Here is a 56,696-nt window from a genome sequence, read left to right as displayed (position 1 = left end):
CCTGGCCGGCGAACCCGGCACGGATCCGGTCGCCGAGGTCCGGCGCTGGTCCGACACGCTGCAGACCGTCGACGCTGCGCTGGTGCCGGGCTGGCGCGACGTGCGGGACGCGCTATTGGCTTGCGCACCAACGGCTATGGGGCCCAGTGTCGTGCACGGCGACTTTCGGCTGGGCAACCTGATGGCCGTCGGGTCCCGGATCGCCGCCGTGATCGATTGGGAAATTTGGTCGATCGGCGATCCGCGCATCGATGCGGGCTGGTTCCTGATCAACTGCGACCCCGAGACGTACCGACGGGTTCCGAATTCCGCAGGGGTGGCACCCCCGACCGGTGAGCTCGCCGAGCTCTACCAACGCGAGTTGGGTTGCGAGGTGAGCGATTTGGAGTGGTTCAGCGCGCTGGCGTGCTTCAAGTCGGCGGCGACCTGGTCGCTGATCGTCAAGCACAACCGCCGCAGAAGCTCACCGCGGACCGAATGGGAGGCCATGGCCCCCACGTTGCCGCGGCTGCTCGAGCGAGCGCGCTCAATGCTGGGTTAGCGGCACTTGACGTACAGGTTTTGGCAATACATGCCGGTACCGCCCCAGGCCATCGATGGGCCGCCCTCGTCGGACGGGTCCACCAACAGTCCCGGACTCTCCGTCGTGATCAGATCGACCACCCCGGGCGAGGGCGGTGAGAAGGGATCCGGGTCGGCGTTCGCCACGGCCGAACTGGCCGCGAGGGCCATGGCGCTCATCGCGACGGCCACCAAAACGCGCTTCATTTCCGCCCTCTCTGTTGCCCGCCCAGTCTAGCGGCCCGGCAAACAAACCGATACAGCAACGGCGCAGCGTTCCGGGGCCATATCGCGGATCAGTTACGAACGCACAACGACTTCGGCCGGCTGTCCAGCAAATTCCCCGACCCGTTTCGCGCCGCGCCTACGGTATCGCGGGTGAGGCCGATAACCGTGGTCGTTCGCCGCGCTGCGGTTGTCGCGGTTTGTCTGGTCATGGCCCTGGCCACGGCACCGTCGACCAGCGCCGATCCGGACGTCGACCCCGCCGCCGCGACGGTGCCCGCCCCGGACGGCGGCGTGGCATCGAACGCCCCGGCAATCCTCAAGACTCCGGACGGCTGGACCCTGGGCCTCGGTGCCAAGGACGAGTCGCAGATCCCGGTGGCGCCGCTGACCACCGCCGCTTCGTCCCGCGAATACCTGGCCAGCGGGACGTTCGTCGGCTCGCTGATCGGACCGGAGCAGCCCCGGGGCACCCTCGAGGTGGGCTACGAGATCGGCTGCGGCATCGACATGAGCACGTCCAACGGCGTCACGATGGGAGGCAGCGCCGGCGTCACCCCGGGGCTCGGCCTGGCGGGCGCGTTCACCGGTGTGGTGACTCCCATACCGCTGATCACCGTCCCGGTGAACGGCGTCATCACCGTGGGTCTCAAGCCGGGGCTGGTGATCGTGGTGCCGGTGGTCAAAAAGCCGTTCAAGAGTGCGAGCCCCTGGGTGATGATCAGCAACTTCCACGTCAAGATCGACGGATGCGTGGGCCAGTCGTTCATCCGTTCCTACGCCACGCTGACGCGGGAGACCGATCAATCCGACGTGGTGCTGTCCTACGTCGGCGTCACCAAAGCCGTGTAACCACGGGGCTACCCGCGCGGGATGCCCGCCAGCCGGTCGGCGAACTTGGCCTCGGCGGCCGCGCGCAACCGCAGCAGGTGCTCGGAGGGGAACAGGTCCGGCGCGGGCGGGCGGTCTTTGAGCAACAGGCGTGCCAGCGTCACCTTGTGCACTTCGGTGGGACCGTCGGCGAGGCCGAGCACGAACGACTCCACCAGGTACTGCACGAAGGGCATCTCATGGGTGGTGCCCAAGGAGCCATGCAGTTGAAGCGCCCGCGACGACACGTCATGCAACACCTTCTGCATCATCGCCTTCACCGCCGAGATGTCGGCGCGCACCGCCTTGTAGTCATTGAATTGGTCGATCTTCCAAGCCGTTTGCAGGGTCAGCAGCCGAAAGGCCTCGATCTCCATCCACGAGTCGGCGATCATCTCCTGGACCAGTTGCTTGTTGGCCAGCACCTCGCCCTGGGTGTAACGCGACACCGCCCGCTCACAGATCATGTCGAAGATGCGCCGGACCAACCCGACCGTACGCATGGCGTGGTGAATTCGTCCGCCGCCTAAGCGCGTTTGGGCCACGACGAAGGCCCCGCCGCGCGGGCCCAGCATGTGGTCGGCGGGCACCCGGACGTTCTCGTAACGGACGTACCCTTCGCGCCCACCGCCCATCGGCTGGTACCCCAGCCCGACGTCGCGCAGCACGTTGATGCCGGGAGTGTCGCCCGGCACCACGAACATCGAGTAGCGCTGATACGGCGGCGCTTCGGGGTCGGTCATCGCCATCACGATGATGAACGACGCCATCGAGGCGAACGAGGAAAACCACTTCTCCCCGTTGATGATCCAATGATCACCGTCGGGCACCGCGGTGGTGCGGAAGACCTTGGGGTCCGCGCCGCCCTGCGGCTCGGTCATCGAGAAGCAGGAGACGATGCGGTTGTCCAGCAGCGGTTCGAGATAGCGCGCCTTGAGTTCGGGTGTGCCGTAGTGCGCGAGGATTTCGCTGTTGCCCGAATCGGGTGCCTGCGAACCGAAGACGATCGGCGCGCACTCCGAGCGGCCCAGGATCTCGTTGAGCAGAGCAAGCTTCACCTGCCCATAGCCCGGGCCGCCGAGGTGTGGCCCAAGGTGGGTGGCCCAGAGGCCGCGCTCCTTGACGATCTCCTGCAGGGGCGGGATCAGGGCCTGCCGCACCGGGTCACCCAGGTCGTGAGATTCCTTGACGATCAGGTCGATCGGTTCGCACTCGCTGCGCACGAACTCCTCGACCCATTCCAGTTGTTCGGCCCATTGCGGGTCGGTGGAGAAGTCCCACGACATTTATCGTCCCCTCTTGCTCTGTGCCACCACGCCGGAGTCGACGAGTTCGGCGATGGTCTTGGCGTCCAGCCCCACCTCGCGCAGCAGCGCGCGGGTGTGGTCGCCCGGCAGCGCTGGACCCGACGGCGCCGCGGGCCGGGTGCGCGAGAAGCGTGGCGCGGGCGCGGGTTGCGTGACGCCGTCGACCTCGATGAAGGCCTGCCGCGCGGCGGCGTGGGGGTGCCGCGGCGCCTCGTTTAGCGAAAGCACCGGCGTCGCACAGCATCCCGGCGAATCGAGGATCCGCTCCCACTCGTTGCGGGTCCGCTCCGCGAAGCGCGCTGCCAGCTCGGCGCGGTGGGCCGCCCACGTCGCCGGCCGGTCGTCCTCCTGTGGCACGTCGACGCCCAGGCGATCGCACAGTTCGGCGTAGAACTTTCGTTCCATCGCGCCGACGGCGATGTGGCCGCCGTCGGCCGTGGTGTAGGTGCCGTAGAAGTGGGCCGCGCCGTCGAGCAGATTGTCCTGCCGGTGGTCGCGCCAGGTGCCCGCCGCGACCATCCCGAAGTACGGCGACATCAGCGTCGCGGCGCCGTCGACCATCGCCACGTCGAGGACCTGACCCGTCCCGGACTGGCGGGCTTCGAGAATCGCGCTGAGCAACCCGACCGCCAGCAGCATCCCGCCGCCGCCGTAGTCCCCGACCAGATTGAGCGGTGGCACCGGCGATTCGGCGGTGCCGATGCCGTGCAGGGCTCCGGCCAGGGCGATGTAGTTGATGTCGTGGCCGGCGTGCCCGGCCAGGGGTCCGTCCTGCCCGTAGCCCGTCATGCGGGCGTACACCAGGCGAGGATTGCGCTCCCGCAAGGCATCCGGCCCGATGCCCAGCCGTTCGGCGACGCCGGGCCGGAATACGTCGACGAAGGCATCCGCGTCGGCGGCCAGCCGGTGCACCAGCTCCGTGCCCCGGGGATCCTTGACGTCGGCGGCCAGTGACCGCTGGCTGCGCCGAACCGTGTAGTCGATGGGCAGTGCGGCGTCCACCCCCGAGAGGGCATCGACGCGAACCACGTCGGCGCCCAAGTCTCCCAACAACATTCCGCAAAAGGGGGCCGGGCCCAGGCCGCCCATCATCACGATGCGCACGCCGTTCAGCGGACCGGTCACCGCGACCACTTCTCGCGGCGTTCGGCCGCTTCCTCGGTCGCATGCGCGATCACCTGGTTGCGGTTCTCCAGCTCCAGCGCCGCGGGCAGGCTGGCCGCGTCGGTGTTGACCTGGAGCGCGCGCTTGGTGAGTTGCACACCGAGTGGGGCGAGGCCGGCGATCAGCGACGCCAACTCGACGGCGCGGTCGACCAATCGATCGGGTTCGACGACCTCGCTGACCAGCCCTCGCCGATCGGCTTCGCCGGCCGATACCGTGCGCCCGGTCAGCATCCAGTCGGCCGCGACGCTGGTGCCGACGATGCGGGGGAGGTGGTAGCTCATGCCCATCTCGGCGCCCGACAGCCCGAGCAGGATGGCACCGTTGCCGAACGAGGCTTGTGCCGAACAGAGTCGGATGTCGGCGGCCAGGCACAGCGCGAACCCCGCACCGACGCACGGGCCGTTGACCGCGGCGATGACCGGCTGTGGCACTTCCCGGATGCGTGCGGCCAGCGCGGCCATGCCCTCCTGGAAGCGCATCCGATCCAGCGCCGGGGCGGTCGCCTGCGGGACGGTGGGCCCGAAGTCGCGCACGTCGATCCCGGCGCAAAAGCCGCGGCCGGCGCCGGTGAGCACGACGGCACGCACCGAGGAATCGCCCGCCAAATCACCGAGGGCCCCGGCCAATTCGGTCTGCATGGCCGCGTTGATGGCGTTGAGCCGCTCCGGGCGGCTCAGCCGCACGACGACGACGCCGTCGCGCGGGCGGTCGAGTTCCAGCGTGTGTGGCACCCACCGATCGTAAAGGGTCTCTCGGTTCAGGAGAATAACCTTCTCCAAAATGGCGAAGGTGTTCTCACGTCCGAGAGTGGAGTCACATGGGCCACACTGGCCCCAGCGCGGAAGGGTATCGGCTTTTGTCCGCCTCGCAGCGACAATGCGACGGAGCGCAGGAAACGCGTGGGCCGCAGCGTCATTGCGACCGTCGTGCATAGGCCACCGCGTACCGGGTAGCCCGCAGCCATGACAAAGTTCGGATACTTCCTGTCCTGCGAGCAGTTCGGCCCGAAGGAACTCGTAGACCAGGCCAAGCGCGCGGAGGCCGCCGGTTTCGACGCGCTGTGGATATCGGACCACTTTCATCCGTGGAACGACGAGCAGGGCCAGAGCCCGTTCGTGTGGGGCGTGATCGGTGCGCTGTCGGAGGCGACCGCACTGCCGGTCAGCACGGCCGTCACCTGCCCGACCGTGCGGACGCACCCGGCGATCATCGCGCACGCATCGGCCACCGCCGCCGTGCAGCTCGACGGCCGCTTCGTGCTCGGGGTGGGCAGCGGCGAGGCGCTCAACGAGCACATCCTCGGCGATAGCTGGCCGTCGGTCGCGGTGCGCCAGGAAATGCTTCAGGAGGCGGTCGACGTCATCAGGTTGCTGCACCGGGGCGACGAGGTGAGCCACCGCGGCAACCACTACGAGGTCCAAGAAGCGCGCATCTACACCCGACCGGAACAGCCGGTGCCGATCTACGTGTCCGGGTTCGGTCCGCAGGGTGCGGAGCTGGCCGGGCGCATCGGCGACGGCTACGTCCTGGCCATGCCGGACGGCGAGCTGGTCAAGACCTTCCGGGACTCGGGTGGGGGTGACAAGCCGGTGCAAGCGGGCACCAAGGTGAGCTGGGACGAGGACCCCGAGGCCGCGCTGAAGGTGGCGCACCGATTGTGGGCCAACGAGGGGCTGCCGGGCCAGACCGCGCAGATATTGCCGCGGCCCAAGGACTTTGCCGCCCTCATGTCGCTGGTGCCACCGGAGAAGGTCGCCGAAAGCGTTGCGTGCGGACCGGACCCGGACAAGCATGTCGCGCAGGTGCGCAAGTACATCGACGCCGGCATCGACGAGGTCTACGTGCAGCAGATCGGTCCCGACATGGACGGGTTCTTTGCGGCGTGGGAACGCGACGTGCTACCGGCGGTGCGCGGCTGAGGCTCAGTCGAAATTGGTGCCGCTGGTCAGCCCTTCCCATTTCGCGATCTCGTCCGCGCGCGCGCCCGCGACATAACGGTAGATGGCCAGGGCGTCGGGGCCCAGCAGCAGGAACCCGGGCGGCTCACTCGACTCGACGGCAGCGATGATCGCAGCGGCCGCCTTGGCGGGGTCGCCGGCCTGGTTGCCGTGCATGGTGTCGTTTTCTTTGCGCCGCTGCCCGGCGGTGTCGGCGTAGTCGTCGATGACCGCGGCCGCCTGGGCGAGCGAGCGGCCGGCGAAGTCGGTGCGAAACGCGCCGGGTTCGACGACCGTCACCGAGATGCCCAGCGGGGCGAGCTCACCGCGCAGGGCCCCGCTGATGCCCTCGATGGCGGCCTTGGCCGCCGCGTAGTAGCCGGATCCCACCGGGGTCACCGTCGCACCGATCGAGGAGATGTTGACGATCGCGCCGCTGCGGCGCGCCCGCATGCCGGGCAGCACCGCCTTGATCATCGCGACGGTGCCGAAGAAGTGCGTCTCGAACAACTCGCGGACCTCGGCATCGTCGCCCTCCTCGACCGCGGCGCGGTAGCCGTAGCCGGCGTTGTTGACCAGGACGTCGAGGCCGCCGAAGCGCTCGTGGCCCCGCCGCACCGCGGACGTGACCTGTGCGGGCTTGGTGACGTCGAGGGCGACGGCGAGCACCCGCTCCGGTGTGGTCTCGGCCAGGTCGGCGACCTTCGCGACGTCGCGCGCGGTGACGACGGCGTTGTGGCCGGCGGCGATGACGGCCTCGGCGAGCGCGCGGCCGAGACCCGTCGAGCAGCCGGTGATGAGCCAGGTGGACATGGAAATCGATCCTTTCCAATCGACGCGCACCCGACGATAGCCAGGTCGTTGTGCCACGAACACAACAGGATTAGATTCTGCCGACATGGAGCCCCGGTGGCCACCCCTCGAGGAGCCGACCGCCCGCGCGGCATGGAACGAAGTGCTGAAGCCGGTCGCCACTCAAATGCAAACGTGCGCACCGCAATTGGCTGCTCGCTTGGTGGAGCGCCTGCAGGCGGACTTGCCGAAGATAGTGCCTGACCTCACGGCTGTCGCGGAACAGCTGGCCAGCTGCGAAGCCATTATCCAGTCCTCGAAAGCTTCGGGCGTGCGTGAGGACCCGGAAGCCTCATAGAGGGTGTCGCCGGCGCGCGCGGGTGCGAGGTCGAATTGGCTGGCCCAACGTCGAGTTGTTGGGCGATGTGGCACATGTTCAGCCCAACAACTCGACGTTCGGCGTCGGCTCTTTCGGTCAGCGCGCGGCCCACGATCCGCGGATCGGGCTCTCCCACCAACTCGTGGTCCTTGTCTTCGTAGTCGGACCCGGCGAGAACGTAGCGCATGGCGTTGATCCGGGCCCGCTTCTTGTCATTGCTTCGGACCACGATCCACGGCGCGACGTCGGTATCGGTCGCCGCGAACATCGCCTCCTTCGCCGCGGTGTAGTCGTCCCACCTGTTTATCGACTCCATGTCCATCGGCGAAAACTTCCACTGCCGCACCGGGTCGACCAACCGAATCGCGAAGCGGGTGCGCTGCTCGGCCGGTGACACCGAGAACCAGAACTTGGTCAGGTCGATTCCGTTATTGACCAGCATCTCTTCGAAACACGGTGCCTGCTCGATGAATTCGGCGTATTGGTCTGGGGTACAAAATCCCATCACCTTCTCCACGCCGGCGCGGTTGTACCACGACCGGTCGAACAACACGATCTCACCACCCGCCGGCAGCTGGGTGATGTAGCGCTGGAAATACCACTGCGTTTGTTCGCGTTCGCTCGGCTTGTCCAGCGCCACCACCCGCGCACTGCGTGGATTGAGGTGCTCCATGAAGCGTTGGATAGTGCCCCCCTTGCCGGCGGCGTCACGCCCCTCGAACAGGACCACGTGCCGGGTCCCGGTGCGCTTGCTGTGGTTTTGCAGCTTCAGCAGCTCAATCTGTAAGCGCCGCTTCAGCCGCTCGTATTCGTCGCGCGGCATCCGCTCCTCGTACGGGTATCGCTCGCGCCAGGTGTCGACATGATTGCCCGCCCGATCGAGCAACACCGGGTCGTCGTCGTCCTGGTCGTCGATGGTGTAGCCGTGTTCGGGGGTCGAAAGGGCGTCCAGATCGATCTCTGCCATAGTCCGAGCTATAGCCGGTGCGGCGGTCGCTCACACCCTGGCTGCACACCTTTCCAGCCGGAAGGTGCGCTCGAAGCCGGCCGGGTGCGTCGTCAGCGTCACTTCGACGGCGCCGCTGGGTGCGACCACATAGCGCTCCTCGACATCCGGCCCGTCGCTCCAGCGGCCGACGGGTTGCCGCCCGAGGTCATCCCGGTCGTAGAGGGCCGGGTCGAAGGGGAACAGGACCGGATCGTAGGGCGTCACGTCGCCGTCGGGCCGCCCGTTGACCAGGCGGCTGCACTCGACGAAGCGGAAGTGCCCGATGTTGTGCGCCGCCCGGTAGGCCCGCCGCACGACCAGCGGGGTGTGGCCGTCCACCGGCAGGGAGGCGTCCTTCGGGACGATCGGGTCGAACACCACGTCGGAGCCGGCGTGCGCCTCGCGGAAGACCCCGAAGTGCCGCGAAAAGCGTTCGGACAACGCGAAACCGGCCTCCTTGTCCAGGAAGACCGCCAGGCCGATGGCCGTCGCGGCGAACGGGTGCGGCGAGCGCTTCACCCGCTTCTCGCCGAATGCCGTGCGCAGCATCCGGGAAACCAGCGGGAAGCCCCCGGCCCCGCCCCCCACGTAGATGCCCGCCACCTCCGACCACGCCACGCCCTGGCCTGGAGCGGGAGCGCGCAGGACGCGGTGCAGCAGTTCGGTCGTCTCGTCGACGAGCGGCGCGCAGACGGAGTACACGTCGTCGATGCCGCAGGAGAACGGGGGCCGGTCGACCGCGTCGACGCCGGTGAGGTCCACCAGGAAGCGCCGCGTCTGGGGCCCGACCGCCTCCTTGCGCGCGGCGCACTCCTCCCTGAGCAGCTCGCGGGTGGCGGGATCCACCTTCTGCAGGTTCAGCCGGGCGAGGACGAGGTCCACGATCGCCTCGTCGAAGTCGTCGCCGCCGAGGCGTTGAATGCCTTCGCTGACGACGACCTCGTTCTCGTTCCCGGTCATCTTCAGCAGCGACGCGTCGAACGTGCCGCCGCCGAGGTCGTAGACGAGGACGTACTCGCGTTTGGCGGTGATGGTGGAGCGGTACCGGTGCGCGTACTCCAAACTGGCCGCGGACGGCTCGTTCAGCAGCGCGACGACGTGAAAACCCGCCGCGACGAACGCGTCCAGCGTCAGCAACCGCTGGGCGCTGGAGGCGTTGGCGGGCACGCTGATCGCCGCCTCGATGGTCTCGCCGGGCGCCAGGCTGGCGTTCGAGCGACGCTGCAGGTCGCGTTTGAGCTGGGCCAGAAAGCCGGTGAGGAGGTCGGCCAGCCGATGGTTGCGGCCGGCCAGCTCCACCTCGGTCTGCGGTCCGGCCTCGTTGAGGAGGCGTTTGAACGACCGCAACACCGACCAGCCCGGCTGGTGGCGGACGGCGGCCGCGTCCACCCCGAAACGCAGATCCCCCTCGGCGTTGGCGGCGATGACCGAGGGCCAGGCGTCCAGCCCGTCGAACGAGATGACCGGATAATTACCCCGGTCGACGGCCGCAACGACGGTGTGGGTGGTGCCAAAGTCGATGCCGACCCTCATTCCGCACAATTCTAGGAGGCTGCAGGGGATTTCGGCACGAACTTTTTGCCGGGCGCGCCGCGGCGCGCCGTCCGGGCGTGGGCGGTCAATCCTCGAAATGACGGATGTAGTCGCTGCGCTCGAGCCACCACTGCAGGCTGTAGATCCCCTTCGCGATCACCACCATCAGCATCGCGGACGCAAGTGCGAGGACAACGTTCATAATCTTTCCATTTCGCGTGCCATGAGGGCGTTCTCGAGGAATCCGTAACGCTTCGGGTAATGCCTGCGCTGCTGGAGCGATGCATCTGTCGGGGTGGTGAGGATTCGCCGCGCGATGGCGACCAGCCGGCCGCCGATGCTCGTGCGGCGCCCCACCCCCACGGCGATCGCGGTGCCGAACACCACCTGCTGGGTGCTGATCAGCACCTCGGCGGATGTCACCTCCACCGACGGCGCAGCCGCGGGCGGTTGCTTGATGGGCTCGTCGAGGCCCGTTGGTGATACCAACATCGTGTACCTCTTTTCCGATGTGGCGCCTTGACCGGGCTATACGGTCTTCGGCGCTACTACCGTACGGTCGGCGATCGCCCCCTGGCATGCGTAGTTGACTACCTCAACCGCGCGCGCCGCGCGCGGCCACCGGTCGCGATGACCGATGACTTTGGCCCCTAGGCCGCCGCGCCCGGCGCGAAGACGATGGGGTCGTGATCGAGCTGCTCACGGATTTCCCCGACGACGTCGCGGCGTTCAGTTTCCACGGGAACGTAACCAAGGCGGATTACGACGCGGTGCTGATACCCGGCTTCGAAGACAAGCTGAGCCGGCACGACAGGGTGGGGATCTACCTCGAGATCGCCCCCGACTTCGCCAGTTTCGGCCCGGGCGCAATCTGGGCCGATTCCAAGTTCGGTATCGGCCACTACTTCGACTGGGATCGCTGCGCGATCGTCAGCGACGTGGAATGGGTGAAGCAGATGGCCAGATTCGGCGAGCTCTTCGGTTTTCTCTGGCCCGGGCGCTACCGCACGTTTGACGAGGCGAAAGCCGATGATGCGCGCCAATGGATCGTGCAGCCGCACGGCAAGCGGGATTAACGGCCAGCAGTCGGGACCGCGTCCCATTGTCTTTGCAACTCCCGCTCGGCCGGCGTGCGAATCAGACCGGACGGCGCGAACCGCTTGGACGGCACCGGCGCTTCCTCGGTCAGCGGCCGGCCACCGCCGCGCATTGCCTTGAAGGCAACGACAACTCCTGCCGCGAACACGATGACGACGACCAGAGCGAACAGGACCGACAGGGTGCCCTGGATGAAGGTGTTGCGGATGACCTCGTCGAGTTGGTGGGCGTTCTTCGCCGCACCGTACGCCGTCTTGCCCGCGCTTCGTGCCGCCAGGTAGCGCGCGTGCTGAGTCCAGTAGCCGACCGCGGGATCTCCGGAGAAGATCTTCTGCCACGACGCGGTCAGCGTGACGGCCAGATCCCACAGCAGCGGCACTCCCGGGATCCACGCCCACTTCAGCAGGCCCTTCTTGACGACGACCACGGTGACGACGGTCAGCGCGATGGCCGCCAGCAGCTGGTTGGCGATACCGAACAGCGGGAACAGCGTGTTGATGCCACCCAGCGGGTCGGTCACACCCATCAGCAGGGTGCCGCCCCACGCGGCGACCACGGCCAGGCTGCAGACCCATACGCCCGGGCGCCAGCTCGGGTTTCGCAGCTTGGCCAGCGGGCCACCGAAGTTACCCAGCGCGTCGGAGAGCATGAAGCGGTTGACCCGGGTCCCCGCGTCGACGGTGGTCAGGATGAACAGCGCCTCGAACATGATCGCGAAGTGGTACCAGAAGGATTTGAGCGCGGCGCCGCCGAACACGCGCTGCAGTACGTCGGACATGCCAAGCGCCAGTGTCGGCGCGCCGCCGGTGCGCGACACGATCGACTTCTCGCCGACGTCGGCCGCGGCCCGGCTGATCTGGTCGGCGGTGGCCGGGGCGCCGGACAGGCCGAGCCTGTTGACGTAGTCCGCGGCGCTGGCCGCGGTGCCACCGGTCTGCGCGGCCGGCGCGTTGAGGGTGAAGTACAGGTGCTGGTTGATGATCGACGCAGTGATCAGCGCCATGACGGCGACGAACGACTCGGTGATCATGCCGCCGTAGCCGATCAGCGGCATCTGGCTTTCCTTCTCCAGCATTTTCGGCGTCGTTCCCGACGAGATCAGCGAGTGAAATCCCGATAGCGCGCCGCACGCGATGGTGATGAACAGGAACGGGAACAACGAGCCGGCGAACACCGGACCGTTGCCCCTGGTGGCGAAGTGCGAGATCGCGGGTGCCTGCATTTCCGGCCGCGCGATGACGATGCCGAGCGCGATCAGCCCGATAGCGCCGACCTTCATGAACGTCGACAGGTAGTCACGCGGCGCGAGCAGCAACCACACCGGCAGCACTGACGCGGCGAGGCCATAGACGATCACGCACCAGCACAGGGTGACCGGGGACAGCGTGAACCAGGATGCGCCCCAAGATGTTTCGGCGACCCAGTTGCCGGACATCACGGCGAGCAGCAGCAGCGCAAAGCCGATGACGGACACTTCCGATACCCGCCCGGGCCGCAGGAACCGCAGGTAACAGCCCATGAACAGGGCGATGGGGATGGTCATGGCGATCGAGAACACCCCCCACGGGCTCTTGGCCAGCGCCTGCACCACGATCATTGCCAGCACCGCGATCAGGATCACCATGATGACGAGCACCCCGAGCAGGGCGGCGGCCCCGCCCGCGGGGCCCAGCTCGTCGCGGGCCATCTGGCCCAGGGAACGGCCCCGGCGCCGGGTGGAGATCCACAAGACCAGGTAGTCCTGGACGCAGCCGCCGAACACCGCGCCGATGACGATCCAGATCGCGCCCGGCAGGTAACCCATCTGGGTGGCCAGCACGGGACCCACCAGCGGCCCGGCCCCGGCGATGGCGGCGAAATGATGGCCGAACAGCACGCGCCGGTCGGTCGGCACGTAGTCGGTGGCGTCGTCGAGAACCTCGGCGGGCGTGGCGTGCTCGTCGCGCGGCCGGACGATCTTCATCTCGACCAATCGGGCGTAGAACCGGTAGCCGATGATGTACGTGCAGATCGCCGCGACCACGAACCAGACGGCGTTGACCGTCTCGCCGCGCACGAACGCGATGATCGCCCAGGCGACGGCGCCGACGACCGCGATCACCCCGAAGACGAGCTTGTGCCGCAGGGTGATGGGGGACCGGTCGATGATCGCGACGGGCGGCAGGTCTTGATCGGTGCGGATGAAGCTGACGTCTTTGTCGTGGTCTTCGACTGTCACGGCGAAAACCCTACGCGCGCAAAACCGACAACGCGTGTTTTAGTACAGCGCGCGCACGGCGTCGATGGTGTCGGCCTCGGCCGGGCCCTTGTCGTCGCGATAGCGCACCACCCGGGCGAACCGCAGCGCCGCTCCACCGGGATACCGCGACGACTTCTGCACGCCGTCCAGGGCGATCTCGACCACCTGCTCGGGGCGCACGTTCACCACGTAGTCTTCCGTACCGCCCACCGCGAGCTCGCTGAACCGGGCCGTCTGCCAGTCCAGCATGGCGTCGGTCATTCCCTTGAAAGTCTTTCCCACCATGACGAATTCGCCGGTGGCAGGATCCCGCGCACCCAGGTGGATGTTGGACAGCTTGCCGCGACGGCGCCCCGAACCCCACTCCACGGCGAGCACCACCAGGTCCAGCGTGTGCACCGGCTTGACCTTGAGCCAGCCCGCCCCGCGCCGGCCCGCGAGGTAGGGCGCGCCCGGCGCCTTGGCCATCACCCCCTCGTGGCCGGCGGCCAGCGTGGCGTCCAGGAACCCGGCGGCCTCCGCGGGATCCGACGTCATCATCCGGTCGACCCGCTGCGCGGGCGGCACCAGCGCGTCCAGGGCGGCCAGCCGGTCGGTGGTCGGCGCGTCCAGCAGGTCGGAGCCGTCGCGGTGCAGGATGTCGAAGAAGAACACCGAAAGCCGCTGCGCAGCAACCGCGGCCGCCACGTCGACGGACCGGCCGAATCGCGAGGCCGTGACCTGGAAACGGTGCGGTGCGTTGTCGGGCCGCAGGGCGATCGCCTCGGCGTCGGCGATCAGCTCGGTGACCGGCAGCGCCAGCGTCGCCTCGACGACCTCCGGGAGCCGGGCGGTGACGTCGTCGAGGCTGCGGGTGTACACCGTGACCTCATCGCCGGCCCGGTGAATCTGCACGCGCGCGCCGTCCAGCTTCGCCTCGAAAATCGTTGTGCCGTCGTGGCGTTCGATCGCATCGGCCACACCTGTGGCGGTCTGGGCCAGCATCGGACTGACCGGCCGGCCCACCCGCAGGGTGAACGCGTCCAGGGCCCCGGCTTCCCCGGACAGGGCGGCCGCCGCCACCGCCGGCAAATCCCCGCCCAGCATCGCGGCGCGCTGCACCGACGCGACCGGGATTCCGGCGGCCTTGGCGACGGCGTCGGCCACGATCCCGGCCAGCGCCCCCTGGCGCAGCTCGCCGCCGAGCAGCCGCACCAGGAAGGCCTGCTCGGTTTCGGTCGCGGCGGCGAACAAGGCGTTCAGGAGTTCGGCGCGCCGCGCCTGCGACCCCTTGCCCGAAACCGCCCCGATCTGAAAGAAGGTGGCGTCGACACCGCCGACGGTCAGCGTCGCCTGCCCGGGCGCCGGCGGCGGCCGGGAGCGCAACGACGCCCAGCCGACGCCGATCTGGCGTTGGCGCAGCTCACCCGAGAGCCACGAGACGATGACCGCCACCGCCTGCGGGTCGGCGGCGGCGCGGCGCAGCAGGTCGGCGATGTGGGCGACCTTCGTCAGCCGCGACGACGTGCCGCCGACATTAAGCGACGTGCTTGCGACGTCGAGGAGGAGCACGCAACTCAGCTTGGCATGGCTCGCCGACAACCCCGCCGGGCGGGCACGCTAGCGTGCCTAGGAAACGTTACAAATTTCAGGGATTCTGACAAGCCTAACGAGGAGGTCCGGATGGAGATCAACGGGAAGAAGGTCGTCGTCATCGGCGGCGCGTCGGGGATGGGTCGGGCCAGCGCCGAACTGCTGCACGAACGCGGCGCGGACGTCGCCGTACTCGACCGCGAGGGCTCCGACGGCAAGACCGTCGCCGAGGCCGTCGGCGGTTCGTTCTACCCGGTCGACGTCACCGACTTCACGGGCACCGAGGAGACGCTGCAGACCGCGGTCGACAAGCTCGGCGGCCTGCACGTCATCATCACGACCGCCGGCGGCGGCATCGCCAAGCGAACGATGACCAAGTCCGGTCCGCACGACCTGGAGTCCTTCCAATCCGTCATCGACCTCAACCTCATCGCCACCTTCAACATCAGCCGGCTGGCGGCCGCGCACATGGCCAAGAACGAACCGGAGGACGACGAGCGCGGCGTCATCATCAACACGGCGTCGATCGCGGCCTTCGAGGGTCAGATCGGGCAGGTCGCCTACACCGCCGCCAAGGCGGGCATCGCCGGCATGTGCCTGACCATGGCGCGTGACCTGGGTTCGCTGGGGATCCGCGTGCTGGCGATCGCGCCGAGCCTGTTCGCGACGGGGTTGACCCAGGGCATTCCGGACGAATTCGCGGCGGCGCTCACCAAGGACGCGGCCTTCCCGAAACGCCTGGGCCGGCCCGAGGAGTACGCGAAGCTGGTGGCGGCCATCGTGGACAACCCGATGCTCAACGGCCAGTGCCTGCGGCTGGACGCCGGGCAGCGCTTCGCGCCGAAGTAGCCACCCCCGCCCAGGCCCCCTCGGGGAATAAGTACACTCTTTAGACAGCCGCCCCGCTCCCCCTCGGAGCGGGGCAGGCAGTCACCCCAGGCAGCGGCGCGAGGAGGCCCTCATGGGTATCGCACTGACCGACGACCACCGCGAACTCGCCGAGGTAGCCCGCGCGTTCCTGACCGCGCAGAAGGCGCGCTGGGCGGCCCGATCGCTGCTCGATGCGGCCGACGAAGCCCGGCCGCCGTTCTGGCACAACCTGGTCGAGCTCGGCTGGCTCGGGTTGCACGTCGACGAGGAACACGGCGGCTCCGGCTATGGGTTGCCCGAACTCGTGGTGGTCGTCGAGGAACTTGGCCGCGCGGTGGCGCCGGGGCCCTTCGTGCCGACCGTGATCGCGTCGGCGGTGCTCGCGAAAGACGGCACGCCCGAGCAGAAGTCGCGGCTGCTGCCCGGGCTGATCGACGGCACCGTCACCGCGGGGATCGGCCTGGGCGGCGAGGTCCGGGTCTCCGACGGCGTAGCAAACGGCAACGCCGGCATCGTGCTGGGTGCCGGGCTGGCCGACCTGCTGGTGATCGCCGCCGGTGACGACCTCCTGCTGCTGGAACGCGGCCGGTCCGGTGTGTCGGTGGACGTGCCCGAGAACCTCGATCCGACCCGGCGCTCCGGACGGGTCAGCCTGGACAACGTCAGCATCGGTTCCGACGACATCGTGGCGGGGGCGCGGGAGTCGGCGCTGGCCCGCGCGCGCACCCTGCTGGCCGCCGAGGCGGTCGGCGGGGCGTCCGACTGTGTGGAGGCCGCCGTCGACTACGCCAAGGTGCGCCAGCAATTCGGCCGCACCATCGCGACTTTCCAAGCCGTCAAGCATCATTGCGCCAACATGCTGGTGGCCTCGGAGTCGGCGACCGCCGCGGTGTGGGACGCCTCGCGGGCGGCGGCGGAGGACGAGGATCAGTTTCGCCTCATCGCCGCGGTGGCCGCCGCGCTGGCCTTCCCGGCGTATGCGCGCAATGCCGAGCTCAACATTCAGGTGCACGGCGGCATCGGCTTCACCTGGGAGCACGACGCGCATCTGCACCTGCGCCGGTCGCTGGTGACCGCGGCGCTGTTCGGCGGGGACGGCCCAGTCGCCGACGTCTTCGAACGCACCGCGGCCGGCGCGGTGCGCGAGAACAGCCTGGACCTGCCGCCCGAGGCCGAAGAGCTGCGCACCCGGATCCACGCCGACGCCGCCGAAATCGCCCCCCTGGACAAGCAGGCGCAGCGCGACAAGCTGATCGAGACCGGCTACGTGATGCCGCACTGGCCCCAACCCTGGGGTCGCGGGGCCGACGCGGTGGAGCAGCTGGTGATCGAGGAGGAGTTTCGTACCGCGGGCATCAAGCGGCCCGACTACGGGATCACCGGATGGGTGATCCTGACGCTGATCCAGCACGGAACGCCTTGGCAGATCGAAAGATTCGTGGAGAAGGCGCTGCGCAAAGACGAGATCTGGTGCCAGCTGTTCTCCGAGCCGGACGCGGGATCGGACGCGGCGTCCATCAAGACCCGGGCCACCCGCGTCGACGGTGGCTGGAAGATCAACGGGCAGAAGGTGTGGACCAGTGGGGCGCACTATTGCGCGCGGGGGCTGGCCACCGTGCGCACCGACCCGGAGGCCCCGAAGCATGCCGGCATCACCACGGTGATCGTCGACATGAAGGCGCCCGAGGTCGAGGTGCGGCCGCTGCGACAGATCACCGGCGGCTCGGATTTCAACGAGGTGTTCTTCAACGACCTGTTCGTTCCCGACGAAGACGTCGTCGGCGAGCCCAACACCGGGTGGACGGTCGCTCGCGCGACGCTCGGCAACGAGCGCGTCAGCATCGGTGGCAGCGGGTCCTTCTACGAGGGCCTGGCGGACATGCTGATCGAACTCACCAAGCAGCGGCCGGATCAGTTGGCGGGGGCCAGGATTCGCGTGGGAAACTACCTGGCCGACGACCATGCGCTGCGGCTGCTGAACCTGCGCCGCGTCGCCCGCAGCGTCGAGGGGGCGGGCCCGGGACCGGAAGGCAACGTCACCAAACTGAAGTTGGCCGAACACATGGTGGACGGGGCCGCGATCTCGGCGGCGTTGCTGGGGCCCGAGGTCGCGCTTGGCGACGGGCAGGGCGCGCTGGCGAGCCGGATGATCATGGGGGCGCGCGGCATGTCGATCGCCGGCGGCACGTCGGAGGTCACCCGCAATCAGATCGCCGAGCGGATCCTCGGCATGCCGCGCGACCCGCTGATCAACTAGCGCTCGGTCTGCTCGCGCTCAGGCCGGCGCGAATTGGGGTGCGCCGCCGCTGCCCTTCTGGGGCTGGATATCGACGGGCATCCCGCACGTCACCGAATCGGGGTTACAGCCAACGATATTGGCCGCCACCCGCAGCCCGCTCTGTTCGGCGAGTTCGACGATGGCGATCACATAGGGGGTCGGAATGTCGGGGTTGTACGGGTGGTGATTGACCGTGTAGGTGAACACCGTGCCGCGGCCGGATACCGGTCGCGCCACCAGCGGGGCGCCGCAGTCGCGGCATTCGCCGGCCGCCGGATGCACCCAGCGGGCGCACTTGTCGCAGTGTTCGATGAGCAGCTGGCTCGACACGCCCAATACAGTACACTCTATTGATCCGATGCGGGTGGCGGTTCGTGTGGACGGGCGGTGCGTATGACCTATTTCGAGAAGGACGCGATCTTGTCCGGCATCGGCATCTCGCGAATAGGCCGTCGCACCGGCATTCCCGGCCTGGAGCTGACCATGGAGGCGGTCCGGGCGGCCATCGAGGATGCCGGCCTGGCGCCCGCGGACATCGACGGAATCGCCACCCTCGGGGACACGCCGGCCGCGGACGTCAACACCGAACTGCGCATCGAGGCGGCCGACTGCGGGGCGGGCTTCGGCACCGGCGGCCTGCTGAGCCCGGTGATGTCGGCGTGCCGGGCGGTCGCCGAGCGACGCGCGCGCCATGTGGTGATCTACCGGACGATCCAGATGCTCGGCGGCACGGTGCCGGTCAAAAAGGAAGAAAACGCGTCCGCGCCAGCCCTGGCGCGGATGTTCGACACGCCCGAGGGCGCCCCGAAGCCCGCCGTCGGCGCGATGGACGACGTCAATGATCTGGTTGCGGCCCAGGCCTATTCGGCGGCGAACTGGCTGGCGCTGAACTGCCGTCGTCATATGGAGCTGTACGGGACCACCAAGGAACAGCTGGGCTGGCTGGCGCTCAACGGCAGGCGCAACGCCGCACTGAATCCGCTCGCGGTCTACCGCGAACCGATGACCATGGCCGACTACCTGGGAGCGCGCCCGGTGTCCACGCCGTTCGGGCTGCTGGATTGCGATGTCCCGATCGACGGTTCGATCGCGGTGGTGGTGTCGAACGCGGAGTACGGCCGCGACTGCCCGCACCGTGTGGTGGCCGTGGAGGCGATCGGCGGATCCGACGGTGCCGGTGGCTGGTTCCACCGCCCCGACTACCCCAAGATGGCGATGTCGGACGCGACGGCACAGATGTGGTCCCGCACGCAGTTGGCGCCGGCCGACCTCGATGTCGCCGAGTTGTACGACGGTTTCACGTACCTCACCCTTGCCTGGCTGGAAGCCCTCGGGGTGTGCGGCGACGGCGAGGGCGGGCCGTTCGTCGAGGGCGGCGCGCGGATCGCCCGCGACGGCCAGCTGCCGCTGAACACCTACGGCGGCCAGCTCTCGGCCGGGCGCATGCACGGATACTGGGCCCTGCACGAGGGATGCCTGCAGCTGCGCGGCGAGGCGGGGGAGCGCCAGGTGTCCGAACGCCCGGAGGTCGGCGTGGTCTCCGTGGGCGGCGGGCCCGTCGCCGGATGCATGCTGCTCACATGCTGAGATAACTTGTGGCACAGCGCGATTCCGACCCCCCGGACAAACTCGCCGCACAGATTGCCCGCCACATCGAGGCGGATATCGTTCGTCGCGGCTGGCCCGTCGGTGAATCGCTGGGCTCCGAGCAGGCGCTGCAACAGCGTTACGGCGTCAGCCGATCGGTGCTGCGGGAGGCCGTTCGCCTGGTCGAACATCACCAGGTGGCCCGCACGCGCCGCGGACCGGGCGGCGGGCTGCTGATCTGCGCGCCGGACGCCGGCCCCGCGACCCGCGCCGTCGTCATCTATCTCGAGTACGTGGGCACCACGCTGGTCGACCTGCTCAATGCGCGCCTGGTGCTGGAGCCCCTGGCGGCCTCGCTGGCCGCGGAGCGGATCGACGAAATCGGCATCGACCGCCTGCGTTCGGTGTTGCGCGCGGAGCAGCACTGGCGGCCGGGCATGCCGGCGCCGCGCGATGAGTTCCACATCGCCCTGGCGGGGCAATCCAAGAGCCCGGTGCTGCAACTGTTCATCGACATCCTGATCAGGCTCACCACCCGATACGCTCTCCAGTCGCGGACCGACTCGGCAACCGAGGCCATCGAGGCGGTCGACCACATGCACAAGCACCATGCCGAGATCGTCGCCGCAGTCACCGCCGGCGACGCGGCGCGGGCCAGGTCGCTGTCCGAGCGGCACGTCGAAGCGGTGACCGCCTGGCTGCAGCGGCATCACCCCGGCGGCAAAGGCCGCCCGCGCGCGCCCCGCCGGCGGCTCGACGGCGATGCGCCGCAGGGCAAGCTCGCCGAGCTGCTGGCGGCCACCATCGGCGACGAGATCGCCGACGGCGGCTGGCAGGCCGGTTCGGTCTTCGGAACCGAGACCGCCCTGGTGGAGCGCTACCGGGTGAGCCGCGCGGTGTTCCGGGAAGCGGTGCGGCTGCTCGAATATCACTCCGTTGCGCAGATGCGCCGCGGCCCCGGCGGGGGGCTGATCGTCACCCGCCCGCGGGCGGAGGCGAGCATCGACACCATTGCGCTGTACCTGCAGTACCGCCAGCCCACCGGCGAGGACCTGCGCAGCGTTCGCGAGGCCATCGAGATCGACAACGTCGCCAGAGTCGTCAAGCGGCGCAGCGATTCCGGGGTGGCGGCCTTCTTGGAGTCGCATCGGGGCGCCCCCGAGGGCGGCGTGCGCGAGGCCCCCGAGGCCATGGTCGACGAGGTCCGGTTCCACCTCGGCCTGGCGCAACTGGCCGGAAACACGCTGCTGGACTTGTTCCTTCGGATCATCATCGAGCTGTTTCGCCGGCACTGGTCCAGCACCGGGCAGGCCGAGCCGACGTGGGACGACGTGGCCGCCGTCGAGCACGCCCACGTGCGGATCCTGCAGGCGATCAGGGCCGGCGACGACAGCCTCGCCCGGTACCGCATCCGTCGTCATCTGGACGCCGCCGCCTCCTGGTGGTTGTAGGAGCCTCCCCGCGCGGTCGCGATCCGTTCGTTTGCTTACCGAACGTCCTTATCGGGTATGGGGAGGGGGAACGTAGACGGGCCGGTCCAGCAGGGGGTTGGCAGTAGTGATCGACAGCGACAGCGCTGGAATGCGGGAGGGCTTGAAGGGGACGCAAGCCGGCCACCCGGGTTTCATCCATTCGGCGCTCCTTTACCGTTCGCAGCAGGACTATCTCGAATCTGTGGTGGGCTTCGTCCGCGACGGCCTGACGGCCGACGAGGCGGTGCTGGTGGCGGTGCCCGGCGACAAGCTGGCCCTCTTGCACGACGCGTTGTCCGGCTCGGTCGGCGGATTCACTACCGAATTGCGCATGGCCGACATCGCCGAAGTCGGCCGCAACCCGAGCCGGTTCATGGCAATGGAGGGTGCCTTCGTCGACGACCACTCCGACCGGCGGGTGCGGATCGTGAGCCAGCTGGCCTGGCCGGGACGCCGCGACGATGAGTTCGTCGCCTGCGTGGAGCACGAGGCGCTGGTCAACGAAGCGCTCGACGGCTACCCGGTGACGAAATTGTGCCTTTACGACGCGAGCCGGCTCGATGACGAGCTGCTGGCGGAGGCCCGCGCGACCCACCCCTTCCTGTGGGGCCGCGGTGTGCTGCAGCGCAGCGCCGAGTACGCGCCCGGCGATGCCCTACAGCGGTGCAACCGGCCGCTGAATGCGAAGCCGGGGGCCGTCATGTACATGGTCAGGAAGTCCGCGGACCTCAGCCCGGCCCGGTCGTTCGCCGTCAACTACGCCGGCTGGGTGGGCATGTCCCAGGACGGAATCGATGATCTGCAATTGATCGCGACGGAGCTGGCCACCAACAGCCTGATGCATACCGACGGGGCCTGCCGACTGGCCTTCTGGCGCCAGGACGAGCATCTGGTCTGCGAGGCGCGCGACACCGGACGGTTCGACGACCCGCTGGTCGGGCGCCTGGATCCGGGCCCGAGCGGTCCCGCCAGTCGCGGGCTGTACCTGGTCAACGCGATATCCGACCTGGTGCGCACGCACACCACGTCGGCCGGGACGACGATCCAGGCATATCTTCGGTTCGAACAGTCGCCCGGGCCGAACGGCTGACGCGCCAGCGGCCACTGAGCCCAAAATGAGTTTGCGTTGCCGGCACGCGGGCGTCTATCGTCGCGCTCGTGCGTCTTGTTCAGCGTGCCGTAGTAGCCAGCACCCGCAGCGGGGTCTGATCCCAGACCGACCCCCCGCTGTGGGTCGGAAGCTACTGCCGTCGGTCGTCCCTCTCGATCAGAGAAGACCGAAACCATGGCTTTATCCCAATCCCGTTCCCCATCGGCGCGCGAGTGCCCGGCGGCCGCGTGGTTCGCCCACCACTTCGGCGCAGAGTTGCCGCGCGGTCTTCGGGAGGAGGCCGGCGCGATGTCCTGGGCGACCTTCGTCGCCACCTACGGTCACAGCGCCGGCCCGGTCCGGCTGGGGCACTTCGCCTGCACCGACACCGAGCGGCCGGCCGGGCGGCTCGGCCCGCAGGCCCGCAATTATCGGGCCACGATCGCCGTCGGCGATCAGCTCAGTACCTCCACGGCCGCCGCCAGCGGTCCGATCGCCGCGCTCACCGCGATGCTGCACCAGCGCGCGATCACGGTGGAGACGTTGAGGTTTCACCAGCTGCGCTCGGGCGGTATCACCACGACGTTCATCCACGGCAGCAACGGGATTCGCCCCGAATGGGCGATGGGCTCGGCACAGGATCCGACCCAGGCCGCGCTGCGCGCGGTGATAGCGTGCGCCAACCGGCTCGCGGCCGGCTAGAGCGGGCGCAGCATGATCGGCATGCCGTCCTTCGGCACCGGCATGCCGCCGTAGTCCCACTCGGCCTTGTATCCCGGGCGGGGCAACTCGAGCCGATACCTGCGCAGCAGGCGGTGCAGGATCGTCTTGATCTCCAACTGCCCGAACACCATTCCGATGCACTTGTGCGCACCGCCGCCGAACGGTGTGAACGCGTAGCGGTGTCGCTTGTGCTCGTTGCGCGGCTCGGTGAACCGCTCCGGGTCGAATTTCAGTGGGTCCGTCCACAATTCGGGCAGCCGGTGATTCATGCCGGGGTAGGCGATGACGTTGGTGCCCTTCGGGATGTAGTAGCCCAGCAGGTCCGTGTCGCGGACGGTCTGGCGCATGGCCCACTGCACCGGCGTCACCAGCCGGATCGACTCGTTCATCACCAGGTCGAGTGACTCCAGCTTCTCGAGCGAGTCGATGTCGAGCGGCCCGTCGCCGAGCCGGTCCGATTCCTCGCGGCAGCGCTGCTGCCACTCGGGGTGCGCGGCCAGGTTGTAGGCCATCGTGGTGACCGTCGACGTCGACGTGTCGTGCGCGGCCATCATCAGGAAGATCATGTGGTTGACGATGTCCTCGTCGGAGAACTTGTTGCCGTCGTCGTCCTCGGTCTCGCACAACACGGACAGCAGGTCGGTGCCGGGGTTCGCGCGCTGCTCCTTGACCCGCTCACGGAAGTAGTTCTCCAGCAGCTCGCGCGCCTTGATGCCCCGCCACCAGGTGAACGGCGGCACGGGAGTGCGGATGATCGCGTTGCCCGCCCGCGTGGTGATCGCAAACGCCTTGTTGACCTTGGTCACCAGCTCGTGGTCGGTGCCCGGCTCGTGGCCCATGAACACCATCGACGCGATGTCGAGCGTCAGCTCCTTCATCGCCGGGTAGAGCAGGAAACGCGCGTCATTGGCCACCCAGTCGTGGGCGATCGTCTGGGAGACCACCTGATCCATCTGCTCGACGTAGCTGACCAGGCGGGATCGGATGAACGCCTCCTGCATGATCCGGCGGTGAAACAGGTGCTCCTCGAAGTCCAGCAGCATCAGGCCGCGGCGGAAGAACGGTCCGATCACCGGCACCCAGCCCTGCTGCGAATAGTCCTTGTTGCGGTTGGAGTAGATGACCTGGGCGGCGTCCGGGCCCAGGGCGGCGATGCCCGGAAGGACCGGCGAGTCCCCGAAGATCACGGGCCCCTTGGTCTGGTACATGTGCAGCAGATAGTCCGGTCCGCCGCGCAGCATCTCGATGATGTGGCCGATGACGGGCAGGCCCGCGTCGCCGACGGCCGCCTTGAGCCCGCTGCCCGGCGGTGGCTCGGCGAGTTTGCGCTCCGGGAATTGCGTGTTCAGCAGCCTGCGTTCGACCAGCCCCATGCCCGGAAAGTTGTTGATCGATGGTGTGAACCGGCGCCGCGCCTGGTCGAGCAGGTAGTGCGGGGTGCTGATGGTGGCGGCCATTGACGCTCCTTTGCGCTCCTGTGCAGGCCCGGGGGGCGGGTGACAGCGGTCACTGATTCACATCCTTCGGGAAAAACTTGACGGCTGTCAAGTTTGCTTTTCCGACGGCGTGGTGCAAGGTCGGGGGGGTGAGCAGCGCCGCCAATCCGCAGCCGGGCGAACCGGGCGCGCGCCGGCGGGGCGACAAGCACCGGCAGGCGATCATGCAGGCGGTGCGCGACCTGCTCGAGGAAAAGCCGTTCGCCGAGCTGTCGGTCAGCACCATCAGCGAGCGGGCCGGCGTGGCCCGATCGGGTTTCTACTTCTACTTCGACTCCAAGTACTCGGTGCTGGCCCAGATCGTGGCCGACGCGACCGAGGAACTCGAGGAGCTCACGCAGTATTTCGCCCCCCGCGAGCCGGGCGAGTCGCCGGAGCAGTTCGCGAAGCGAATGGTCCGCAGCGCCGCCGCGGTGTACGCGCACAACGACCCGGTGATGACGGCCTGCAACGTGTCCCGCTACACCGACATCGAGATCCGCGACATTCTCGAGCGGCAGTTCGAGGTGGTGCTCCGCCAGATCGCGGCGGTCGTGGACGCCGAGATGAAGGCCGGCACCGCCAACCCGATCAGCGACGACATCCCCACCCTGGTGCGCACCCTGGCGGGCACCACCTCACTGATGCTGACGGGCGACTCCATCCTGGTCGGTCCCGAGGACGACGTGGAGCGCCGGGTACGCGTGCTCGAGCAGCTGTGGCTGCATTCGCTCTGGGGCGGCGGCCAAACCTGACGCGGTAGGGTCACGGCCATGGCGCGGAGGCCTTCCGGGGGATATTTCACGGGCAAGCGGTGCCTGGTCACGGGTGCGGCCAGCGGCATCGGACGCGCGACCGCCCTGCGGCTGGCCGCCGACGGCGCCGAGCTGTATCTGACCGATCGCAACGCGGACGGCCTCGAGCTGACGGTGGCCGACGCCCGGGCGCTCGGCGCGCAGGTGCCCGTCCACCGCGCGCTCGACATCTCCGACTACGGCCAGGTCGCGGCGTTCGCCGCCGACGTCCACGCGGGGCATCCCAGCATGGACGTGGTGCTGAACATCGCCGGCGTGTCCGCGTGGGGCACCGTCGACCGCCTGACCCACGAGCAGTGGAGCAAGATGATCGCGATCAACCTGATGGGTCCGATCCACGTCATCGAGACGTTCGTCCCGCCCATGGTGGCGGCCCGGCGCGGCGGGCATCTGGTCAACGTGTCCTCGGCGGCCGGGCTGGTCGCGTTGCCGTGGCACGCCGCCTACAGCGCAAGCAAATTCGGGCTGCGCGGCCTGTCCGAGGTGCTGCGTTTCGACCTGGCGCGCCAGGGCGTCGGGGTCTCGGTCGTGGTGCCGGGCGCGGTGAAGACGCCGTTGGTGGACACCGTCGAGATCGCCGGCGTCGACCGCGAGGACCCCGGCGTCGCCCGCTGGGTGGACCGCTTCAGCGGGCACGCCGTGTCGCCGGAACGGGCGGCCGAGAAGATCCTCGCCGGCGTGGCAAAGAACCGGTACCTCATCTACACGTCGGCCGACATCCGCGCGCTGTACGCGTTCAAGCGGCTGGCGTGGTGGCCCTACAGCGTGGCGATGCGTCAGGTCAACGTGATCTTCACGCGCGCGTTGAAGCCAAGCCCGGCTCCGCTAGCCGGGCATCGCCAGCTCGAGTCGCACCCCGAGTAGCCGGACCGGACGGTCCAGCTCGAAGAGGTCCAGGACGCGCAGGGCGGCGTCGGTGATGGTCTGCGGGTCGGTGGTAGGCGCGGCCAGCTTGCGGATTTTCGTGCGGGTGTAAAACGTGGCGGTCCGCACGGTGACGGCGACGCGGGTGACGATGCGCCCGGCGGCCAGCACGTCGTCCAGCGCCTGGCGCGCCAATGTCGTTACTGCCGAGTCCATTTCGGCGCGATCGGTGAGGTCGCGCGGAAAGGTGACGACGTGGCTGCGGGAGCGCGGGACCCATGGCTCGGCGCTGACGTCGGCGTCGCCGCCGCCCTTGGCCAGCAGCAGCAGCCACAGGCCGGTGCGCGGCCCGAACGTGGCCGTCAGCAACTCCGCATCGCCGTGCGCGAGCTCCCGTACCGTGGTGATGCCCAGGGCCGCAAGCTTTTTCGCCGTCTTCGGACCGACGCCCCACAGCGCGTCGACCGGGCGGTCCGCCATCACCGTCATCCAGTTCGCATCGGTGAGCGCAAAGACGCCGGCCGGTTTCGCGAAGCCGGTGGCGACCTTGGCGCGCTGCTTGTTGTCGCTGATGCCGACCGAGCACGACAACCCGGTTGCCGACGCGATGGCCGTGCGGATCTGCTCGGCGACCTCGGTGGGGTCGGTGGCCGCCACGCCGACATACGCCTCGTCCCAACCCCACACCTCGACCGGATGCCCCAGGTCGCGCAGCAACCCCATCACCTCGTCGGACGCGGCGTCGTAGGCGGCCGGATCCGACGGGAGGAAGGTGGCGTCCGGGCAGCGGCGCGCGGCGCTGCGCAGCGGCATGCCCGCATGCACCCCGAATTCCCGGGCCTCATACGAGGCGCAGGTGACCACCTTGCGGGGTTCGGCCGGATCGCCGCTGCCGCCGACGATGACGGGCAGCCCGGCCAGTTCGGGGTGGCGGCGCAGCTCGACCGACGCCAGAAACTGGTCGAGGTCGACGTGCAGGATCCAGTTCGTCACCGCCCGCACAGCTTGCGCGCCAGGCTTTCCCACGCGTCCCCCAATGTCTCCAAGGTGTGGCCGCCCTCGTCGAGTCGATGCTCCACGTAATCCGGGTCGAGCAGGGCCAGCAGCGCGTCGGTCTGGACGCCCAGATTGCCGGTCGTACGCGCCGAGGCCAACAGCACCCGCACGTGAGTGCGCAGCACTGTGGCCGGCGCGTTGTAGCGGTTGTGGGGATCGCGGTTGGCCGCGGACAGCAGCGCGTGGTGGGTGTGCACGAACCGGATCCGCTCCCGCCCGAACGCCACCAGGCGATCCAGCGGCGGCGCGTCGGGTCCCAGCGGCGGCGGACCGAAGAGGAAGGCCTGCTGGCTGGCGCGTTCGTCCTCGTCGAGCAGCACCATCATCAGGCCGGCGCGGCTGCCGAACCGGCGGAACAGGGTCCCTTTGCCGACGCCCGCGGCCGCGGCGACGTCGTCCATGGTGACGGCGTCGGCGCCGCGCTCGGCAACCAGGGCGCGGGCGGCCTGCAGTAACAGGGCGCGGTTGCGCGCCGCATCGCCGCGCTCTTGGGGCACGGAAACCGGCAGCTCGCCCAACCGCTCCACAGCGCTCACTCCTGCACTTTAACGCCGCCGGAATAATCCGGACTAGAGTCCGGTTGGGGCATGCGAGGATGGGGACCAACGACCGAAGGGAACGAAACAGTGGCAGGGATCAAAGTCTTGGCGTTAGTGGGCAGCCTGCGTTCGGCGTCGATCAACCGCCAGATCGCCGAGCTGGCCGGGTCCGTCGCCCCGGACGACGTCACCGTCACGATCTTCGAAGGGCTGCATGAGCTGCCGTTCTACAACGAGGAGATCGACGAGGCGATGAACGCCGCCGCCCCGCCGCTGGCCCCGGTGGCCGTGCTGCGCGCCGCGGCGACCGACGCCGATGCCGCCCTGGTGGTCACGCCGGAGTACAACGGCAGCATCCCGGCGGTCATCAAGAACGCGATCGACTGGCTGTCCCGCCCATTCGGCGACGGCGCGCTGAAGGGCAAGCCGCTGGCCGTCATCGGCGGGGGTTTCGGACGCTACGGCGGGGTGTGGGCGCACGACGAGACGCGCAAGTCGTTCGGGATCGCGGGCGCCCGGGTGGTCGACGCGATCAAACTCTCGGTGCAGTTCACCAAGCTGGACGGCAAGGCGCCCGCCGAAGACGCCGAGCTGACCGCGAACGTGCGCGACGTGGTCGGCAAGCTCGCCGCCGAAGTGGGCTGAATTTAGCGATAACGAACAAGCCGCTCGCCGGCCACCAGCACCGTTTCGATAACGGGCTAGCCGAAGCCGCCAGCGCGGCCGGCGGCTTTGCTGGGGGCCCGGTGGCGGCGGCCGCGGCATGGCGATCATCCGGGAGTTGTCGGTGGCCGGTGCTATACCGGTGCGCGTGGAACTCCTCGATCGCGATGTGACGTGCGACACGCCGGGCGGGTGTCGGGTCGAGGGCTTGCGACCAGCGAATTTCAAAATTGTTATTCAGAACATCTTGTATCTGGACAACTTGTCGGCCACTAGGTGTAGTGTTTCGAGCACCGGCAGATCCCAGGATCCCCAGGCTGGCCGGGCTTGGGGGACCTCCCCGAATCGGCTCGAAGATGTCGAAGCAAGCTGCTCCGACGTGGACGGCCGCAGGACGGGAATTCGGGGCCCTGACGGGCCGCTGAACACAGCGAAGACGTATTACCCCGGTAGTTGCCAGTCCGTACCACGTCCCCACCTTCCGCAAAGGAGCGGCATCCATGACCATCACCGTGTACACCAAGCCGGCATGCGTGCAGTGCAGCGCCACCTTCAAGGCCCTGGACAAGCAGGGCATCGCCTACCAGAAGGTGGACATCACGCTGGACGCGGAGTCGCGGGACTACGTGATGGCGCTCGGTTACCTGCAGGCCCCCGTGGTGGTGGCGGGCAACGACCACTGGTCGGGCTTCCGGCCGGATCGCATCAAGTCGCTCGCGGGGTCGGCGCTCAGCGCCTGAGCATCGAGCGGCGGACGTCAGGTAAGGAAGGTTGCGGTGCCATGGATGCCACGGGGCGCAACCTAGGTTGGATGAGCGGCGACCCGCTGCGCCCGGCTACGCCGCGCTTGCGATCACCACTGGTCTATTTCTCTTCTGTGTCGGAGAACACCCACCGCTTCGTGCAGAAGCTGGGTGTTCCCGCCACGCGGATACCGCTGCACGGGCACATCGAGGTCGATGAGCCGTACGTCCTGATCCTGCCGACCTACGGCGGCGGCCGGGCCACACCGGACCTCGATGCCGGGGGCTACGTCCCCAAGCAGGTCATCGCTTTTTTGAACAACGAGCACAACCGGTCGTTGATCCGCGGCGTCATCGCCGCGGGCAACAACAACTTCGGGGCCGAATTCGCCTATGCGGGCAACGTCATCGCCCGCAAGTGCGACGTTCCCTATCTCTACCGCTTCGAACTCATGGGGACCCCGGACGACGTAGATGCCGTCCGCGCCGGTCTCGCCCAATTCTGGAAGGAACAGACGTGCCACCAACCGTCACTGCAGAGCCTGTAGCCGCCGGCACGCATGCGTCGCCCGAGGAGACGGACTACCACGCGCTGAACGCGATGCTGAACCTGTACGACGCGGACGGCAGGATTCAGTTCGACAAGGACGTTCTCGCCGCGCGTCAGTACTTCCTGGAGCACGTCAACCAGAACACGGTCTTCTTTCACAATCAGGACGAGAAGCTCGACTACCTGATCCGCGAGAACTATTACGAGCGTGAGGTTCTCGATCAGTACTCGCGCAACTTCGTCAAGGAGCTGCTGGATCGCGCCTACGCCAAGAAGTTCCGGTTCCCGACGTTTCTCGGCGCGTTCAAGTACTACACCTCCTACACGCTGAAGACGTTCGACGGGAAGCGCTACCTGGAGCGCTTCGAGGACCGGGTCGTCATGGTCGCGCTGACCCTGGCGTCCGGCGACACCGGCCTGGCCGAGAAGCTGGTCGACGAGATCATCGACGGGCGGTTCCAGCCGGCCACCCCGACGTTTTTGAACTCCGGCAAAAAGCAGCGCGGCGAGCCGGTGAGCTGCTTTCTGCTGCGCATCGAGGACAACATGGAGTCGATCGGGCGATCGATCAACTCCGCCCTGCAGCTGTCCAAGCGCGGCGGGGGAGTCGCGTTGCTGCTGAGCAACATTCGCGAGCACGGGGCGCCGATCAAGAACATCGAGAACCAGTCCTCGGGCGTCATCCCCATCATGAAGCTGCTCGAGGATTCGTTCTCCTACGCCAATCAGCTGGGGGCGCGGCAGGGCGCCGGCGCGGTGTACCTGCACGCGCATCACCCCGACATCTACCGCTTCCTGGACACCAAGCGGGAGAACGCCGACGAGAAGATCCGGATCAAGACGCTGAGCCTCGGCGTGGTGATCCCCGACATCACCTTCGAGCTGGCCAAGAAGAACGAGGACATGTACCTGTTCTCGCCGTACGACGTCGAACGGGTCTACGGGCTGCCGTTCGCCGACATCTCGGTGACCGAGAAGTACTACGAGATGGTCGACGACGCGCGCATCCGCAAGACCAAGATCAAGGCGCGGGAGTTCTTCCAGACGCTGGCGGAGCTGCAGTTCGAGTCCGGTTATCCGTACATCATGTACGAGGACACGGTGAACCGGGCCAATCCCATCGAGGGCAAGATCACGCATTCGAACCTGTGCTCGGAGATCCTGCAGGTGTCCACGCCGTCGCTGTTCAACGAGGACCTGTCGTATGCCAAGGTGGGCAAGGACATTTCGTGCAATCTCGGTTCGCTCAACATCGCCAAGGCGATGGACTCGCCGGACTTCGCCCAGACGATCGAGGTGGCCATCCGCGCGCTGACCGCGGTGAGCGACCAGACCCAGATCACGTCGGTGCCCTCAATCGAGCAGGGCAACAACGAGTCCCACGCGATCGGGCTTGGGCAGATGAACCTGCACGGCTACCTGGCGCGTGAGGGGATCTTCTACGGGTCCGACGAAGGCGTCGACTTCACCAACATCTACTTCTACACGGTGCTGTATCACGCCCTGCGGGCCTCGAACCGCATCGCGATCGAACGCGGCACCCACTTCAAGGGGTTCGAGAAGTCCAAGTACGCCTCGGGGGAGTTCTTCGACAAGTACACCGAGCAGGTCTGGGAGCCCGCGACCGACAAGGTGCGTCAACTGTTCGCGGACGCGGACATTCGCATCCCGACGCAGGACGATTGGAAGCGGCTGAAGGAGTCGGTCCAGGCGAACGGCATCTACAACCAGAACCTGCAGGCGGTGCCGCCGACCGGGTCGATCTCCTACATCAACCACTCGACGTCGTCGATCCACCCCATCGTGTCGAAGGTCGAGATCCGCAAGGAGGGCAAGATCGGGCGCGTCTACTACCCGGCGCCCTACATGACCAACGACAACCTGGAGTACTACCAGGACGCCTACGAGATCGGTTACGAGAAGATCATCGACACCTACGCAGCGGCCACCCAGCACGTGGACCAGGGGCTGTCGCTGACGCTGTTCTTCAAGGACACCGCCACCACCCGCGACGTGAACAAGGCGCAGATCTACGCCTGGCGCAAGGGAATCAAGACGCTGTACTACATCCGCCTGCGGCAGATGGCTCTGGAAGGCACCGAGGTCGAAGGCTGCGTCTCCTGCATGCTGTAGGCGGCATGGCATCTCGCCGAACGTGCAGCCAGTGCGAATTTTGGGCCTGTTTCTCGCCACCAGTGCACGCTCGGCGAAGCCCGGGCCCGCCGCGGCGGCGCCAGTCTGCCCAGGTCAGCGGTCCTGCGCGGTATGGTGCTTGATGTGGTGAGAATTCCCCGACCGCCGCACCCCAGCGTCAAGCCGGGGGTCAAGGTCGACGCGCGCAGCGAACGGTGGCGCGAACACCGCAAGAAGGTGCGCGGTGAAATCGTCGAGGCCGCGTTTCGCGCCATCGACCGCCTGGGGCCCGATCTGAGCGTGCGGGAGATCGCCGAGGAGGCCGGCACCGCAAAGCCGAAGATCTACCGGCACTTCCACGACAAGTCCGACCTGTTCCAGGCGATCGGGGAGCGCCTGCGCGACATGTTGTGGGGGGCGATCTTCCCGTCGATCGACCTGAAGACCGACTCGGCGCGCGAGGTGATCCACCGCGCCGTCGAGGAGTACGTCGTTCTCGTCGACAAGCACCCCAACGTGCTGCGGGTCTTCATTCAGGGCCGGTCCGCGGCGAGCCCGCAGATCCTCGAAGAGGGCCGCGGCATCACCCTGGCCGTGGCCGACATGTTCGACAACGAGCTGCGCGAGATGGAGCTGGACCACGCGGCGATCGAGCTGGCCGGGCACGCTGCCTTCGGCTCCGCCGCCTCGGCCACCGAATGGTGGTTGGGCCCCGACACCGACAGCCCGCGGCGCATGCCGCGCGAGCAATTCGTCGCCCACCTGACGACGATCATGATGGGGGTCCTCGTCGGCACGGCCGAGGCGCTGGGCATCTCGCTGGACCCTGACCAGCCGATCCACAGCGTGGTGCCCAGCAAGCCCGCAGCCAGCTGACCTGCCGCGGCGTTGACATCGCCGCTGGCATCGATAACACTCGGCCCGTCCGATACCCTGGGTACTGGGTATTTGCGGAGCTAACAGGAAGACCGATCCACCGTGACCGATGCCATGACATACGTCGAGCCGACTCAGGCGCGCGAACCGGTGCACACCCGCGCCCTCATCATCGGGACCGGCTTCTCCGGTCTCGGCATGGCGATCGCACTGCAAAAGCAGGGCGTCGACTTCGTCATCCTGGAGAAGGCCGGCGACATCGGGGGCACCTGGCGGGATAACAGCTACCCCGGCTGCGCCTGCGACATCCCGTCACACCTGTACTCCTTTTCGTTCGAGCCCAAGCCCGACTGGAAGAACCCGTTCTCGTATCAGCCCGAGATCTGGGACTACCTGCAGGGCGTCACCGACAAATACGGGCTGCGCCGTTTCATCGTGTTCAACTCTTTGGTGGATCGCGGCCATTGGGACGACGAGGAGAACCGGTGGCACGTGTTCACCGCCGACGGCCACGAATACGTCGCCCAGTTCCTGATCTCCGGTGCCGGCGCGCTGCACGTCCCGTCGTTTCCCGACATCGAGGGCCGCGACGAATTCACCGGTCCCGCTTTCCATTCCGCGGAGTGGGACCATAGCGTCGACCTGACCGGCAAGCGCGTGGCGATCATCGGCACCGGCGCCAGCGCGATCCAGATCGTGCCCGAGATCGTCGGGCAGGTCGCCGAGCTGCAGCTCTACCAACGCACCCCGCCGTGGGTGGTGCCGCGTTCCAACCCGGACCTGCCGCCGGCCCTGCGACGGGCCATGGAGAACGTGCCAGGGCTGCGCGCGTTGACGCGCGTGGGGATCTACTGGTCCCAGGAGGCGCTGGCCTACGGCATGACCAAGCGGCCGAACGCGCTGAAGTTCATCGAGGCGTACTGCAAATACAACATTCGCCGCTCGGTCAAGGACCGCGAGCTGCGGCGCAAACTCACGCCGCACTACCGCATCGGGTGCAAGCGAATCCTGAACTCCTCCACCTATTATGGCGCGGTCGCGGACCCCAAGACCCAACTGATCACCGAGGGCATCAGCCGCATCACGCCCGACGGGATCGTCACCGCCGACGGCCGGGAACACAAGGCGGACGTGATCGTCTACGCCACCGGCTTCCACGTCACCGACTCCTACACCTATGTGCAGATCAAGGGTCGGCACGGGGAGGACCTGGTCGACCGCTGGAACCGCGAGGGCATCGGCGCGCATCGCGGCATCACCGTCGCCGACGTGCCCAACCTGTTCTTCCTGCTGGGACCCAACACCGGGCTGGGGCACAACTCCGTGGTGTTCATGATCGAATCGCAGATCCACTACGTCGCCGACGCGATCAAGACCTGCGACAAGATGGGCGCGCAGGCGCTCGCGCCCACCCGCGAGGCGCAGGACAAGTTCAACGACGAGCTCCAAGAGAAGCTGTCGCACTCGGTGTGGAACAGCGGCGGCTGCAGCAGTTGGTATCTGGACGAGCACGGCAAGAACACCGTGCTGTGGGGCGGCTACACCTGGCAGTACTGGCGGGCGACGCGTGGGGTCAAGCCGGCGGAGTACCGGTTCTTCGGAGTACTGCCTGCACGCGGTCGAAAGGAACCGAGCCCCGCCGGGCGGGCATAACCCGAGTTCGGGCTCCCTACGGCCGTCGGGCTTACACTGGGAGGGAAATGAGCGCCTATCAGACCGTGGTGGTCGGCACCGATGGCTCGGATTCGTCGCTGCGTGCGGTGGACCGCGCAGCCGCGATCGCTGCGGAGCACGGCGCGAAATTGATCGTTGCGACTGCGCATTCCCCCGTCACCTCGGAAAAGGGCCGCTACGCCATCCCGCCGGGGAGCGACCACGGTCAGGACTACCGGACGGTGGGCGAGGCCCCTTTCTACGCGATCCTGCAGAACGCCAGGGAGCGGGCGCACCAAGCCGGGGCCACGGACGTGGAGGAGAAGCCGGTCGTCGGTGCCCCGATCAATGCGCTGGTGCAGCTCGCCGAGGAGATCGCCGCCGACCTGCTCGTGGTCGGCAACGTCGGGCTCAGCAGCGTCGCCGGGCGGCTGCTGGGATCGGTCCCATCCGAAGTCTCCCGCAGGGCCAAGACCGACGTCCTGATCGTCTACACCACCGACTGAGGCCCCGACAACGTCGGGCCGTGTCCGCGTAGCAGCCGCGCGAAAGCGGCCGCGGCCGCGTCCACGCCGGCCTCGTCTTCGGTGGCCACCAGATCCAGCAGCAGGCCGCGGGTGACGGCCAGCCCGAGCCTGGCCATCGCGCCGTCATGGGGAACGCCGGCGGCGGCCGCCTCGACCTCGCGCAGCCAGCCGTCGACGGCGCCGGGAACCATTCGCGTGAACGGGTTTTCGCCCTGGGCGGCGCGCGAATAGCACTCGAAGAAGAGGCGCTCCAGCCGGCGCAGCTCGGGGCGCCGCAGGTCGGCCCACATCGCGGCGAAGCCGTCGGCCGGATCCTCCGGCAAGCCTGGGACGAGGGCCATCTGGCGGCGCTCGGCCTCCTCGACGATCGCGATCAGCAGGTCTTCCCGAGAACCGAAGTGGTGCAACAGCATCCGATGACTCGTGCCGACCGCGGCGGCGACGTCGCGCAGCGAACGGTTGCCGATGCCGTTCGCGGCGAACTCATCGAAGAGCGCATCCAGAAGTGCGCGGCGCCGCTCGGTGTCAGGCGTGCGGGCCATTGGCCCGGCTGAGCTGCTCAGACCGGGCCTTGAGGCCCTGGGCCTCCATGGCGAGGAAGCGCTTGGTCCGCGTGACCGTCAACCGCGCGACGAGCGCGCCGAGGACGCCGCGTTGATCGAGTTCCTGGCGCACCAGGGTCCGGCCGCCGGGCAGGGCGGTGACGTAGTGGCGGGCGGTCACCAGCACGCCGGGGGAGCGGCACACCCACGTCCAGGACGTGCCGGGATCGACCTCGGCGACCTTCCACACCAGCTTCTGCAGGCCGGGCTGCTTGATCGCGAACCGCCTACCAACGGCCAAGGCGGATCCGTCCTGCCCGGTCAGCGACGTCACCGACGCCGTCCAGTCGGGCCAGCGCTCGACATCGCTGAAGACGTCCCACACGAGCTGGGGCGGCGCGTCTATCTCGATACTGTCCTCATTGATCATGTACCAAATGGTACATAAAACGCCGGGCTCTGCCTAGGGGCTAGGCGACGCGCGCGTTGAGGTGCTTGAGGGCCGCCTCGGCACCGTTCCACCCCGGGATGCCGGTCACGCCCGGGCCCGGGTGGGTGCACTGGCCGCACAGGAAGAGCCCGTCGACCGGTGTGGCGAACTTGTCGGCGCCCTCGACGACGCGGCCCGTCCACAGCTGGTTGGGCTGCAGGAGGCCGTGGGAGTAGTCGCCCGCGTGTGCGCTGAAGGTGCTGCCGAAGTAGCGGTTGGAGAACACGACGCGGTTGGTGACCGAGTCGGCGAACCCGGGCGCGAACGTGTCGAAGATGCGCACGCAGGTGTCGGCGTATTGCTCCTTCCAGCTTCGGTTTTCGTCGGCGTCCAGGCCGGTGGGAAAGTAGGGTGTGAAAATCGTTGCGCTGTGCTTGCCTTCGGGCGCCAGCGACGAATCGACCATGCTGGGGATGTACAGATACGTGGGCGGGGCATCGGGGAGCTGGCCCTTGCGGTACTGCTCCCACGCGTCGCTGATGTACTCCGGCGACGGCGCGTAAGCGACGGTGGGACACCATTTCCCGTTGTCGTGCATGTAGGGCTGCAGCCGCTCGATCCATTGCGGCGCCTGGTCAATCGTCAGGTGGGCCTGGATGTACCCGAGGTTGAAGTTGATTTCCTTGACCTTGCGGATGTAATCGGGCGGAAAGTTCTGCGCGCCGGCCAGATTCACAAAGGTGGTGTAGGGGTCGAGCGACGAGAGCACGGCGTCGGCCGAAATCGTTGTGCCGTCGCGGAGTTCGACGCCGGTGGCGCGCCCGTCGGTGACCACGACCTGCTTCACGTGCTGCTTCAGCTGCACCTCGGCGCCCAACGCTTCGGCGCGGCGGCACAGCGCGGCGCTCAGGGCGCCGATGCCGCCGCGGGGCATGATGTATTCGACGTTGCCGCCGCCGATCAGGTAGTGGTAGAGCGTCGACGCATTCGAGCCCGGGGTCCAGGGGCCGCCGTCGAAGGCGTCGATGGACATCGCCGCCAGCGACCCCTGGATGCAGCGGGCCTGGTCGGGCGCCAGGAAGCGCCGGACCGTGTCCATCGTGCTGCCGTACCACATCTGGGCGAAATCGTGGCGGTCTTCCGGCGTGGGCTGGGAGGCGATCACCTCGATGATGTCCGGCGGCGGCCCGAAGGCCGAGTCGACGAAATACGGTGCGAATCGGCCCATGTGGGCGAAGAGGCCGCCGAGGGCCGCCGCGGTGTCGGCGCCGTGGTCGTCGAGCAAGTGGCGCGCCATGCGTTCCAGGTCGTTGTACATCACGAACGGGGTGTCGGCGGCGTCGCCGAACGTGCACGTGGACGTCCACTGATCCATCAGCTCGAAGCCCCACTTGGTGAGCTCCAGCCGTTCGGTCATCTCCTGGCGCCAGATCAGCACCGCCCACGCGCCGACGCTGTGCTTGTACCCGTCGAAGAGTTCGCGGGTGGCCGCCATTCCGCCGAGGAAGTTAGCCCGTTCCAGGACAAGGACTTTCGCGCCGCCCTTGGCCAGCACGTTCGCGGCGACCAGGCCGTTGTGCCCCGCTCCGATGATGATCGCGTCGTAGTCCGCCATGGCGACTCCTTCGGTGTGATCCCCGGCCTGACCCGCACAATGTCATAACTGACATTGTTGCGTCAATAGTGACATTCGGGCATTCTGGAGCCCGTGAAACGTCCCCTCGTGGCCGGTGTGGTCGCGTGCTCGAGATGAGCCGCGCCGCGCGCACGCGTCAGGCGCTGCATCAGGCGGCGATGCGCCGCTTCGTCGCGGACGGCGTGAACGAGACCAACGTCGCCGACATCGCCGCGGACGTCGGGGTCACCGAGCGGACTTTTTACCGGCACTTCCTGTCCAAGCACGCGGTGCTCTTCGCCGACTACGACATCGGGTTCGAATGGTTCGCCCGCGCCTTGGCGCTGCGCCCGCACGGCGAGCCCATCACCCAATCGGTGCGAAAAGCCGTGGACGCCTTTCCCTTTGATTTCACGATGGTCCGCGACGCCGCCACCATCCGGTCGCGCGATCTGGACCAGGACATCATCACCGGCCACATTCGGCGGCTCCGCGATCAGCTCGCCGCCGAGATCCAGCGCTTCATCCGGCGGCGATCCTCACCCACCGCCGACGGCGAGATGATCGCCGACATCGCGGCGCACAGCATGGCCACCGCGGTGTTCGTCGCGCTGGAAACGTGGATGGCCAAGGGTGTGCAGGACACCGACGAACTGAGTCGCCTGACCGACATGGCGCTGAGCGCGCTGGAAGACGGCCTCACCGAGACGTTGCGCAAGGCCGGACTGGATTGACGGGGCCGGGGCCCTACCGGACGCGCCGAACGTGTTCGGAGGGCGGAATTCTCGCCGGATTTTCGCCATGAGTACACGCTCGGGGAAGCGGGCAGGCCGCGACACGGCAAACACAACTTCTTGTGTTCCGCCGCCTTGTCGCACCCCAGGGGTAGTGTCGGGAGTCTGAATATCGCAGGCAAAACGGCGTGTGAAGTGGGGTTCTGGTGACCGAAAACATGAAGCTGATCGACCGGACCTCGGCGATCAACTGGAACCGGCTGCAAGACGACAAGGACGCCGAGGTGTGGGACCGGCTGACGGGCAATTTCTGGCTGCCCGAAAAGGTGCCGGTGTCCAACGACCTCCCGTCGTGGGGCACGCTGACCGCCGGCGAGAAGCAGCTGACCATGCGGGTGTTCACCGGGCTGACCCTGCTGGACACCATCCAGGGCACGGTCGGGGCGGTGAGCCTGATCCCCGACGCGCTGACCCCGCACGAACAGGCCGTCTACACCAACATCGCGTTCATGGAGTCGGTGCACGCCAAGAGCTACAGCTCGATCTTTTCCACGCTGTGCTCGACGGCCGAGATCGATGACGCCTTCCGCTGGTCGGAGGAGAACCCCAACCTGCAGCGCAAGGCCGAGATCGTCATGCAGTACTACCGCGGCGACGAACCACTGAAGCGCAAGGTGGCCTCCACGCTGCTGGAGAGCTTCCTGTTCTACTCCGGGTTCTATCTGCCGATGTACTGGTCGAGCCGGGCGAAGCTGACCAACACCGCCGACATGATCCGCCTGATCATCCGCGACGAGGCCGTGCACGGCTACTACATCGGCTACAAGTTCCAGCGCGGCCTGGCGCTGGAAGACGACGCCAAGCGCGCCGAGCTGAAGGACTACACCTACGAGCTGCTCTTCGAGCTCTATGACAACGAGGTGGAGTACACGCAGGATCTCTACGACGAGGTCGGGCTGACCGAGGACGTCAAGAAGTTCCTGCGCTACAACGCCAACAAGGCGCTGATGAACCTCGGCTACGAGGCGCTGTTCCCGCGCGACGAGACCGACGTCAACCCGGCGATCCTCTCGGCGCTGTCGCCCAACGCCGACGAGAACCACGACTTCTTCTCCGGCTCGGGGTCGTCGTACGTGATCGGCAAGGCCGTCAACACCGAAGACGAGGACTGGGACTTCTAAACCGCGGTTGTCTTCTCGGGCGGCCGCCCCTCAGGGAAAACTGGTTTCCTGCAAGCTGTTGACTTAGCCGTCCTGCGGCCAGGTCCAGGTCGGGCAGGATGTGCGGAATGAGCAGTGACGACAGTGTGGGTGCGGCAGACTTCCGTCGCGCACTGGCGCTCATCCAGCACGGCGAGCGCGGCGACGAAGCGGGGATGCGCGTCATCGTCGACGACGAAGTCATCCCGGCTGACCGGCTGCCACAGCTGATCCGCGCCACCGTGTCGATCCTGTGGCAATTGGTGGCTCAGCTCTGCGAACCGGACGAAGTCGCGGAAATCGGCGAAACCCTGACCTTGGCGGCTACCGACGACGAGGTCGGTCTCGACCGCGACAACCGGCTCGTGGCCCGGATGTCCATGGCACAACATTCGGGGGATCCCAGCGCCGAGTATGAGGTGCTCCGCGACGCAGCCACGGCGCCAGACGGTCTGGTACGCCTCGCGCTCACCGCCGCCGGTGTCGTCTCCGCGATGCTGCCTCAGTTACGCACCGCTGCCGGCCGGCAGTTGCTCAACAACCTGGCGATGCAAGCCCTGCGCGACGAGAACAGCCGATAAGCGGGCGCGGGATCGGGTGATGCTCAAATGTCGCCGGGTGTGCGGTACACCCGGGATCAGGCTTCCGCCCTGTGGCTGCGGCGCCCGATCCGCGCCGGCAGGGTCGCTGGCTGGGTGCACGGCTGGCCGTCATATCAGGATGACCGTGGAGCACATCGAGGCCGCGATTGAGGAAATGCGGCCAGGTTGTCAGCCTGCAAGCAAGTGGCTCGGAGTGACAGCGGGCTATGCGCCGGCGGCTCAACCAACCGGCTGGATCTAGGACTTTTTGTGCTTCTCTGGGCAGTATTCCGCGGTGGCAGCCAGGACGAATAGCTTGGCCTGAGCCTGGTCCATTCGTAGTTTCAGTTGGTCCACCTCGTCGTCCTGGGTGTACCCGGCAGCAAGATCCTGGCACATCGTGCGCCCCATAGTGCCAGTCTGGGACGCAGTACCAAGGTGGATGCCGTTCGACGCCAGGTAGTTGGTAAATTCTGCGTCCTTGTTGTCGTTGTCGGCGCCTGCGACGGCTGCGGGCGCCACCATCAGGGCCATTACGGCGCCGAGCACGCACTCACACATCTTCTTTGTCATTTTCTCCACCACTTTCAAGGCTCACGTCATCCTCGGAACGAGACGGGGCACCCGAAGCAACACGTCGAGTTCCCACTACGTCGTGTGTTTCCCCACGATCGGGGTTCCTGATCGACAAATCCAAAGTTCAACCAGCCGTTCATCTCTCGTTTTGGCCGAGTTCCATTGAGATCGCAACAGTCCAAGCGGGCATGATCCGATCCGCCAGACGGCCTCTGATGTCGCCTGAAGCGTTCCGTGCCGTTCCGGCTCGTCCTGTGTCATCGGCAAGGCCGTCAACACCGAGGACGAGGACTGGGACTTCTAAGCCCGAGGTGTTCGGGTCGTGAACGACGCATGAATTGTGGGTCCGCTGCGACGCCCCGCGAGCCCGCCAACGTGAGACTTATCAGGTGACTTCAACCCACGCTTCGCACAAGCACGCCAAGTTTCTCAAGTCAGTGATCCGTTGGCTGGACGTCGGGTACCCGCAGGGCGTCCCCGGGCCGGACCAGGTTGCGTTGTTCGCCCTGCTCAAGAGCACACCACTGACCCAGGATCAGCTCGAAGAAGTGGTGCACAACATCATCTCGAAGCACAAGGCCGAGGGCGACGGCACGGTCGACCGCGACGAGATCGAGAAGTTCATCTCCGAGACCACCCACCGCGAACCCGGCCGGGACGACATCATCCGGGTGGCCGCCACCCTGGCCGCCGCCGGTTGGCCGCTGGCCGGCATCGACGTCAGCGAAGTCTGCCCGGGAGACGACCACGCCGAGGCGGCCGAAGAGGTTGCGAGCCAGGGCGTGTCGAAAACCCCGTCATAGCTTGGAGATATCGATCACGAAGCGGTAGCGCACGTCGCTGGCGAGCACCCGCTCGTAGGCCTCGTTGATGTAGTCGGGCTCGATGAGCTCGATCTCGGGCGTCACGTCGTGCTCCGCGCAGAAGTCCAGCATCTCCTGCGTCTCGGCGATCCCGCCGATGTTGGACCCCGACAGGCTGCGCCGCGCCAGGGCCAGCGGGAAGGCGTGCACCTGCATGGGGTGCTCGGGGATGCCCAGCTCGACCAGGGTGCCGTCGACGTCGAGCAGGCCCACGTAGTCGTCGAGCGGCAGGTTCGCCGACACGGTGTTGAGGATCAGGTCGAAGCTGCCGCGCAGCTTCTTGAAGGTGTCCGGGTCGGCCGTCGCGTAGTAGTTGCCGGCCCCCAGCCGCAGCCCGTCCTCCATCTTCTTCAGCGACTGCGACAGCACGCTGACCGGCGCGCCCATCGCGGCGCCCAGCTTCACGCCCATGTGCCCCAGGCCGCCCAGGCCGATGATCGCCAGCCGTGTGTCCGGGCCGGCCTTCCAGTGCCGCAGCGGGGAGAACAGCGTGATGCCGGCGCACAGCAGCGGCGCCGCCTTGTCCAGCGGCAGGGAGTCGGGGATGCGCAGGACGAAGTTCTCGTCGACGACGATCGCCTGGCTGTAGCCGCCCTGCGTCGGCGTGCCGTCCTTGTCGGTGGAGTTGTAGGTGAAGGTCGCGCCCGGCTTGCAGTACTGCTCGAGCCCGGCCTTGCAGCTGCTGCATTCGCCGCAGGAGTTGACCATGCAGCCCACGCCGACGTGGTCGCCCACCTTGTACTTGGTGACTTCGGCGCCGACGGCGGACACGACGCCGGCGATCTCGTGGCCCACGACCACGGGGTAATTCGGTGTTCCCCATTCGCCTCTGGCGGTGTGGATGTCGGAGTGGCAGATCCCGGCGAACTTGATGTCGATCGCGACGTCGCGCGGGCCGGGGTCGCGACGGTCGATGGTGGTCTTGGTCAGCGGTGCCGTCGGCGAGGTGGCGGCGTACGCCGAAACTGTGCTCATGAATATCCCTCTTTGATTCGAAGCGTCCTCAAGAAGTTTAGCTAAGGTAATGTTCTCGGGCCACTTGGCCTGGTGGCCCGCTCGGGCGGCTAGTTTATCGGGGCGTTGACCAGGCGCAGGTCGTCGACGATGCCGCGGGCCGCGATCAGGCCCTCGCCGGTTTGCCACACCTCGTCGTTGACGACGTACACCCGATTGTCGCGATTGGCGGCCATCCTGCGCCACGGGTTGCTGTCCAGCACGGCGGCGGCGCGATCGGCGGCGGCCGGGGTGGCGCACGACACGTAGACCACGTCGGCGTCGGCGGCCGAGAGATCCGGGTTCTTGGCGAGATCGGCGTCGGTGGCGGGAATCTCGATGTAGGGCTTGTCGGTGAACCGCTGGGCGGCCGGGCGGTCCACCCCGACGGCGCCGAGCACGCTCGCCGGGAAGTTGCTGGCCCCGTAGACCCGGATGGCGCCGGTGGTCAGCTGCACGATCGACGCCTGGAAGTGGGACGCGTCGTGGCTGCCGCCGATCTGGGTAGCCCGCTGGGTGAAGCCGTTGATCAGCGCGTCGGTCGCGGTGGTGCGCGCGGTCGCCGCCCCCACGCCGCGCACGTTGTCCTGCCAGGCCGCGCCGGGCGCCGCCGTGAACACCGTGGGGGCGATCGCCGCGAGCTGCGGGTACAGCTTGGGGGTCAACCCCTGCGACCCCAGGATCAGGTCGGGGTGCGCGGCCGCGATGCCGCCGAGGTCGGGGGTGCTGCGGGTGCCGACGCCGGGCAGGCCGTGCACCGCGCTGCCCAGGTAGGCGGGCTGGCTCGAGGCGCCGTCCGGCAACGCGGCGGCGACCACCCGCGATTGCAGGCCGAGCGCGCACAGGGCGTCGAGCTGGTCCCCGGAGAGCACCACGATGCGCCGCGGTTCGGCGGGAACCGCGACCGTGTCGGGGGTGACGCCCGCCGCGTTGCGGGCCTGGCGTGTCGGCGGCCCGGGATCGGCCGCGGCGGCATCGTGCGCGCACGACTCGTCGGGCCGGCGATCGTTGCCCAGCACGCCGGCGCCCGCGATCTGGGTGGTGGGCGTGACCAGCGACCGGGAGGACGCCTTGGAGCCCCCCGAACCGCATCCGGCGCACGCCGCGACGAGCGCCGCCAGAGCGGCCGCCGCCATGATCGATCGCCTCCCCAGCACGCGTTTCACGCTAACATTCGGCGACTTCGCAGCCATTTACGACAGTTTGTAGGACTGCCCCTGACGGCGAGTTCCTCGGGGGCTAAGATTCGAAGTCAATACTGGGTTCGGGCCCTGTCCGACGATGTTTGGAGGAGCTGTTGACAGCCGAAGCCCCCCCGCTGGGAGAACTCGAGGCCGTCCGTCCGTACCCGGCCCGGACCGGTCCCAAAGGGAACCTTGTCTACAAGCTGATCACCACGACCGATCACAAGATGATCGGCATCATGTACTGCGTCGCCTGCTTCATCTTCTTCTTCCTGGGTGGGCTGCTGGCGCTGCTGATGCGCACCGAGCTGGCGGCGCCGGGACTGCAGTTCCTGTCGAATGAACAGTTCAACCAGCTGTTCACCATGCACGGCACGATCATGCTGCTGTTCTATGCCACCCCGATCGTGTTCGGCTTCGCCAACCTGGTGCTGCCGCTGCAGATCGGCGCGCCCGACGTCGCCTTCCCGCGGCTGAACGCGTTTTCCTTCTGGCTGTTCTTGTTCGGCGCCATGATGGGGGCGGCCGGGTTCATCACCCCGGGCGGGGCCGCCGACTTCGGCTGGACCGCCTACACCCCGCTGACCGACGCCATTCACTCGCCCGGCCCGGGCGGGGACCTGTGGATCATGGGCCTGATCGTCGCCGGTCTGGGCACCATCCTGGGTGCCGTCAACATGATCACCACGGTGGTCTGCATGCGCGCGCCCGGCATGACGATGTTCCGGATGCCGATCTTCACCTGGAACATCCTGGTGACGTCGATCCTGGTGCTGATCGCGTTCCCGTTGCTCACCGCGGCGCTGTTCGGCCTGGCCGCCGACCGGCACCTGGGGGCGCACGTCTACGACGCGGCCAACGGCGGAGTCCTGTTGTGGCAGCACCTGTTCTGGTTCTTCGGCCACCCCGAGGTCTACATCATCGCGCTGCCGTTCTTCGGGATCGTCACCGAAATCTTCCCGGTGTTCGCCCGCAAGCCGGTCTTCGGTTACACCACGCTGGTGTATGCGACGCTGTCGATCGCCGCGTTGTCGGTCGCGGTCTGGGCGCACCACATGTTCGCCACCGGAGCCGTTCTGCTGCCGTTCTTTTCGTTCATGACGTATCTGATCGCGGTGCCGACCGGGATCAAATTCTTCAACTGGATCGGCACGATGTGGAAGGGCCAGCTGACGTTTGAGACGCCGATGCTGTTCTCGGTCGGCTTCATGGTCACCTTCCTGCTGGGCGGCCTGACCGGCGTGCTGCTGGCCAGCCCGCCGCTGGACTTCCATGTGACCGACACCTATTTCGTCGTCGCGCACTTCCACTACGTGCTGTTCGGCACCATCGTGTTCTCCACGTTCGCCGGGATCTACTTCTGGTTCCCGAAGATGACCGGGCGGCTGCTGGACGAGCGGCTGGGCAAGCTGCACTTCTGGCTGACGTTCATCGGCTTCCACACCACGTTCCTGGTGCAGCACTGGCTGGGCGACGAGGGCATGCCGCGCCGCTACGCCGACTACCTGCCCACCGACGGGTTCCAGGGCCTGAACATCGTCTCGACGATCGGCGCCTTCATCCTCGGCGCGTCGATGTTCCCGTTCGTGTGGAACGTCTTCAAGAGCTGGCGCTACGGCGAGGTGGTGACCGTCGACGACCCGTGGGGCTACGGCAACTCGCTGGAGTGGGCGACCAGCTGCCCGCCGCCGCGGCACAACTTCACCGAGCTGCCCCGGATCCGTTCGGAGCGACCGGCTTTCGAGTTGCACTACCCGCACATGGTGGAGCGGCTGCGCGCCGAGGCGCACGTCGGGCGGCACGCCACGGCGCTCGAGTCGCCGAAGGGGTTCGGGCCACGGACCGAACCGGATCGCTCCACTGCTGACCAGTAGCGCCGTCACCCGCGAGTGAACTCTCCAGCCAAGGTGTCGGTGCTGATCACCGTCACCGGCGTGGATCAGCCAGGCGTCACGTCGGCGCTCTTCGAGGTGCTGTCGCGACACGGGGTCGAGCTGCTCAACGTCGAACAGGTGGTGATCCGCGGGCGCCTGACGCTGGGCGTGCTGCTGTGCTGTCCGCCGGAGGTCGCCGACGGCGGCGTGTTGCGCGGTGACGTCGAATCGGCCGTCCGCGGGATGGGCCTGGACGTCAGCATCGAGCGCAGCGACGACGTGCCGGTCATCCGGGATCCGTCGACCCACACCGTGTTCGTGCTGGGGCGGCCGATCACCGCGCGGGCGTTCGGCGCGGTCGCCCGGGAACTCGCGGCGCTGGGCGTCAACATCGACCTCATCCGCGGCGTCTCCGACTATCCCGTCACCGGCCTGGAGCTGCGGGTGTCCGCGCCCCCGTTGGCCGACGGCGCGCTGCGCACCGCGCTGACCCGGGTGGCCGCCGACGAGGGCGTCGACGTCGCGGTCGAGGAGTACAGCCTGGAACGGCGCGCCAAGAGGCTCGTCGTGTTCGACGTCGATTCCACGCTGGTGCAGGGCGAGGTCATCGAGATGCTGGCGGCGCGGGCGGGGGCGCAGGGAGCCGTCGCCGCGATCACCGAGGCCGCGATGCGCGGCGAGCTGGATTTCGCGCAGTCGCTGGTGCAGCGGGTCGCGACGCTGGAGGGCCTGCCGGCGACCGTCATCGACGAGGTCGCCCAGCAGCTGGAACTGATGCCCGGCGCCCGGACGACGATACGAACGTTGCGGCGCTTGGGTTTTCACTGCGGGGTGGTTTCCGGAGGGTTCCGGCGGATCATCGAACCGCTGGCGAAGGAGCTGATGCTGGAGTATGTCGCCGCCAACGAGCTGGAGATCGTCGACGGGACGCTGACCGGCCGGGTGGTCGGGCCGATCATCGATCGGGCCGGCAAGGCGGCGGCGCTGCGGGAATTCGCGGAGCAGGCCGGGGTGCCGATGGCGCAGACCGTCGCGGTCGGCGACGGCGCCAACGACATCGACATGCTGGCCGCGGCGGGGCTGGGCGTGGCGTTCAACGCCAAGCCGGCGTTGCGGGAGGTGGCCGATGCGTCGCTGAGCCATCCGTACCTGGACACCGTGCTGTTCCTGCTGGGCGTGACGCGCGGGGAGATCGAGGCCGCCGACGCGGTGGACGGCCATCTGCGCCGGGTGGAGATCCCGCCGGACTAGCGGCGATCCCGGTACGGCACGATGGTCGGGTGCCCGAAAACGGAAGCGAGGCAGCCGACCCCGATCTGCTGATCGACTTCAGGAACGTGTCGCTGCAGCGCGGCGGACGCGTCCTGGTCGGGCCGCTGGATTGGGCGGTGGAACTCGACGAACGCTGGGTGATCATCGGGCCCAACGGCGCCGGCAAGACGTCGTTGCTGCGCATCGCCGCGGCCAGTGAGCACCCGTCGTCGGGCGTGGCGTTCGTCCTCGGCGAGCGGCTGGGCCGGGTCGACGTTTCCGAGTTGCGGTCGCGGATCGGGCTGAGTTCCTCGGCCCTGGCGCAGCGGATCCCCACCGACGAGCTGGTGCGCGACCTCGTGGTGTCGGCGGGCTACGCGGTGCTCGGTCGGTGGCGGGAGAGCTACGAGGACCTCGACTACCAACGGGCGGTCGACATGCTGGAAAGCCTTGGCGCCGAACACCTCGCGGACCGCACCTACGGCACGCTGTCGGAGGGGGAGCGCAAGCGGGTGCTGATCGCCCGCGCGTTGATGACCGACCCCGAACTGCTGCTGCTCGACGAACCCGCGGCCGGCCTGGACCTGGGCGGCCGCGAGGAGTTGGTGGCCCGGCTGGCCGACCTGGCGGCCGACCCCGACGCGCCCGCGCTGGTGCTGGTCACGCACCACGTGGAGGAGGTTCCGCCCGGCTTCAGCCACTGCATGCTGCTGTCGGAGGCCACGGTGGTCGCCGCCGGCCTGCTGCCCGACGTGCTGACCGCCGAGAACCTGTCGGCCGCGTTCGGCCAGTCCATCGCCCTCGACGTTGCCGACGGGCGGTATTTCGCCCGCCGCGTCCGCACCCGCGCAGCCCACCGGAGGCCACTATGACCGCACCGCAGGACCCGCCGCCCCTGGTGCCCCGGCCGGCCGCGACCGTGATGCTCATCCGCGCTGAGCCGGAGGGCACAGAAACCGGGTTAGCGGTGTTCCTGATGCGCCGGCACGCCCGGATGGAGTTCGCGGCCGGGACGATGGTGTTTCCCGGAGGCGGCGTCGACGACCGGGACCGCAACGCCGACATCGCGTGGGCCGGGCCGCCGCCGCAGTGGTGGGCGCAGCGGTTCGGCATCGAACCCGACCTGGCCGAGGCGCTGGTCTGCGCCGCCGCCCGCGAGACCTTCGAGGAATCGGGGGTGCTCTTCGCCGGGCCGGCCGGCGACCCGGACGGCATCGTCGGCGATGCCTCGGTGTACGCCGACGCCCGCCGCGCGCTGGCCGACGGGACGCTGTCGTTCGCGGATTTCCTGCGCCGCGAAAACCTGGAACTGCGCTCCGACCTGCTGCGGCCGTGGGCCAACTGGGTCACCCCGGAGGCCGAGCGCACCCGCCGCTATGACACCTATTTCTTTGTGGGTGCCCTGCCGGAGGGGCAGCGGGCCGACGGGCACAACACCGAGTCCGACCGCGCCGGCTGGACGACGCCGCAGGCCGCCATCGACGACTTCGCGGCCGGCCGGTGCTTCCTACTGCCGCCGACCTGGACACAGCTGGACTCCCTGGCCGGACGCACCGTCGCCGACGTGCTGGCCGTCGAGCGCCAGATCGTCACGGTGCAGCCGCACCTCGAAATCCAGGGCGACAACTGGGTTTTCGAGTTCTTCGACTCCGACCGCTACCACCAGGCCCGCGAGGCGGGCGGGATGGGGTGGCGGCATTGAGGGAGTTCGTCAGCGTCGTGGTCAGCGACGGGACGCGGGACGCCGGCCTGGCCATGCTGCTCGTGTCGCGGCAGCCCACGAACGCGATGACCCGGCAGGTCTACCGCGAGATCGTATCCGCGGCCGACGAGCTGGGCCGCCGCGACGACGTCGCCGCCGTGATCCTGTTCGGCGGCCACGAGATCTTCTCCGCGGGCGACGACATGCCCGAGCTGGAGACGCTGAGCGCGCCGGAGGCCGACGCCGCGGATCGGGTGCGCCGGCAGGCCGTCGACGCCGTGGCCGCGATCCCGAAGCCGACGGTGGCCGCGATCACCGGGTACGCGCTGGGCGCCGGGCTCACGCTGGCGCTGGCCGCCGACTGGCGGGTCAGCGGCGACAACGTGAAGTTCGGCGCGACCGAGATCCTGGCCTCCCGCGTCCCGGGCGGCGGGGGAATGGCGCGGCTGGCCCGCGTGGCGGGGCCGAGCAGGGCCAAGGAGCTGGTGTTCAGCGGGCGGTTCTTCGACGCCGAGGAGGCCCTGGCGCTGGGGCTGATCGACGAGATGGTGGCCCCCGACGACGTCTACGACGCCGCCGCGGAGTGGGCGCGCCGCTTCCTGGAGGGGCCGCGGCACGCGCTGGCCGCCGCAAAGGCGGGAATCAATGCCGTTTTCGGTCCGCCCCCCCACGCCGATTAGGCTGCCCTGCATGACGACGAGTTCGACCGACGCCGTTCCCAACCCGCACGCCACCGCCGAGCAGGTGGAGGCCGCGCGCCACGACAGCAAGCTCGCCCAGGTGCTCTACCACGACTGGGAGGCCGAGACCTACGACGAGAAGTGGTCGATCTCCTACGATCAGCGCTGCATCGACTACGCCAGGCACTGCTTCGACGCCGTCGTGCCTGATTGGGTCATCCGCGAGCTGCCCTACGACCGGGCCCTCGAACTGGGGTGCGGGAGCGGGTTCTTCCTGCTCAACCTGATCCAGGCCGGGGTGGCCCGGCGCGGGTCGGTCACCGACCTCTCGCCCGGCATGGTCAAGGTCGCCACGCGCAACGGGCAATCGCTGGGGCTGGAGATCGACGGCAGGGTCGCCGACGCCGAGGGCATCCCCTACGAAGACAACACCTTCGACCTGGTGGTGGGGCACGCGGTGCTGCACCACATCCCCGATGTCGAGCTGTCGCTGCGCGAGGTGCTGCGCGTGCTGAAGCCCGGCGGCAGGTTTGTGTTCGCCGGCGAGCCCACCAAGGTCGGCAACGGCTATGCCCGTGCGCTGGCGGACCTGACGTGGAATGTCACCATCCGCGCGGTGAAGCTGCCCGGGCTGGGCGCCTGGCGCCGCCCACAGGCCGAGATCGACGAGAACTCGCGCGCGGCGGCCCTGGAGTGGGTGGTCGACCTGCACACCTTCGAACCGAAAGACCTGGCGAAGATGGCGACCACCGCCGGCGCCGTGCAAGTCGAGACCGCCACCGAGGAGTTCACCGCTGCGATGCTCGGGTGGCCGTTGCGCACGTTCGAGGCGACGGTGCCGCCCGGAAAGCTCGGCTGGGGCTGGGCGAAGTTCGCCTTCACCGGCTGGAAGGCGCTGAGCTGGGTGGATGCCAACGTGTCGCGACACCTGGTGCCGAAGGGCTGGTTCTACAACGTGATGGTCACCGGGGTCAAACCCTCCTGAGTGCCGGGCTGCGGTTCAGCGCCGACGACGTCAGCTACCTGCGGTCGGAGTCGGGGGCCGCGGCGCTGGCCGTCGTCGGCGAACTCGAGCTGACCGAGGCCACCCGGATCGCCGACGTCGCGACCGCGCGCGCCCGCTTCGGCGACCGGGCGCCGGTGCTGGTGGAGACGACGCTGCTGCGCCGTCGCGCCTCAGACAAGCTCGGCGAGCTCGGTGACGTGTCGAACTGGCTCTTCACCGACGAGGCGCTGCAGCAAGCCACCGCCGCGCCGGTGGTCCTGCACCGGGCCGGCCGGCTCGCGTCGGCGAGCGCGCCGGTGCACGACGCGACCTGCTCGATCGGCACCGAATTGGCCGCGCTGCGCCGCTTCGGGGTCCGGGCGGTGGGCAGCGACATCGACCCGGTGCGCCTGGCGATGGCCCGCCACAACCTGGGGCCGGCCGTCGAACTCTGCCGCGCCGACGCGCTGCGCCCGGTGACCCGCGACACGGTCGTCGTCGCCGACCCGGGGCGCCGCCACGGCGGAAGACGGCGCTTCCACATCGATGACTACCAACCCGGCCTCGGTCCGTTGCTCGCCACCTACCGTGACCGCGAGTTCGCCGTAAAGTGTTCCCCCGGAATCGATTTCGATCAGGTGCGGCGCCTCGGTTTCGGCGGCGAGATCGAGGTGACGTCGTATCGCGGGTCGGTCCGGGAAGCGTGCCTGTGGTCGGGCGGGCTGGCAGGGCCGGGGGTGCGCCGTCGGGCCAGCGTGCTGGATCGCGGCGAGCAGATCACCGACACCGAACCGGACGAGTGCCCCGCGCGGCCGGCTGGACGATGGATCGTCGACCCCGACGGCGCCGTGGTCCGGGCCGGCCTGGTGCGCCACTACGGGTCGCGCCACGGGCTGTGGCAGCTCGACCCCGACATCGCCTACCTGTCCGGGGACCGGCTGCCGCCGGGCGTGCGCGGCTTCGAGGTGCTCGAGCAGGTGGCGTTCGACGAGCGCAAGCTGCGTCGGGCGCTGGCGGCGCTGGGCTGCGGGGCGCTGGAGATGCTGGTCCGTGGGGTGCGCGTCGACCCCGACGCGCTGCGCGGACGGCTGCGGCCGCGCGGCGACACCCCGCTGTCGGTGGTCATCACCCGCATCGGCTCCGGGGCGGCCGGTCATGCGACGGCCTTCGTCTGCCGAGCCTCGCGATAGCCCGCGGGTAGGCTGGCTGCGGTCACTTTGGTAGGCGCCCCGCCCTAAATCTGCGAGGACAATTCGACGATGCCTTACCCGATAGCGGCCGCGGCGCTGTTGGCCGCGGTCATGCTGGCCTGGCCGGCGGCCCCTCGCTCGGCCGCCGAGCCGCCGTCGTGCGCCGGCGTGGGCGGCACCGTCGAGGCCGGACAGATGTGTCGCGTGCACGCCAGCGCGCCCACGTACATGCTCAACATGACATTCCCCGCCGATTATCCCGACGAGCAGGCGCTGATCGACTACATCACGCAGAACCGCGACGGGTTCATCAACGTCGCGCAGGGCTCCGGGGCGCGCGATCAGCCCTACCAGATGGAGGCCACCACCGAGCAGCACACCGCCGGCCAGCCGCCGCACAACACCCGCAGCGTCGTGCTGAAGTTCTTCCAGGACGTCGGCGGGTCACGCACGTCCACCTGGTACAAGGCGTTCAACTACAACCTCGGCAGCAAGCAGCCCATCACCTTCGACAACCTGTTCCCGCCGGGAGTGACGCCGCTGGACAGCATCTTCCCGATCGTGCAGCGCGACCTGAACCGGCAGAACCCGTTCGCGGCGGCGATCCTGCCTTCCAACGGGCTTGACCCGTCGCACTATCAGAACTTCGCCATCACCGACGACCAGCTGATCTTCTACTTCGCCCCGGGGGAGATGCTGCCGGCGTTCGCCGGCCCGGCCCAGGCCCAGGTGCCCCGCAACGCCATTGCTCCCCTGGCGATCTAGACGGGCCCGGCAAGCCACTCCATCGCCGCGGCTCCGACCGCCAGCGCGACCTGCGCCACGCAACCGATGATCGGGACGAAAAAGGCCCTGCGGCGCCGGGCGAGCAGGTAGCCGGCCATCGCGAGGTCGGCGATCAGGACGGCGACGCCGCCCCACACCCCCAGCAGCGTGGCGCGGTCGATCCAGGCGGGATCGCCGCAGCGCACCGAGCCGCACGGGTCGGTGACCATGACGAACAGGCCCAGCAGCACCACCGTCGCCCCCAGCAGGGACCCGTGGACGATGAGCAGGACGATGGTCGCGGCGACGTCGGCCGGGCGGCGCGTGCTCATGCCGGCGCGAAGCTGTAGACCTGGCCGTCGCTGGTGGCGGCGACCACCCGGCGATCGTTGCCGACCGCCACGCCGACGGGGTAGCCGGTGGCCGCGGGCAGCGGATAGCTGCCCAGGGTGTGGCCGTTGGCGGGGTCGAAGACCAGCAACGACATGCCGGGCGCGCCGTCGGCGGGCGGACCGCCGACCATCGAGTAGCCGGCACCGCCGCCCGCCAGGCTCGACGACGACAGCGGCGTCACGTCGTCGCGGCGCCAGGCCGCGTCGGCGTGATCGCCGGCGTCCTTGAACGCGGCCAGCCGGGTGTCGGGGCCGCCGCCCGACACGATCAGCCCCTGCGGGGTGACCGCGGGCGGCGTCTGCGCCAAAAAGCCCAGCGGCGCCGACCACTTCACCTTTCCGTCGCCGGCATGCAACGCCCACAGCCGTTGGTCGCGGCCGTTGACGTAGACGGTCGACCCGTCGGCGGACAACACCGGGCTGGCGATGACGCCGGCGCCCACCGCATCGCTGGTCCATTCCCGGCTCAGCTGCGGGGACTGGCCCGGGTGGTACTTCAGTCCGACCAGCCCCGCCGCCGGAGCGCCCGGCTGCCAAACACCCAGCACCACGATCCCGTTGCCCGCCGAGTAGGCCGGCGCGCCCGCGACCGGGCAGCCCTGCCGGGCCGGGGCGCAATCGGTCAACCCGCGCGTGGCGTCCGTGGGATCGACGCCGTCCACCAGGTCGAGCGGGCTGCCGACCACCTCGCCGCGGTGGGAGTCGAAAACCAGCACCTGCCCCAGGTGCGTCGCGACGAGCAACTGGCCGCTGCCGAGAAACCTTGGGGTGGTGGGCATTCCGATCACCGGCTGCCGCCACCGCGTCCACTGGGTCACCGGAAACGACAGGAAGGCCCCCGGTTGACCGACGTAGAGGTTGTCGAAGCCGTCGAACAACGGGCCGGCGAAGCCCCCACCCTGGGCCAGCCGGACGCACCAGCGCTGGCGGCCGTTGTTGTCGTTCTGCCACTCCATCAGCGAACACCCGGCCGGGGTCTGGGCGTTGACGGCGAGATAGCTGCGCGCGCTGAGCGCCGGCCCGGCCGCCAGGCTGCCCTTGACCGATCGCGTCCACCGCAGCGACAGCTTGGTCGCGCCGCCCGTCGTGGTGTAGCTGCTGTTGGCGGCGTCGCCGTATTGCGCGGGCCAGCCCTGCGCCGGCGAGGCGTCGACCCACGAATCGGTGTTGCCGCAGCCCCCGAGCCCGACGGTGAGCGCGGCCGCCAGCGCCGCGATCGAGCAACGCCGAAGCCCTTGCAGGAGATGTCGGGCAAGCACCTCGGGTTTCCAAATCCTTCTACGCGAGCAGGCGGCGATCGAGTACACGTGAGGGTAACCCGTGCCGGCTCCGATAGGCTTTCCGGCCATGACGAGCATGTGGAATGCTCCGCTTCATCGCCGCTGGCGTGGATCGAACCTGCGGGACCCTCGCCAGGCCAAGTTCCTCACGCTGGCCTCGCTGAAGTGGGTGCTGGCCAACCGCGCCTACACCCCGTGGTACCTGGTGCGCTACTGGCGGCTGCTGAAGTTCAAGCTGGCCAACCCGCACATCATCACCCGCGGGATGGTGTTTTTGGGCAAGGGCGTCGAGATCCACGCGACGCCCGAACTTTCGGAGCTGGAGATCGGCCGCTGGGTGCACATCGGGGACAAGAACACCATCCGCGCGCACGAGGGTTCGCTGCGGTTCGGCGACAAGGTCGTGCTGGGCCGCGACAACGTCATCAACACCTACCTCGACATCGAGCTGGGGGACTCGGTGCTGATGGCCGACTGGTGCTACGTCTGCGACTTCGACCACCGCATGGACGACATCAATCTGCCGATCAAGGACCAGGGCATCGTCAAGTCCCCGGTCCGGATCGGCCCCGACACCTGGGTCGGGGTCAAGGCGACGATCTTGCGCGGCACGTCCATCGGGCGCGGCTGCGTGCTGGGGTCGCACGCGGTGGTCCGCGGCGTCATCCCCGACTACTCGATCGCGGTCGGCGCACCGGCCAAGGTGGTCAAGAACCGGCAGCTGTCGTGGGAGAGCTCGGCCGCGCAGCGCGCCGAACTCGCGGCCGCCCTGGCCGACATCGAACGCAAGAAGGCGTCCCGCTAACCCGCCCTATTCGGCGTGATCGTCGACCTTGTAGTCGAAGCTGACGTCGCCGGCGTCGACGCTGGTGACGGTCACGGCGATGCCGTACTTCTGGCCGGCGTCGGTGAGTTCGCACCGAAGCGTGGCGCCCTCGACCCCTTTCAGGTTGTCCGGGCACGACACCGAGTCGGGCTTGCGGCCCACCTGCTGGGTCAGCTTCTTGCTGAGGATGCTGGCCACCTGGTTCTTGTCGACGGTCTCCACCATGTCGAACTTGACGTCGTTGCCGTTGACGCTGGTGACGGTCACGTTGACGTTGAAGGTCTGGTCCTTGACCTTCATCGTGCAGTTCAGCTGCGCCCCGACCTTGGCGGCCAAGTCGTCCGGGCACGTCACCGACTCGGGCTTGTTGCCCGCGGCGTCGGTCATCTTGGCGGTGATCTGGCCGGCGACGTCGCCCTTGCTCACCGCATGCTTCGACGTGACCGAACACGAACAGGCGCCGACGCCGGCCATCAACCCCGTGGCGGCACCCGCGATCAACAACGTCCGGACGATCGAGCCAGCCATAGCGCCTCCCGGGCGAATAGACAACTGTGAGTCGGCTGATAATTGCATGCCAACTAGCTTCGGGTAGCAGAAATCGCTCAGATGCTCTGGTAGCGGCGTAGCGCCTCGGCCCGCTCGGCGCCGTGGTCGACGATCGGCGCCGGGTATCCCTGCGGCCGTTCCCCTTTCCGCAGGTGTGCGTCGTCGGCCGAGCGCAGCTCCGGCACCCAGCGCCGGATGTAGTCGCCCGACGGATCGAACCTCTCGCCCTGCGCGCTCGGGTTGAAGACCCGGAAATAGGGCGCGGCGTCGGTGCCGGATCCGGCGCACCACTGCCAGCCGTGCTGATTGTTGGCCATGTCGCCGTCGACGAGCTGATCCAAAAACCATGCGGCGCCCCACTGCCACGGCAGGTGCAGGTCCTTGACCAGAAACGACGCGACGATCATCCGCACCCGATTGTGCATGAAGCCGGTCTCCCGAAGCTGGCGCATCCCGGCGTCGACGAACGGAAACCCGGTCCGGCCGGCTTTCCAGGCCTCGAATCGGCGCTCTGCTTCGGGCCCCGTATCGGTCTGGATGCCGTCGAACTGGTTGTTCCAGTTGCGCCAGGCGCTGGCCGGCCAATGGTGCAGCACGTCGGCGTAGAAATCGCGAAAGGCCAACTCCCGCAGGAAGGCTTGCGCCCCCGTGCCGCGCGAGTCGAGGTCGGCGGCCAGGGTGCGGGGATGGATGGACCCGAACTTCAGGTGCGCCGACATCCTGCTGGTTCCCGCCACGTCGGGCCGGTCACGGTCGTGGGAGTAGCGGTGCAATCCGTTGTCCACGAACGTCTTCCACTGCTTGCGCGCCGCCGCCTCGCCGGCGGCCACATCGAGCACCGCGCCGGGATCGGGTATCTCGCAGCGCGGGAGCCGCAGCCGCGCCGGGTCGAGCCAGCGCGCGGCCGCGGGGCCGGATTTCGCCGGCGCCCGCCAGCCGACCTCGCGCCATGCGCGCAGAAACGGGGTGAACACCCGGTACGGCGAGCCGTCCTTCTTCACCACCCGCCCGGGGGAGACCAGGTACGGCGAGCCCGTCGCCACCAGCGGCACGGAATCCAATGCCGCGCGCACCCTTTCGTCGCGGCCCACCCCGTACGGCGCGAAATCCTCCGAGACGTGCACCGACGACGCGCCAATCTCGGTGGCGATGCGCGGGATCTGCGTCTCGGGCCGCCCGCGCGTCACCAGCAGCCGGCCGTCCAGGTCGTCGCGTAGCTGCCGCAGCGAGTCACCCAGGAATTGCAGCCGGCGCCGGCCCGACGAGGCCTCCAGCCGCGGATCGACGACGAAGCAGGCGAGCACTTCCCCGTCGTCTCGGGCGGCCGCGGCCAGGGCGGGATGGTCGTGCAACCGCAGATCGCGGCGAAACCATAACAGCGTCGACATGATTCAGCGGTTGAGCCGCCACACATGGGTGGCCAGAACGGTGGCGAAGGCGCACCACACCGGGTAGGGCGACAGCGCCGCCCCGGCCCGCCGGTCGGCCCGCGCGGCGCGGCGCGCGAGGTCGGCGCTGCTCGCCGTCAGTGCCGCGGCGCCCAGCGCGGAGGCGCCGAGCTTGTGATAGCGGAAGAACAGCCAACTCCATCCGGCGTTCAGCGCCAGGTTCAGCCCGAGCGCCGCGGCGTAGCGTCGCGCCTCGTCGTGTTGGCCGGTGGCGCGGAAGCGGTCGATGGCCACCGCGGACGTCGCCGCGATGTCGCCGTAGAGCGTGGTCCACACGAGGGGGAACGCGGCGCCGGGCGGCTGGTACGGCGGCTTGCGAAGCCGCGAGTACCAGGCGGGCACCCGCGCCGGGCTGGCGATGCTGCCGGCGCCGGCGGCCGCCGCGACGGCGACGGTGGTTGCGGCAAGCGTCGAGGGTTTCACGTTGTGCTTCCTTCCGGTTGGGTCGGGTGGGT

Annotated in this window: 54 protein-coding genes and 3 pseudogenes (1 of these 57 running past the window's edge); 32 read left to right on the top strand and 25 right to left on the bottom strand. The window is 68.3% G+C overall.

Going from position 1 to position 56,696, the window contains the following annotated elements; genetic code table 11:
- On the top strand, window positions 1–541 hold the 3' portion of the coding sequence (locus tag A5787_RS16295) for a phosphotransferase family protein (RefSeq protein ID WP_066968749.1). 419 nt of this gene lie to the left of the window's left edge; only the last 541 of its 960 coding nucleotides appear in the window; the start codon falls outside the window, past its left edge; its stop codon occupies window positions 539–541.
- Here A5787_RS16295 and A5787_RS16290 read toward each other — a convergent pair.
- Window positions 538–768, bottom strand: coding sequence for a hypothetical protein (locus tag A5787_RS16290; protein WP_066968748.1), 231 nt, complete (start codon window positions 766–768; stop codon window positions 538–540). The genes A5787_RS16295 and A5787_RS16290 overlap by 4 nt on opposite strands.
- Window positions 769–954: 186 nt before the next feature.
- Between A5787_RS16290 and A5787_RS16285 the strand changes: the two genes are divergently transcribed.
- Window positions 955–1,638: an MspA family porin gene (locus A5787_RS16285; protein WP_231994011.1), complete on the top strand. Its 684-nt coding sequence runs from the start codon at window positions 955–957 to the stop codon at window positions 1,636–1,638.
- An 8-nt stretch (window positions 1,639–1,646) separates the two neighbouring features.
- Here A5787_RS16285 and A5787_RS16280 read toward each other — a convergent pair whose 3' ends face one another.
- From A5787_RS16280 to A5787_RS16270, 3 genes are read right to left on the bottom strand one after another with little or no spacing between them, the layout of a single operon-like run.
- Window positions 1,647–2,942 carry an acyl-CoA dehydrogenase family protein gene (locus A5787_RS16280; protein ID WP_066968744.1) on the bottom strand — a complete coding sequence of 432 codons (1,296 nt, stop codon included), beginning with the start codon at window positions 2,940–2,942 and terminating at the stop codon, window positions 1,647–1,649.
- The gene (locus tag A5787_RS16275; protein WP_066968835.1) at window positions 2,943–4,088 is read right to left on the bottom strand and encodes a CaiB/BaiF CoA-transferase family protein; all 1,146 of its coding nucleotides are present in this window, start codon (window positions 4,086–4,088) and stop codon (window positions 2,943–2,945) included.
- The gene (locus A5787_RS16270) at window positions 4,085–4,861 is read right to left on the bottom strand and encodes an enoyl-CoA hydratase/isomerase family protein (RefSeq protein WP_066968742.1); all 777 of its coding nucleotides are present in this window, start codon (window positions 4,859–4,861) and stop codon (window positions 4,085–4,087) included. The genes A5787_RS16275 and A5787_RS16270 overlap by 4 nt, the downstream gene beginning before the upstream one ends.
- Before the next feature lie 231 nt (window positions 4,862–5,092).
- Between A5787_RS16270 and A5787_RS16265 the strand changes: the two genes are divergently transcribed.
- Window positions 5,093–6,049 carry an LLM class F420-dependent oxidoreductase gene (locus tag A5787_RS16265; RefSeq protein ID WP_066968740.1) on the top strand — a complete coding sequence of 319 codons (957 nt, stop codon included), beginning with the start codon at window positions 5,093–5,095 and terminating at the stop codon, window positions 6,047–6,049.
- A gap of 3 nt (window positions 6,050–6,052) precedes the next feature.
- Here A5787_RS16265 and A5787_RS16260 read toward each other — a convergent pair whose 3' ends face one another.
- The 4 genes and pseudogenes from A5787_RS16260 to A5787_RS16245 all read right to left on the bottom strand — a co-directional run bounded on the left by A5787_RS16260 (window position 6,053) and on the right by A5787_RS16245 (window position 10,251).
- Window positions 6,053–6,880, bottom strand: a complete 828-nt coding sequence (locus A5787_RS16260) for an oxidoreductase (protein ID WP_066968737.1) — start codon at window positions 6,878–6,880, stop codon at window positions 6,053–6,055.
- Window positions 6,881–7,329: 449 nt separating this feature from the next.
- Window positions 7,330–8,205: pseudogene (ppk2, locus tag A5787_RS16255) on the bottom strand (polyphosphate kinase 2); the annotation flags it as partial.
- 30 nt (window positions 8,206–8,235) lie between these two features.
- A complete protein-coding gene (locus A5787_RS16250; protein ID WP_066968736.1) occupies window positions 8,236–9,759 on the bottom strand; it encodes an Hsp70 family protein in 1,524 nt (507 codons plus the stop codon).
- A 198-nt stretch (window positions 9,760–9,957) separates the two neighbouring features.
- Entirely contained in the window at window positions 9,958–10,251 is a 294-nt protein-coding gene (locus A5787_RS16245; RefSeq protein WP_066968734.1) for a hypothetical protein, read from the bottom strand.
- 194 nt (window positions 10,252–10,445) lie between these two features.
- Between A5787_RS16245 and A5787_RS16240 the strand changes: the two genes are divergently transcribed.
- Window positions 10,446–10,835, top strand: a complete 390-nt coding sequence (locus A5787_RS16240) for an STAS/SEC14 domain-containing protein (RefSeq protein ID WP_066968732.1) — start codon at window positions 10,446–10,448, stop codon at window positions 10,833–10,835.
- Here the strand turns inward: A5787_RS16240 and A5787_RS16235 are convergent.
- Together A5787_RS16235 and A5787_RS16230 are read right to left on the bottom strand one after the other, a co-directional pair.
- A complete protein-coding gene (locus A5787_RS16235; RefSeq protein ID WP_066968730.1) occupies window positions 10,832–13,075 on the bottom strand; it encodes a carbon starvation CstA family protein in 2,244 nt (747 codons plus the stop codon). The two genes, A5787_RS16240 and A5787_RS16235, sit on opposite strands and share 4 nt — an antisense overlap.
- Before the next feature lie 39 nt (window positions 13,076–13,114).
- The gene (locus tag A5787_RS16230; protein ID WP_066968728.1) at window positions 13,115–14,647 is read right to left on the bottom strand and encodes an ATP-dependent DNA ligase; all 1,533 of its coding nucleotides are present in this window, start codon (window positions 14,645–14,647) and stop codon (window positions 13,115–13,117) included.
- Window positions 14,648–14,758: 111 nt separating this feature from the next.
- On the opposite strand from A5787_RS16230, the gene A5787_RS16225 reads away from it, so the two are divergent.
- Window positions 14,759–15,517, top strand: a complete 759-nt coding sequence (locus A5787_RS16225; RefSeq protein WP_066968726.1) for an SDR family NAD(P)-dependent oxidoreductase — start codon at window positions 14,759–14,761, stop codon at window positions 15,515–15,517.
- A 112-nt stretch (window positions 15,518–15,629) separates the two neighbouring features.
- Window positions 15,630–17,795 (top strand): acyl-CoA dehydrogenase, encoded by a 2,166-nt coding sequence (locus A5787_RS16220; protein ID WP_066968724.1) that lies wholly within the window; start codon window positions 15,630–15,632, stop codon window positions 17,793–17,795.
- A gap of 18 nt (window positions 17,796–17,813) precedes the next feature.
- On the opposite strand, the gene A5787_RS16215 is transcribed toward A5787_RS16220, so the two are convergent.
- A complete protein-coding gene (locus A5787_RS16215; protein ID WP_066968722.1) occupies window positions 17,814–18,146 on the bottom strand; it encodes a Zn-ribbon domain-containing OB-fold protein in 333 nt (110 codons plus the stop codon).
- 63 nt (window positions 18,147–18,209) lie between these two features.
- Here A5787_RS16215 and A5787_RS16210 point away from each other — a divergent pair, with 63 nt between their 5' ends.
- From A5787_RS16210 to A5787_RS16195, 4 genes are all read left to right on the top strand, one after another.
- On the top strand, window positions 18,210–19,403 hold the full coding sequence (locus A5787_RS16210) for a thiolase family protein (protein ID WP_066968721.1): 1,194 nt from the start codon (window positions 18,210–18,212) through the stop codon (window positions 19,401–19,403).
- Between the two features lie 8 nt (window positions 19,404–19,411).
- Complete coding sequence (locus A5787_RS16205; protein WP_066968718.1) at window positions 19,412–20,854, top strand: FadR/GntR family transcriptional regulator; 1,443 nt, start codon at window positions 19,412–19,414, stop codon at window positions 20,852–20,854.
- A gap of 106 nt (window positions 20,855–20,960) precedes the next feature.
- Window positions 20,961–21,965 (top strand): anti-sigma factor RsbA family regulatory protein, encoded by a 1,005-nt coding sequence (locus A5787_RS16200; protein WP_066968717.1) that lies wholly within the window; start codon window positions 20,961–20,963, stop codon window positions 21,963–21,965.
- A gap of 195 nt (window positions 21,966–22,160) precedes the next feature.
- Entirely contained in the window at window positions 22,161–22,667 is a 507-nt protein-coding gene (locus tag A5787_RS16195) for a homocitrate synthase (protein WP_066968715.1), read from the top strand.
- On the opposite strand, the gene A5787_RS16190 is transcribed toward A5787_RS16195, so the two are convergent.
- Window positions 22,664–24,145, bottom strand: coding sequence for a cytochrome P450 (locus tag A5787_RS16190; protein WP_066968713.1), 1,482 nt, complete (start codon window positions 24,143–24,145; stop codon window positions 22,664–22,666). The two genes, A5787_RS16195 and A5787_RS16190, sit on opposite strands and share 4 nt — an antisense overlap.
- A gap of 203 nt (window positions 24,146–24,348) precedes the next feature.
- Between A5787_RS16190 and A5787_RS16185 the strand changes: the two genes are divergently transcribed.
- Together A5787_RS16185 and A5787_RS16180 are read left to right on the top strand one after the other, a co-directional pair.
- Window positions 24,349–24,918 (top strand): TetR/AcrR family transcriptional regulator, encoded by a 570-nt coding sequence (locus tag A5787_RS16185; protein ID WP_082977264.1) that lies wholly within the window; start codon window positions 24,349–24,351, stop codon window positions 24,916–24,918.
- Between the two features lie 18 nt (window positions 24,919–24,936).
- Window positions 24,937–25,842 (top strand): SDR family oxidoreductase, encoded by a 906-nt coding sequence (locus A5787_RS16180; RefSeq protein ID WP_066968709.1) that lies wholly within the window; start codon window positions 24,937–24,939, stop codon window positions 25,840–25,842.
- On the opposite strand, the gene A5787_RS16175 is transcribed toward A5787_RS16180, so the two are convergent.
- Window positions 25,804–26,844 (bottom strand): DNA polymerase IV, encoded by a 1,041-nt coding sequence (locus A5787_RS16175; RefSeq protein ID WP_231994009.1) that lies wholly within the window; start codon window positions 26,842–26,844, stop codon window positions 25,804–25,806. The genes A5787_RS16180 and A5787_RS16175 overlap by 39 nt on opposite strands.
- Window positions 26,832–27,434, bottom strand: a complete 603-nt coding sequence (locus A5787_RS16170) for a TetR/AcrR family transcriptional regulator (RefSeq protein WP_066968707.1) — start codon at window positions 27,432–27,434, stop codon at window positions 26,832–26,834. The genes A5787_RS16175 and A5787_RS16170 overlap by 13 nt, the downstream gene beginning before the upstream one ends.
- A gap of 51 nt (window positions 27,435–27,485) precedes the next feature.
- Between A5787_RS16170 and A5787_RS16165 the strand changes: the two genes are divergently transcribed.
- From A5787_RS16165 to A5787_RS16135, 7 genes are all read left to right on the top strand, one after another.
- Window positions 27,486–28,082, top strand: a complete 597-nt coding sequence (locus A5787_RS16165; RefSeq protein WP_082977259.1) for an NAD(P)H-dependent oxidoreductase — start codon at window positions 27,486–27,488, stop codon at window positions 28,080–28,082.
- A 518-nt stretch (window positions 28,083–28,600) separates the two neighbouring features.
- On the top strand, window positions 28,601–28,840 hold the full coding sequence (locus tag A5787_RS16160) for a redoxin NrdH (protein WP_066968703.1): 240 nt from the start codon (window positions 28,601–28,603) through the stop codon (window positions 28,838–28,840).
- A 71-nt stretch (window positions 28,841–28,911) separates the two neighbouring features.
- Window positions 28,912–29,391, top strand: a complete 480-nt coding sequence (nrdI, locus tag A5787_RS16155; RefSeq protein ID WP_066968832.1) for a class Ib ribonucleoside-diphosphate reductase assembly flavoprotein NrdI — start codon at window positions 28,912–28,914, stop codon at window positions 29,389–29,391.
- Window positions 29,361–31,526, top strand: coding sequence for a class 1b ribonucleoside-diphosphate reductase subunit alpha (nrdE, locus tag A5787_RS16150; RefSeq protein WP_082977258.1), 2,166 nt, complete (start codon window positions 29,361–29,363; stop codon window positions 31,524–31,526). The genes nrdI and nrdE overlap by 31 nt, the downstream gene beginning before the upstream one ends.
- A gap of 144 nt (window positions 31,527–31,670) precedes the next feature.
- Complete coding sequence (locus A5787_RS16145) at window positions 31,671–32,402, top strand: TetR/AcrR family transcriptional regulator (protein WP_156763970.1); 732 nt, start codon at window positions 31,671–31,673, stop codon at window positions 32,400–32,402.
- A gap of 114 nt (window positions 32,403–32,516) precedes the next feature.
- Entirely contained in the window at window positions 32,517–34,055 is a 1,539-nt protein-coding gene (locus A5787_RS16140) for an NAD(P)/FAD-dependent oxidoreductase (RefSeq protein WP_082977263.1), read from the top strand.
- A gap of 47 nt (window positions 34,056–34,102) precedes the next feature.
- A complete protein-coding gene (locus A5787_RS16135; RefSeq protein WP_066968697.1) occupies window positions 34,103–34,561 on the top strand; it encodes a universal stress protein in 459 nt (152 codons plus the stop codon).
- On the opposite strand, the gene A5787_RS16130 is transcribed toward A5787_RS16135, so the two are convergent.
- From A5787_RS16130 to A5787_RS16120, 3 genes are read right to left on the bottom strand one after another with little or no spacing between them, the layout of a single operon-like run.
- Window positions 34,546–35,124 carry a TetR/AcrR family transcriptional regulator gene (locus A5787_RS16130; protein ID WP_066968696.1) on the bottom strand — a complete coding sequence of 193 codons (579 nt, stop codon included), beginning with the start codon at window positions 35,122–35,124 and terminating at the stop codon, window positions 34,546–34,548. The genes A5787_RS16135 and A5787_RS16130 overlap by 16 nt on opposite strands.
- Window positions 35,108–35,554 (bottom strand): SRPBCC family protein, encoded by a 447-nt coding sequence (locus A5787_RS16125; RefSeq protein WP_066968694.1) that lies wholly within the window; start codon window positions 35,552–35,554, stop codon window positions 35,108–35,110. Before A5787_RS16125 ends, A5787_RS16130 begins: the two co-directional genes overlap by 17 nt.
- 40 nt (window positions 35,555–35,594) lie before the next feature.
- Window positions 35,595–37,169: an NAD(P)/FAD-dependent oxidoreductase gene (locus A5787_RS16120; RefSeq protein WP_066968692.1), complete on the bottom strand. Its 1,575-nt coding sequence runs from the start codon at window positions 37,167–37,169 to the stop codon at window positions 35,595–35,597.
- A 134-nt stretch (window positions 37,170–37,303) separates the two neighbouring features.
- Between A5787_RS16120 and A5787_RS16115 the strand changes: the two genes are divergently transcribed.
- From A5787_RS16115 to A5787_RS16105, 3 genes are all read left to right on the top strand, one after another.
- A complete protein-coding gene (locus A5787_RS16115; RefSeq protein WP_066968827.1) occupies window positions 37,304–37,903 on the top strand; it encodes a TetR/AcrR family transcriptional regulator in 600 nt (199 codons plus the stop codon).
- 206 nt (window positions 37,904–38,109) lie between these two features.
- Entirely contained in the window at window positions 38,110–39,084 is a 975-nt protein-coding gene (gene nrdF, locus A5787_RS16110; RefSeq protein WP_197507175.1) for a class 1b ribonucleoside-diphosphate reductase subunit beta, read from the top strand.
- A gap of 107 nt (window positions 39,085–39,191) precedes the next feature.
- On the top strand, window positions 39,192–39,683 hold the full coding sequence (locus A5787_RS16105; protein ID WP_066968690.1) for a hypothetical protein: 492 nt from the start codon (window positions 39,192–39,194) through the stop codon (window positions 39,681–39,683).
- Between the two features lie 258 nt (window positions 39,684–39,941).
- On the opposite strand, the gene A5787_RS16100 is transcribed toward A5787_RS16105, so the two are convergent.
- Complete coding sequence (locus A5787_RS16100; protein ID WP_231994007.1) at window positions 39,942–40,268, bottom strand: DUF732 domain-containing protein; 327 nt, start codon at window positions 40,266–40,268, stop codon at window positions 39,942–39,944.
- Between the two features lie 380 nt (window positions 40,269–40,648).
- Between A5787_RS16100 and A5787_RS16095 the strand changes: the two genes are divergently transcribed.
- Window positions 40,649–41,062 (top strand): DUF3349 domain-containing protein, encoded by a 414-nt coding sequence (locus A5787_RS16095; protein WP_066968687.1) that lies wholly within the window; start codon window positions 40,649–40,651, stop codon window positions 41,060–41,062.
- Here the strand turns inward: A5787_RS16095 and A5787_RS16090 are convergent.
- Entirely contained in the window at window positions 41,057–42,097 is a 1,041-nt protein-coding gene (locus tag A5787_RS16090) for an NAD(P)-dependent alcohol dehydrogenase (protein ID WP_066968685.1), read from the bottom strand. The genes A5787_RS16095 and A5787_RS16090 overlap by 6 nt on opposite strands.
- Window positions 42,098–42,186: 89 nt before the next feature.
- Window positions 42,187–43,251 (bottom strand): iron-siderophore ABC transporter substrate-binding protein, encoded by a 1,065-nt coding sequence (locus A5787_RS16085; RefSeq protein WP_066968683.1) that lies wholly within the window; start codon window positions 43,249–43,251, stop codon window positions 42,187–42,189.
- A 161-nt stretch (window positions 43,252–43,412) separates the two neighbouring features.
- Between A5787_RS16085 and ctaD the strand changes: the two genes are divergently transcribed.
- The 8 genes and pseudogenes from ctaD to A5787_RS16045 all read left to right on the top strand — a co-directional run bounded on the left by ctaD (window position 43,413) and on the right by A5787_RS16045 (window position 51,746).
- On the top strand, window positions 43,413–45,173 hold the full coding sequence (gene ctaD / locus A5787_RS16080) for a cytochrome c oxidase subunit I (RefSeq protein WP_066968824.1): 1,761 nt from the start codon (window positions 43,413–43,415) through the stop codon (window positions 45,171–45,173).
- Between the two features lie 15 nt (window positions 45,174–45,188).
- Window positions 45,189–46,424 (top strand): phosphoserine phosphatase SerB, encoded by a 1,236-nt coding sequence (serB, locus tag A5787_RS16075; protein WP_066968681.1) that lies wholly within the window; start codon window positions 45,189–45,191, stop codon window positions 46,422–46,424.
- 5 nt (window positions 46,425–46,429) lie between these two features.
- Window positions 46,430–47,296: an ABC transporter ATP-binding protein gene (locus A5787_RS16070; RefSeq protein ID WP_156763967.1), complete on the top strand. Its 867-nt coding sequence runs from the start codon at window positions 46,430–46,432 to the stop codon at window positions 47,294–47,296.
- Window positions 47,293–48,126: an NUDIX hydrolase gene (locus A5787_RS16065; RefSeq protein WP_066968677.1), complete on the top strand. Its 834-nt coding sequence runs from the start codon at window positions 47,293–47,295 to the stop codon at window positions 48,124–48,126. Before A5787_RS16070 ends, A5787_RS16065 begins: the two co-directional genes overlap by 4 nt.
- Window positions 48,123–48,794, top strand: a pseudogene (locus tag A5787_RS16060) (enoyl-CoA hydratase); the annotation flags it as partial. The gene A5787_RS16065 and the pseudogene A5787_RS16060, both read left to right, overlap by 4 nt.
- 22 nt (window positions 48,795–48,816) lie before the next feature.
- Entirely contained in the window at window positions 48,817–49,791 is a 975-nt protein-coding gene (locus tag A5787_RS16055; RefSeq protein WP_066968675.1) for a class I SAM-dependent methyltransferase, read from the top strand.
- Complete coding sequence (locus A5787_RS16050; RefSeq protein ID WP_231994005.1) at window positions 49,749–50,981, top strand: class I SAM-dependent methyltransferase; 1,233 nt, start codon at window positions 49,749–49,751, stop codon at window positions 50,979–50,981. The genes A5787_RS16055 and A5787_RS16050 overlap by 43 nt, the downstream gene beginning before the upstream one ends.
- Window positions 50,982–51,050: 69 nt before the next feature.
- Entirely contained in the window at window positions 51,051–51,746 is a 696-nt protein-coding gene (locus A5787_RS16045) for an esterase (protein WP_066968671.1), read from the top strand.
- Here the strand turns inward: A5787_RS16045 and A5787_RS16040 are convergent.
- Window positions 51,743–52,129: pseudogene (locus A5787_RS16040) on the bottom strand (hypothetical protein); the annotation flags it as partial. The gene A5787_RS16045 and the pseudogene A5787_RS16040 sit on opposite strands and share 4 nt — an antisense overlap.
- Window positions 52,075–53,397, bottom strand: coding sequence for a PQQ-binding-like beta-propeller repeat protein (locus tag A5787_RS16035; protein ID WP_369829123.1), 1,323 nt, complete (start codon window positions 53,395–53,397; stop codon window positions 52,075–52,077). The gene A5787_RS16035 and the pseudogene A5787_RS16040, both read right to left, overlap by 55 nt.
- Before the next feature lie 88 nt (window positions 53,398–53,485).
- Here A5787_RS16035 and A5787_RS16030 point away from each other — a divergent pair, with 88 nt between their 5' ends.
- Window positions 53,486–54,223, top strand: a complete 738-nt coding sequence (locus A5787_RS16030; protein WP_066968667.1) for an acyltransferase — start codon at window positions 53,486–53,488, stop codon at window positions 54,221–54,223.
- Window positions 54,224–54,229: 6 nt separating this feature from the next.
- On the opposite strand, the gene A5787_RS16025 is transcribed toward A5787_RS16030, so the two are convergent.
- The 3 genes from A5787_RS16025 to A5787_RS16015 all read right to left on the bottom strand — a co-directional run bounded on the left by A5787_RS16025 (window position 54,230) and on the right by A5787_RS16015 (window position 56,664).
- Entirely contained in the window at window positions 54,230–54,772 is a 543-nt protein-coding gene (locus tag A5787_RS16025; protein WP_066968665.1) for a DUF4333 domain-containing protein, read from the bottom strand.
- Between the two features lie 77 nt (window positions 54,773–54,849).
- Window positions 54,850–56,181, bottom strand: a complete 1,332-nt coding sequence (locus A5787_RS16020; protein ID WP_066968663.1) for a deoxyribodipyrimidine photo-lyase — start codon at window positions 56,179–56,181, stop codon at window positions 54,850–54,852.
- A gap of 3 nt (window positions 56,182–56,184) precedes the next feature.
- Window positions 56,185–56,664 (bottom strand): tryptophan-rich sensory protein, encoded by a 480-nt coding sequence (locus A5787_RS16015; RefSeq protein WP_066968661.1) that lies wholly within the window; start codon window positions 56,662–56,664, stop codon window positions 56,185–56,187.
- Window positions 56,665–56,696: the final 32 nt, after the last annotated feature.

It is taken from the genome of Mycobacterium sp. 852002-50816_SCH5313054-b (genome assembly GCF_001667185.1).
Taxonomy (GTDB): Bacteria; Actinomycetota; Actinomycetes; order Mycobacteriales; family Mycobacteriaceae; genus Mycobacterium.
The sequence above is the reverse complement of the archived record's forward strand: the minus strand, read 5'-3'. Positions and strand labels throughout refer to the sequence as shown.

Bases quoted from the DNA above. Each gene is read 5' to 3' on its own strand.
- A5787_RS16290 (WP_066968748.1), bottom strand. From the start codon at position 768: ATGAAGCGCGTTTTGGTGGCCGTCGCGATGAGCGCCATGGCCCTCGCG.
- A5787_RS16280 (WP_066968744.1), bottom strand. From the start codon at position 2,942: ATGTCGTGGGACTTCTCCACCGACCCGCAATGGGCCGAACAACTGGAA.
- A5787_RS16265 (WP_066968740.1), top strand. From the start codon at position 5,093: ATGACAAAGTTCGGATACTTCCTGTCCTGCGAGCAGTTCGGCCCGAAG.
- A5787_RS16260 (WP_066968737.1), bottom strand. From the start codon at position 6,880: ATGTCCACCTGGCTCATCACCGGCTGCTCGACGGGTCTCGGCCGCGCG.
- A5787_RS16250 (WP_066968736.1), bottom strand. From the start codon at position 9,759: ATGAGGGTCGGCATCGACTTTGGCACCACCCACACCGTCGTTGCGGCC.
- A5787_RS16245 (WP_066968734.1), bottom strand. From the start codon at position 10,251: ATGTTGGTATCACCAACGGGCCTCGACGAGCCCATCAAGCAACCGCCC.
- A5787_RS16225 (WP_066968726.1), top strand. From the start codon at position 14,759: ATGGAGATCAACGGGAAGAAGGTCGTCGTCATCGGCGGCGCGTCGGGG.
- A5787_RS16220 (WP_066968724.1), top strand. From the start codon at position 15,630: ATGGGTATCGCACTGACCGACGACCACCGCGAACTCGCCGAGGTAGCC.
- A5787_RS16210 (WP_066968721.1), top strand. From the start codon at position 18,210: ATGACCTATTTCGAGAAGGACGCGATCTTGTCCGGCATCGGCATCTCG.
- A5787_RS16195 (WP_066968715.1), top strand. From the start codon at position 22,161: ATGGCTTTATCCCAATCCCGTTCCCCATCGGCGCGCGAGTGCCCGGCG.
- A5787_RS16190 (WP_066968713.1), bottom strand. From the start codon at position 24,145: ATGGCCGCCACCATCAGCACCCCGCACTACCTGCTCGACCAGGCGCGG.
- A5787_RS16185 (WP_082977264.1), top strand. From the start codon at position 24,349: ATGCAGGCGGTGCGCGACCTGCTCGAGGAAAAGCCGTTCGCCGAGCTG.
- A5787_RS16180 (WP_066968709.1), top strand. From the start codon at position 24,937: ATGGCGCGGAGGCCTTCCGGGGGATATTTCACGGGCAAGCGGTGCCTG.
- A5787_RS16165 (WP_082977259.1), top strand. From the start codon at position 27,486: ATGCGAGGATGGGGACCAACGACCGAAGGGAACGAAACAGTGGCAGGG.
- A5787_RS16160 (WP_066968703.1), top strand. From the start codon at position 28,601: ATGACCATCACCGTGTACACCAAGCCGGCATGCGTGCAGTGCAGCGCC.
- nrdI (WP_066968832.1), top strand. From the start codon at position 28,912: ATGAGCGGCGACCCGCTGCGCCCGGCTACGCCGCGCTTGCGATCACCA.
- A5787_RS16140 (WP_082977263.1), top strand. From the start codon at position 32,517: ATGACATACGTCGAGCCGACTCAGGCGCGCGAACCGGTGCACACCCGC.
- A5787_RS16135 (WP_066968697.1), top strand. From the start codon at position 34,103: ATGAGCGCCTATCAGACCGTGGTGGTCGGCACCGATGGCTCGGATTCG.
- A5787_RS16130 (WP_066968696.1), bottom strand. From the start codon at position 35,124: ATGGCCCGCACGCCTGACACCGAGCGGCGCCGCGCACTTCTGGATGCG.
- A5787_RS16125 (WP_066968694.1), bottom strand. From the start codon at position 35,554: ATGATCAATGAGGACAGTATCGAGATAGACGCGCCGCCCCAGCTCGTG.
- A5787_RS16120 (WP_066968692.1), bottom strand. From the start codon at position 37,169: ATGGCGGACTACGACGCGATCATCATCGGAGCGGGGCACAACGGCCTG.
- A5787_RS16115 (WP_066968827.1), top strand. From the start codon at position 37,304: ATGAGCCGCGCCGCGCGCACGCGTCAGGCGCTGCATCAGGCGGCGATG.
- A5787_RS16105 (WP_066968690.1), top strand. From the start codon at position 39,192: ATGAGCAGTGACGACAGTGTGGGTGCGGCAGACTTCCGTCGCGCACTG.
- A5787_RS16090 (WP_066968685.1), bottom strand. From the start codon at position 42,097: ATGAGCACAGTTTCGGCGTACGCCGCCACCTCGCCGACGGCACCGCTG.
- A5787_RS16085 (WP_066968683.1), bottom strand. From the start codon at position 43,251: ATGGCGGCGGCCGCTCTGGCGGCGCTCGTCGCGGCGTGCGCCGGATGC.
- A5787_RS16065 (WP_066968677.1), top strand. From the start codon at position 47,293: ATGACCGCACCGCAGGACCCGCCGCCCCTGGTGCCCCGGCCGGCCGCG.
- A5787_RS16055 (WP_066968675.1), top strand. From the start codon at position 48,817: ATGACGACGAGTTCGACCGACGCCGTTCCCAACCCGCACGCCACCGCC.
- A5787_RS16045 (WP_066968671.1), top strand. From the start codon at position 51,051: ATGCCTTACCCGATAGCGGCCGCGGCGCTGTTGGCCGCGGTCATGCTG.
- A5787_RS16030 (WP_066968667.1), top strand. From the start codon at position 53,486: ATGACGAGCATGTGGAATGCTCCGCTTCATCGCCGCTGGCGTGGATCG.
- A5787_RS16025 (WP_066968665.1), bottom strand. From the start codon at position 54,772: ATGGCTGGCTCGATCGTCCGGACGTTGTTGATCGCGGGTGCCGCCACG.
- A5787_RS16020 (WP_066968663.1), bottom strand. From the start codon at position 56,181: ATGTCGACGCTGTTATGGTTTCGCCGCGATCTGCGGTTGCACGACCAT.